Raw genomic sequence first — 40936 nt, forward strand, 5'->3', positions numbered from 1 at the left:
GATAACGCGGGCATCCTGGATGACCGCGTTGCCTGGGCGTTTTTCGCGAGCAAGCTCGCTCCTACAGGTGCGGCGCCAGCGCTCGGGGCAGGGCTTTGCGTTGCAACTGGCTCGCCACCAGGGTGTTCTTCAGCCTGCGTGCCCATGAGTCGGGACCTGGCCGCCTACAACCCCTGAGAACCCTGTAGGAGCGAGCTTGCTCGCGAAGGTCGTTAACGATAACGCGGGCATCCTGGATGACCGCGTTGCCTGGGCGTTTTTCGCGAGCAAGCTCGCTCCTACAGGTGCAGCGCCAGCGCTCGGGGCAGGGCTTTGCGTTGCAACTGGCTCGCCACCAGGGTGTTTTTCAGCAGGTAGGCAATCGTCATCGGCCCCACACCACCCGGCACCGGCGTAATCGCGCTGGCCACGGTGCGTGCGCTGGCGTAGTCCACATCGCCCACCAACCGCGTACCGGTCTCGGTGCTGATGCGGTTGATCCCCACATCGATCACCACCGCGCCAGGCTTGAGCCAGCTGGCATCGATCAACTGCGGCCGACCGACCGCAGCGACGACGATATCGGCCAAGCGGCACAATGCCTGAGCATCGACGCTGCGCGAATGCACCACGGTGACCGAGCAGTTGGCCTGCAACAGCAGGGTCGCCATCGGTTTGCCGACGATGTTCGAGCGGCCAATCACCACCGCGTGCAAGCCACTCAAATCGCCGCAGGTTTCATGCAGCAGGCGCATGCAGCCGCTGGGCGTGCAAGGCGTGAGCACCTCGATGCCTTGCACCAGGCCGCCGACGTTCTCACGGTGGAAACCGTCCACGTCCTTGATCGGGTCAATCGCATGGATCACGGCCGCCTCGTCGATATGCGCCGGCAACGGCAACTGCACCAGCACGCCATTGACCGAAACGTCGGCGTTCAACTGGGCCAGCAGATCGAGCACTTGCGCCTGGCTGGCGTCATCCGGCAGCCGGTATTCAAGGGAGCGAATCCCGACTTCCTTGGCCCGCAGCAGTTTGTTGCGCACATACACTTCGCTGGCCGGATCGTCGCCCACCAGCACGACAGCCAGGGCCGGGAAGATTTTTTGCGCGGCAAGCAGCAGGACCTCTTCGCGAACCTCGTCGAGAACCTGGGCAGAAATGGCCTTGCCGTCGATATCGCGGGCAAGGGAAGGGAGAGTGCTGGTCAAAAGCGTCACCGTTGTCTGGAGAAATAGGGGCGCTGAGGGATAAATCCCTCAGCAATAGGCAGCCCAGGGCATTCAGGCTACCAGTTGATGGCAGGCATACACCACCAGCACACCGGCGATCAGTGTGGCGTAGGGCAGCCAGCCGGCGCGGCGTTGGCCGTCATCGGCCTGGATATACAAGTCACTGAGCATGGCCGCGGGGAAGCGGCCTTTGTCCTGCACATAGTGGCGGTAGCAGAACACCGGCAGGATCAACAGCGCCAGCAGCAAGCCGGTGACCAGCGTGCCTGCGCCCCAGATATCCGCACCCAGGCCCATGCACGCCAGGTTGACGAAGCTCAGCACGCCGCCGGCCGCCAGCAGCACGGTGGGGGCTTTGTACGGGCGCACCCAGTCGGGGCGGTCGAGGCGGTGGATCCAGCCGGCGTTGAGGTTGAGGAAGTTGAAAATGATGTAGCTGACGTTGGACGCCGCCAGCACGAACACATAGTCCGACATCAGCAACAACAGCAGGTTGAACGACAGGTCGGTCCACATCGCCGCCGTGGGCGCGCCGTGTTCGTTGGTGCGCCCCAGGTATTTGGGCAGCCAGCCGTCCACCGACGCCTGATACAAGGTGCGCGACGAGCCGGACATCGAGGTCATGATCGCCAGCAACGTGGCGAGCACCAGCATGATCAGCACGATATTGGCGACCACCTTGCCGCCGCCGATGCTGTCGGCCATCACCTGGCCAACGCCCATGCCGCTGTAGATCGCCGGCGACAGCAGGCCGCTGTACACCGCCGGAGTCACCACCGCGCCGCTGGCGTCGAGCACCGCCGGGGTCACCAGTTGGCCCAGCCCCAGGCTGCCTTGAAACGCCAGCGGCACCAGGGTGAACACCAGGATGCACAGCAGGCCGGCGTAGAAGATCGCCTTGAAGGTGTCACGCTTGGGGTCCTTGAACTCGCGGGTGTAGCACACCGCCGTTTCGAACCCGTAGGTGGACCACGCGGCCATGAACAGCCCGCCGGCCATCAGCGACCAGCCGGACATATCCCACGGGCCGTCGATGACTTGCCCGGCTGCGTCATGGGCCAGCGGGTACAGCGGCAGGAAGTTGGCCTGGGTCGCGTCCCCGGTGAACAACGGCACCACGCCCACCAGCAACAGCGGGATCAGCGAGGTGACCCCGAGCACCAGCGTCAGGCGCGCCGAGCGCAGGATGCCGCCATGCTGCACGGCAAACACCGTGAGCAGAATCAACAGGCCAATGGCGAACGTCGCGTTGATGCGCAACGACAGACCGCTCTTGACCCAACCCAGGTCAAGCAGGGTCAGTTGCCAGGTGTTGATCAGCGCATCGGCGGGAAACAGCGCGGTGAGGATATACCCCGCCGCCAGCCCCGAGCCGATGGACAGCACCGGCGACCAGGCCAGCCAGTTGCACCACACCGACACCGGTGCGATCAACTTGCTGTAGCGCACCCAGGCCACCGCGCCGTACACGGACGCGCCGCCGGACTTGTGCGGGAACAGCCCGGCGATCTCGGCATAGGTGAAGGCCTGGATAAACCCGAACAGGATCGACACGATCCACACGATCCAGGCCGGTTTGCCCACCGTGGCGGCAATCGCGCCGATGGAGAACAGCACCAGCGCGGGCACGCCACTGGCGACCCAGAATGCACCGCGCCAATCGATCTTGCGGTGCAGGCTGCCCACTGAGCTGGCAGCCTGCGGTACAGCCTCGAACGTCGTCGCTTCCATCTTCGTATTCCCATGTCTGAGTAGCGGTTAAGAAGGGCAATCAAAGTGGGCAGTCAAAGTGGGGTGGCACACATCGGTATCGGGACGATCAGCTACGCACGCGGCTCTTGTCCGGGTCATAGAAAATCGCTGCGCTGACCGTGGCGCTGATGCGCTTCTGTAGGCCATCGACTTTGCCAATCTCAAGCAGGGTGCCGGGCTCGGCGCAGCTCACGTCGACCCGGCACAGCGCGATATTGCTGGCCAGCAACGGTGAGCGGCAGGCGCTGGTGATGACGCCGACCTGGGCGCGGCCGTGGTACACCGGGTCGCCGTGGTGGGCCGCCTCGTTGCCGCCGAGGTGCAGACCGACCAGCTTGTGGCTGGGATGGGCGCTGCGCCGCAACAGGGCGTCGCGGCCGATAAAGTCATCGGTCTTGCTCTTGAGTGGCACGCTGAAGCCGATGCCGGCCTCGAACGGGTCGGTCTGGTCGCTGAACTCGTAGCCGGCAAAAATCAGCCCGGCTTCGATGCGCAACAGGTCCAGCGCTTCCAGGCCGAGGGGCACCAGGCCCAAGGGTTGGCCGAGTTGCCAGATGCGGTCCCACACCCGTTCGGCGTCTTCGGGCTGGCACCACACCTCAAAGCCCAGTTCGCCGGTGTAGCCGGTGCGCGAAATCATCAACGGGCAGCCCTCGAAACCGTCCAGCCGGCCGACCAGGAAGCGGAACCAGCCGAGGCTGTCCACGCTCGGTTGGGTGGGCGGCGTCCAGACCATCTGCTTGAGCAGCTCGCGGCTGAGCGGCCCTTGCACCGCCAGGTTGTGAATCTGCTCGCTGGCGGACTTGACCCACACCTTCATCCCCAGTTTGTGGGCCTGCTCGCGCAGCCACACACCGGCGTAGTCTTCGCCGCAGATCCAGCGGAAGTTGTCCGGGCCCAGGCGCAGCAGGGTGCCGTCGTCGAGCATGCCGCCGTGTTCGTGGCACATCGCCGAATAGACCACTTGGCCCACCGCCAGGCGCCGCACGTCGCGGGTCAGGCAGTATTGCAACAGGGCTTCGGCGTCGGGGCCGATGATCTCGAATTTGCGCAGGGCGGTCAGGTCCATCACGGCCACGCGTTCGCGGCAGCCGAGGTATTCCTCGGTGGCGCCATAACCGTCGTAGCGCAACGGCAGCCACCAGTTGCGGTAGTCGATGAAGCTGCCGGTGAGGGCGCTGGTGCGTGAGTGGAACGCGGTCTCACGGGTCAGTATCGGGTCGGCATCGGCCGTGGTTCGAGTGCTCATGGCGATGGAAAAACGCTCCTTCTCGCGGTAGATACGGACATGGATATCGGTCGGGTTCCAGCCATTGGCCGGGTCGATGTCATCCGGGCACGAGGTACTGCCGCACACCAGCTCGGTCATGGCCCGCAGTAGTACGTAGTCGCCGGGCCGCGACCACGGCTCATCCAGGGTCATCTGCTGGTGTGCATCAATGCCGGTGTTGAAGAAGAAATTGATCGCCGGCCAGCCGTTGCGCGCTTGCACGCCGTAGGGCGCGAGTACGCGGCTGAGGTTGTCGCTGCAGTTGTCGTGCCCGAAATAGCCATGGGATTCGTAGTAGCGCGCCGCGCAGGCCAGGGCGAAGGCGTCGTGGCGCCCGACGGTGTCCTGCACCACCTCCAGCATCGGCTGCATCCGGCGGTCGAAAAACTTCGAGAACAGCCCCGGCGCCGGGTAGGCGCTGCCGTTCAGCGTGCGCGTCACGGTCTGGTCGAGGTCCAGCTCCACGCCGCGATCCAGGGCGCGGCGGTCGAGGGCGACGAAGTCCGAACACTGGCGGCCGGCGACGTCCAGCACCTGCACGTACTGGCCCTTGGCGACGCTGTAGCCGTGGGCCGTGCCCGCACGCACGGTGAACTCGTCCAGCACCTCGCCCAATGGCTCGGGCAGGGCAGGCACCAGCAGGGGCGACGGGTTGGCCCGTGTCACCAGCAGGCGCAGTTCGCTGGGCCGGTATTGCCGGTCGACGGAGGTGGGCCCGGCAGGAGCGGCGACGATCACCAGCAGGCGGTCATGGGCGACAAACTGCCGAGTGTGACCGGGCGGGCTGGCGTCGTCCCACAGCGCGGCGGCCAGGGGCAGTGCCTGCGCGTCGATGCCGCGCCGCTTGAGCGCCTGGCCGACACGCGGTGGCACGCGGCAGGCGCTCGAGCCGCTCAGCCCCCAGCTCGCCAGGGCGCTGCGGCCGCTGGCGTCGAGGGCCAGCAGTTCGCAGATTTGCCGGCCTTCGAGGTCGATCACCTGCAGGCCGTCGCCGGGCTGCAGGTCGACCAGGGTCACACCGCCGACGGCCACGCGGTAGCGTTCGAGGTTTGGCGCCCGGGCAAACAGCCCGGGTTCTCGCGGGTGGGAAACACGCGGAGCATTCATCATGGGCACCCGCTCAGCCGACTGATTTGATGGGCGTCACGGGCTCGCCCAGGTACGCCGCCATCGAGTCGTCCAGGGCCAGCAGCCACGGGGTGTGGTGCGGCGGCGACTGGGTGCCGGTCATCAGCGAGCGGTAGGACTTGTCGCGATAGCCCATGATGTTTTCGGCCTTGTCGTGCTTCCAGTGCAGAAAGGTCTCGTTGACGGCGGCGATGTCGAAATCCGGGTAGTCGGTGGCGTCCACCAGGTGCTGGATGTAGGCGCCCTGGAACTCGAACATCTGCTGATTGGTTTCCAGGGTCAGTTCCCGTGCCTGCCATTGTTGGCTGTCGGCGATCATCGCGGCCTGGCTGGGCAATGGGATACGCCCCAGGATCACATCGCGGGCATACCAGGCCTGGGCGTCGAACATGTTGAACGAGTACCACTGGTCCTGCATGCCGAGGTAGATCAGCCGCGGGTTGGGTTCCCAGAACACGCCCTTGTAGAGGTTCATCGGCCACAGGCGGTTGTCGGTCCTGAGGCTCAGCTCATCCGGCAGGAACGGGAAGTGGTGCTTGTAGCCGGTACACAGGATCACCGCGTCGATGTGCTTGCTGCTGCCATCGGCAAAGAACGCACGGTTGTTTTCCAGGCGTTGCAGCAGCGGCTTTTCTTCCCAGTTGTCCGGCCACGCATAGCCCATGGGCGTGGTGCGGTAACAGCTGGTGATGCTGCGCGCGCCATATTTGTAGCATTGCGAGCCGATGTCCTCGGCCGAATAGCTGCTGCCGATGATCAGCAGGTCCTTGTCCTTGAATTCCAGCGCCTCGCGAAAGTCATGGGCATGCAGGATGCGCCCGGCGAACTGCTCGAAGCCTTCGAAGTACGGCACCTTGGGCGTGGAGAAGTGGCCGCAGGCGTTGATCACGTAGTCGAATTCTTCACAGGTCAAGGTGTCGTGGGTGTAGTCGTGGGCGTACACGGTGAAGCGCTGGGTCTGTTCGTCGAAGGTGACCTGGCGCACCACATTGTTGAAGCGGATGTAGTCGCGCACGCCGGCCTTTTCCACCCGGCCCTTGATGTAGTCCCACAACACTTCGCGGGGCGGATAGGAGGCGATGGGCCGGCCGAAATGTTCTTCAAAGGTGTAATCGGCGAACTCCAGGCATTCCTTGGGGCCGTTGGACCACAGGTAGCGGTACATGCTGCCATGCACCGGCTCGCCGTTTTCGTCCAGGCCGGTGCGCCAGGTGTAGTTCCACATGCCGCCCCAGTCCTGCTGTTTCTCGAAGCACACCAGTTCGGGAATGGCGGCGCCCTTGTCGCGGGCCGACTGGAAGGCGCGAAGTTGTGCCAGGCCGCATGGGCCGGCGCCGATGATTGCTACACGTAGAGTCATGAGCGTGCCTCCTGAAGGGTTTCAGCGAAAGATCACTGTCTTGTCGTGGTTGATGAACACCCGGTGTTCCAGGTGGTATTTCAGGGCTTTGGAAAGGGCGACGGTTTCGGTGTCGCGGCCGATGGCGACCAGTGAATCGGGCAAGTGGGTATGGTCGACGCGCTGGATTTCCTGCTCGATGATCGGGCCCTCGTCGAGGTCGCTGGTGACGTAGTGGGCGGTGGCGCCGATCAGCTTCACCCCCCGGTCATAGGCCTGGTGATACGGCTTGGCGCCCTTGAAACCGGGCAGGAACGAGTGGTGGATGTTGATCGCCCGCCCCGACAGTTGCTGGCACAGGCCGTCGGACAGGATCTGCATGTAGCGCGCGAGCACTACCAGATCGGTCTGGGTGTCTTCGACGATACGCATCAGTTCGGCTTCCTGGCCGGCCTTGGTGTCCTTGGTGATGGGCAGGTAGATGAAGCGGATGCCCTCACGCTCGGCCATCGCCCGCAGGTCCAGGTGGTTGGAGACCACGGCGGTGATGGTCATGTCCATTTCGCCTTTGCGGTGGCGGTAGAGCAGGTCGGTGAGGCAATGGTCGAACTTGCTGACCATCAGCAGCACGCGGGTCGGCTGGCGTGAGCTGAACAACTGCCACTGCATGTCGAAGCCGCCGGCGAGCTCGCCCAGGCCTTTGCGCAGGTCGCCGATATCACCGCTGACGCCCTTGTTGAAACGGAACACCGCGCGCATGAAAAACTGCCCGGTGAACTCGTCGTCGAATTGCGCCAACTCGCTGATGTAGCACTGCTGCCGGGCCAGGCAGGCGCTGATCGCGGCGACGATCCCGGACGCCGCCGGGCAGGTGATCTTGAGAATGTAATGTTCGCTTGAGGCGTCCATCGAAGGCTCCTGAATGCGGTGAAGGAAGGCTCAGCCCTTGGCCGTGCGCTTGGTTTTTTGCGGGTCGTCGAAGGGCAGGGCGTGGGTGGTGGCGGTACCTTCGAAGCTGCCGCGCACCTGCAGCGCGATGCCGGGTGCGGCGCAGGCGACGCTCATGCGCGCGATGGCCATCGAGCGTTTGCTCAGGCGCGAATACATGCCGCAGGTGATCACGCCGACTTGCTGGTTGCCCTGCCACAAGGTGTCGCCAGCCTCGGCCGGACGCACGCCGTCGAGCAGCACGCCGGTGATCTTGAAGCGCTCCTGGCCGCGCAGGCGCAGGTGTTCCTCGGCGCCTCGGAACGCTTGTTTGCCGGGCGAAACCGTGAAGTCCAGGCCCATCTCCCACAGGGTGTCGCCGGCCTTCTGGTCGGCGAAGGGGTACATCTGCGAGTTGTCGTAGGGGAAAAACATCAGCGAGCTTTCCACTCGCAGCCAGTCCAGGGCGGTGAAGGCGCAGGGAATGATTCCCAGGCTCGCGCCCTGTTCGAGGATGCTGTCCCACAGGAACGGGGCGTCCGCGGCCTTGCAGAAAATCTCGTAGCCGCGCTCGCCGGTGTAGCCGGTGCGGGAGATCATCACCGGGCGCTCGAACAGGCGCGTTTGCAGGTGATGGAAGTACGGCAGCTGGCGGATGCCAGGCACGTGCTCGGCGAGAAAATCCACCGCCAGCGGGCCTTGCAGCGACAGGTCGTGCAGATCGTCGTCGAACAGCACCGCCACTTGCCGGCCCTGGGCCGAGCGCACCAGCATTTCATGCCCGGTGCCGGCGCCATGCACGACCATGAACGCATTGGGCCCGGTGCGGTAGACGATGCAGTCATCGACGAATTTGCCGTCCTCGTCGAGCATCGACGCATACACCGATTTGCCGGGATAGAGCTTGGCGATGTCGCGGGTGGTGGCCCACTGCAACAGGCTTTCGGCGTGCGGGCCGACGTAGTGGACTTTTTTCAGGCCCGATACATCCATCAGGCCGGCGCGGGTGCGGATCGCTTCGTGGTGGTCGGCCAGCGCGCTGCTGTAGGTCCAGGCGGTGCCCATGCCGTTCCAGTCTTCGAGGTTCGAGCCGAGCGCGCGGTGCCGCTCGGCCAATGCAGAAATACGCCAGGAGTGGGTCATGTGAGATTCCTTGCTGTGAAAAAGAGCACCGGGAAATGGTTCAGGCGAGTGGATCGAACTGGCTCAGCCACTCGACCAGGGTCTGTCGATAGCGGGTCATGCCCTTGTAGTCGGCGATGGCATCGGGCAGGTCGCGCAGCACGCGGTGCAGGCGGCAGCCCCAGCCGGGGTGGCTGACCAGTTCGTCCAGGCTGATCAGGTAGGTGCGAATGCTGAACATCACTGCGTTGCTGCGCGGCAGGCGTGCCATCACTTGCAGTTCGACCCGCAGATGCACCTGTTGCCCGACGTTCTGCGCGGTGATCCGGCCGCGGTCGGCGCCCCATTGATGGAAGGTTTCCGGCGACGAATCCAGGCGCGGGTTGATGGTCAGGGTCCAGTTCAGGCGCCGGACCGGCTGGCCGGCCTGCAGGTTGAGCAGGTACTTCAGCGCGCGCTCGAACACGCCCATCTGGTGGGCCATGGGCACCGGTGCATGCCACTGCTTGAAACTCATCCCGGCATCGAACGCCAGTGACCAGTCGGCCGGGCTGGTGACCAGGCCGGCGTCCATGTACAGGTCGCCGTCGCGCTGGTCGAGCAGGGCGAAATCCCCTTGCACCTGGCGGCCGATGTATTCCAGCGGTGCGCAGGGCAGGCTGGCGGCATCGCCGAAGATGAACGGTTGATCGATCCGCAGCAGGTGGTTGCGCCAGTGCCAGCGGTCGCCGTCACGCACCAGGCTGAACCACTGCGGGTAGTCGACGGCGAGGTTTTCCATGAGCATTTGCAGCGCATCCCAGGCCGCCGCTTGCATGTGCGGCATCACAAGGTAGCGGCGCGGGTCGTTGTCCAGGATCAGGGCACGTTCGGCCATTTCCGAGCGGTAGTGCTCGTCGATGTCGAAGGCGTGCTCGTAGACGGAACCCGGGTCGCGGGAGGTGGCCGGTTCGATGTTCACCGAGTACAAGTAGCTGTCCTCGATAAACGGGAACGGGAAGCGACGGATCGCCGCCGGGCTGTTGCGAAAGCTGAAATCGTCGCGATAGCTCAGCACAGGGCTCGATTGCAGGGGCATGGCACTCACTCCTATAGGTCCAGCGAAACGCAGGGGCCGCTGCCGCGTGAGACGCAGGGCATCAGAAATTCGGCCTGCTCGGCCGGGCTGAGGAAACTGTCGCGGTGTTCGATGGCACCGCCTTGATGGCGCGTGATGCACTGGCCGCAGACCCCGCCACGGCACAGGTTGGGCACCTGCAAGCCCGCGTGCTCCAAGGCTTCGAGCAGGCTCTGCTCGGCCTCCACGCGCAGGGTGCGGCCACTGCGCAGCAGTTGCAGGTCGAACGGCTGGCCCGGTTGCGCGCCTTTGAACGCCTCGGCATGCAGCCGATTGCGCGGCCAACCGAGGCGATCGGCGTGTTGCTCGACCGCCTCGATCAAGGGTTGCGGGCCACAGGTGTAGACGTGGCTGCCCAGCGGCCGGTTGGCGAGGATGCGGCTCAGGTCCGGGCGGCGGTCGTAGGCGTGCAGGCGCGGGCCGAGGCGCTGTTGCAATTCATCGAGGTAGGCATCGCTGAGGCCTGGCCGGAACAGGTAATGCAGTTCGAAGTCGGCCTGCTGTTGTTCCATCGTGGCGATATAGGCCATGAACGGCGTGATACCGATGCCGGCGGCGATCAGGATGTGCCGGCGTGCGGTGCCATGGGGCGCGAACAGATTGGCCGGCGGCGAAATCCGCAAGGTGTCGCCGACCTGCACCTGGCGATGCAAGTACTGCGAACCGCCGCGAGACGCGTCCTGCAGGCGCACGGCGATGCGGTAGTGGCGCGTGTGCGCCGGGTCGCTGGTCAACGAGTAGGCGTTACGCACCGTGCCCTCGGCCAGCGGCAGATGCACCTGGACGTGGCTGCCGGGCGAGAAAGCGGGCAGGGCGCCGTCGCAGGCAGTCAGGGTGAACTCGCGCACCACGGGGGTGAGCATTCTGGCCGCACTGACCTGAACCTTGAGGGCGGCGCTCATGGCTGGAACCCCGCGTAGGGCTGGTCGGGGTTGATGCACACGCCGAGGTAAGCCCCCAGGCGCCGGGAAAAGTGTGCGCGCACTTCCAGCCCGACGTTGCAGCCGATGCAGTTCAACACCGGCTCTGGGCCTGCGGTCTGGGTCAGCCCGCAATGGGCGCAATACACCTGGCGCAGGCCGGGCATCGTGCAGGTCACGCTGATCTCGTCGTCTTCCAGGCCGGCGGCGCGGGCCTCGGCGTGAATGCGCCAGACAAAGGCCTCATCGCCCAACAGGTAGAGCCGACAACCCACGGTTGCGCTGGCCAATGCCTGTTGTAAACGTCGGCTGAAGTCGGGTTGTTCGCCGCTCAGCAGCAAAGGCTTGTGCAGGTCGGCGGCAACCGCCATGCCGGCGGTTGCCGATTGCATCACCACGATGGGGCGGTTGTGGGTGTGCGTCATGCGGGCTCTCCAAGGTGCGTTTTGTTTCCTGTTGAGAGAGATACTTTCCTATGAGGAAAATCTTCTCAATCTGGAAAAAGGGCTATGCCTTTGGAGATAAGCCTTGCCGCACTGGCGTTCGGGGCATGGAAGTTGCTGGTCTTGCACTAATGCTCAGCAACCGGACGGGGAGTTATCGAAGAGTGCGAACGCGACCGAAGAGCTGGCCGCTCTGGTTGGGGCCTGTGCGCCCCGAACAGGCGCGCAGCGTGCGCAGGCTGTTGGCCGGGTTGCCCCTGCACGCTGACGGTGCCTTGTCGGGTTTTCTGGACCGTTTCGACGCACTGCTGCCCGCCGCCAGGCTCAACCTGATCCTGGGCGGCGAAGACCTGGGCCCGACGCGGCGTGGCTTGATCGAGGGCTGCCAGAACGTGGCGCGCTGCCCCTGGCGCGACGCGAGTGCGATGGACACGCCCCAGGCCTGCGGCCCTTGCCGGCAGCGCGGGGTACACCGATTGGTGTGCGCCTTGCCCGAGGGTGAAAAAGGCGCGTTACTGCTCGACACCCCCAGACGGGCCGGTGCCAGTTGGCGCCAGTTGCTGGAGGAAGCGGCGCAAGCCGTGGCGGTCAGCGTGCGTCTGCGCAGTGACAACCGTGAGCAGCAGCGCAGACAGGCAACGTCGCGCCACGGCGCGCTGGCCCGTGAGCTGCACGATTCGGTGGCGCAACAGTTGGGTTACCTGGCGTTCCAGGCCCACGGCTTGCAGTCACAGCTGGGCGCGCCTGCCCTGCAGGACCTGTGCGCAGGCCTCAGCCAGTTGCAACGCCAGGTGCGCGAGCTGATCACCAGCGCACGCCTGACCATGGACGGACGCTCGCTGCGCCAGGCCCTGGCCGACTCCGTCGCGGAGTTTTCGCGGCGTTGCATCATCGTGTTCGAGTTGGATAACCGCCTGGCCGACGATGCCCTGAGCCCGGAAACCGAATTGCAGATCCTGCAGATCGTTCGCGAGGCCCTGGCCAATGCGGTGCGCCATTCCCACGCGCGGCATGTGCGTATTGAACTGCGCCAGACCCAGGACGGCGATGCCTCGGTGTCGGTGGAGGACGATGGCATCGGCTTGAGCCCGGCTTGCGATGAGCATAACCATTTCGGCCTGGCGATTATCCGCGAGCGCGCCGCCAGCATCGGCGCGCGACTGAGCATTGAAGCGATCCGCCCGCACGGCGTGCGCGTGCATCTTGGCCTGCGCCGCCACCACGACCTGCCACACGGGAGTCTCGATGGACTGCACGACCTTATTACTGATCGATGATCACCCACTGTTTCGCAAAGGCCTGGCGCAACTGTTCGATGCCAGCGACGACTTTGAAGTGGTGGGGCAGGCGGCCAGTGGCCGGGAGGGCATCAACCTGGCCGTGAGCCTGACGCCGCAGCAGGTGTTGCTGGATCTGCACATGCCTGGCCTCAGCGGCCTGCAGGTGCTGGACGAACTGCGCCAATTGCGCCTGGACTGCCAGGTGGTGGTGCTCACCGCTTCGATGGACCGCGCCGAACTGCTCAGCGCCCTGCGCCTGGGCGCCAGCGGTTATGTGCTCAAGGAAACCGAGCCCGAGGCGTTGCTGGCGTATATGCGCAACTGCCACAAGGGCGCGATCATGCTCGACTCAACCCTGATCGCCTTGCTCGCCGACCCGGCCGAGCCCAGGCCACACGGTGAGACGCCGGGCGGTGAAAACCTCACCGAACGCGAAGGCCAGACCCTGGCGCTGATCGCCGCCGGCATGAGCAATAAACAGATCGGCAGGGAGCTGGGGATCAGCGACGGCACGGTGAAAATCTATGTGCGCAGCCTGTTGCAGAAACTCAACCTGCATTCGCGCCTGGAGCTGGCGGCCCGGGTACACAGCGGCGCCTTGCTCAAACACGAGGAGCGTCACTAGATGAGGGAAAGCTCTGACGCTTGGGTGCAGACATCGCCCGCGCACCTGATGGATTGTTTTCCCGCCGCCTTGCTGCACCTGCGCGACAACGGCCAGATCGCCCACTTCAACCTGGCCTGGGCCGAGTTGATGGGCGCGCCGGGCGCGGAACGCAACGTCGTCGACTACGTCCACCAGGAAGACCGCCCGCTGTGGCGCCAGGCCTTGCATGAGCTGCGCCGGCGTCCCGAGACCTCGTTCAACCAACGCCTGCGCTTCGTGCATCCGTGCGGCGAGCTGCGCTGGTTCGAGGTCAGCCTCAAGCGCGGCCCGCAGGGCTTCTACTTGGTAGCCGGAGATATCACCGCGCACAAGCGCCGCGAAATCGCCCTGCAGGCCAGCCAACGCAGCAGCATGAGCTTGCTCGACAGCATGCCTGGGCTGATCTATCGCGGCCGTAACAACCGCGACTGGACTATGGAATTCGTCAGTGCCGGCTGCCTGCAATTGACCGGCTACCCCGCCGAGCGGTTGGTGGACAACCATGAGTTCACCTACAACAGCCTGATCCTCGCCGAGGATGCCGACTACGTATGGCGCGAGGTGCAATATGCGTTGTCGCGCCAGGAACCGTTCGAACTCAATTACCAGATTCGTTGCGCCGACCAGTCGATCAAACACGTATGGGAGAAGGGCGTGGGGATCTATGCCGATACCTGCGAGGTGCTGGGCATCGAGGGCGCGATTTTCGAGCGCAGAGTTCTGTAGGAGCCGGCTTGCCGGCGATGGTCGTCAACGATGACGCGAGAAGCCTGGATGCCCGCGGTGGCTGTGGTTTTTTCGCTGGCAAGCCAGCTCCTACAGTGGGGGCATAACCCTGTAGGAGCCGGCTTGCCGGCGATGGTCGTCAACGATGACGCGGGAAGCCTGGATGCCCGCGGTGGCTGTGGGTTTTTCGCTGGCAAGCCAGCTCCTACAGTGGGGGCATAACCCTGTAGGAGCCGGCTTGCCGGCGAGGGTCGTCAACGATGACGGGGGAAGCCTGGATGCCCGCGGTGGCTGTGGGTTTTTCGCTGGCAAGCCAGCTCCTACCATGGGGCATAACCCTGTAGGAGCCGGCTCGCCGGCGAGGGTCGTCAACGATGACGCGGGAAGCCTGGATGCCCGCGGTGGCTGTGGTTTTTTCGCTGGCAAGCCAGCTCCTACAGTGGGGGCATAACCCTGTAGGAGCCGGCTTGCCGGCGATGGTCGTTAACGATGGCGCGGGAAGCCTGGATGCCCGCGGTGGCTGTGGGTTTTTCGCTGGCAAGCCAGCTCCTACCATGGGGGCATAACCCTGTAGGAGCCGGCTCGCCGGCGAGGGTCGTCAACGATGACGCGGGAAGCCTGGATGCCCGCGGTGGCTGTGGGTTTTTCGCTGGCAAGCCAGCTCCTACCGTGGGGGCATAACCCTGTAGGAGCCGGCTTGCCGGCGAGGGTCGTCAACGATGACGCGGGAAGCCTGGATGCCCGCGGTGGCTGTGGGTTTTTCGCTGGCAAGCCAGCTCCTACCGTGGGGGCATAACCCTGTAGGAGCCGGCTTGCCGGCGATGGTCGTTAACGATGACGCGGGAAGCCTGGACGCCCGCGGTGGCTGTGGGTTTTTCGCTGGCAAGCCAGCTCCTACAGTGGGGGCATAACCCTGTAGGAGCCGGCTCGCCGGCGAGGGTCGTCAACGATGACGCGGGAAGCCTGGATGCCCGCGGTGGCTGTGGTTTTTTCGCTGGCAAGCCAGCTCCTACCATGGGGCATAACCCTGTAGGAGGCGGCTTGCCGGCGATGGTCGTTAACGATGACGCGGGAAGCCTGGATGCCCGCGGTGGCTGTGGGTTTTTCGCTGGCAAGCCAGCTCCTACCGTGGGGGCATAACCCTGTAGGAGCCGGCTTGCCGGCGATGGTCGTTAACGATGACGGGGGAAGCCTGGATGCCCGCGGTGGCTGTGGTTTTTTCGCTGGCAAGCCAGCTCCTACAGTGGGGTATAACCCTGTAGGAGCCGGCTTGCCGGCGATGGTCGTCAACGATGACGCGGGAAGCCTGGATGCCCGCGGTGGCTGTGGGTTTTTCGCTGGCAAGCCAGCTCCTACCGTGGGGGCATAACCCTGTAGGAGCCGGCTTGCCGGCGATGGTTGTTAACGATGACGCGGGAAGCCTGGATGCCCGCGGCGGATGTGGGTTTTTCGCTGGCAAGCCAGCTCCTACCATGGGGCATAACCCTGTAGGAGCCGGCTTGCCGGCGATGGTTGTTAACGATGACGCGGGACGCCTGGATGCCCGCGGCGGCTGTGGGTTTTTCGCTGGCAAGCCAGCTCCTACAGTGGGGGCATAACCCTGTAGGAGCCGGCTTGCCGGCGATGGTCGTTAACGATGACGGGGGAAGCCTGGATGCCCGCGGTGGTTGTGGGTTTTTCGCTGGCAAGCCAGCTCCTACAGGGGATGGTTCAGTTTTTTGTTTGGCTTAATGGGCGCCGGCGGCCTTGTTCAGATCGCTTTCGGCCCATTCGGTGTACACACAGGCATCCGCCGTGGCCCAGCGCACGCGCACCGGGTCGCCGGCCTTGAGCGGCATGCCGGCGGCGGACAATGCCTTGACCGTCATCGAGGTGCCGCCCAGGGTTTTCACGCTGCAGGTCTGGCTTTCACCGAGAAACAGCACTTCGCCGACGATGGCCGACACTTCGTTCCAGCCTGCGGTCAATGGTTGCCCGGCGGCCTGTTCGACGCTCAGCGCGAGGGCTTTTTCCGGGCGCACCATCAGCAGCACGTCCTGCTCGCTGCGCAGGCCGCCGGTCAGGCGGATCGACAGGGATTGGCCTTCGAACGACGCCGCCGCGTTGCCCTGGGCCTTGAGCTTGAGGAAGTTGGAGTTGCCCAGGAATGAGGCGACAAACGCATTCGGCGGGTTCTGGTACAGGTCGAAACCGCTGCCCAGGCCGACGATCTTGCCGTGGCTGAAAATCGCGATGCGCTGGGACAGGCGCATGGCTTCTTCCTGGTCGTGGGTCACGTAGACAATGGTGATGCCCAGGCGCCGATGCAACTGGCGCAGCTCGTCCTGCAAGTCTTCACGCAGCTTCTTGTCGAGGGCGCCGAGCGGTTCGTCCATCAGCAGGATGCGCGGCTCGTACACCAGCGCCCGGGCGATGGCGACGCGCTGTTGCTGGCCGCCAGACAGTTGCGACGGGCGGCGATGGGCGAACTGTTCCAGTTGCACCAGCTTGAGCATGGCGTCGACGCGCTTCTCGCGCTCGGCACTGGCCAGTTTGCGGATCGCCAGGGGGAAGGCGATGTTGTCGCGTACCGACAGGTGCGGGAACAGCGAGTAGCGTTGGAACACCATGCCGATGTCGCGCTTGTGCGGCGGTACGTTGACCAGCGATTGGCCGCTCACCAGGATCTCGCCGCTGCTCGGCGTTTCAAAGCCGGCGAGCATCGACAGGGTGGTGCTTTTGCCCGAGCCGCTGGAGCCGAGGAAGGTGAGGAACTCGCCGTCCTTGATGTCCAGCGAGATGTTGTCCACGGCGGCGAATTCGCCATAGAACTTGTTCAGGTTGCGCAGGCTGACCAGGGGTTGGCCAGGGTTCTGCGCGGCATCTTGGATCACTGCACTCATGTTCTGCTCCTGGGCGCTCAAGCGCGGGTTTCTGTGCGCCGGCGAACGGCGGCGGCGATGACCATGACCAGCACCGAGAGGCCGATCAGCAGCGTCGAGGCGACGGCGATCACGGGTGTCAGGTCCTGACGCAGGGTGGTCCACATTTTCACGGGAAGGGTTTGCAGGGTCGGGCTGGCCATCATCACGCTGAGCACCACTTCGTCCCATGACACGAGAAAGGCGAACAGCGCACCGGCCACCATCCCCGGGCGAATCGCCGGGAAGGTCACCTTGAACACCGCCTGCAGGCGCGACGCGCCGCAGATCACCGCGGCGTCTTCAATCGACTGATCGAACAGTTTCAGCGAGTTGATGATCGAGATGATGGTGAACGGCAACGCGACAATCACGTGGCTGACCACAAAGGCGAACATCGTGCCGGTGTAGCCGAGCTTGAGGAACAGCGCGTACACCGCCACGGCGATGATCACCAGTGGCACGATCATCGGCAGTGTGAACAGGCCATAGAGCAGTTCGCGGCCGGGGAAGCGCCCGCGCACCAGGGCAAATGCGCTGGGCAGGCCCAGCGCCACGGCGAACACGGTGGTCAGCACGGCGACCTTGAGGCTGGCCAGCGCCGCGTTCATCCAGTCGGTGTTGGAGAAGAACTGGCCGTACCATTTCAGCGTCCAGCCCGGTGGCGGGAACACCAGCCATTGCGACGAGCCGAACGACAGCAGCACGATAAACACGATCGGCAGCAGCAGGAACAGCCCAATCAAACCGGTGGTGGCGTAGAGGCCCAGACGCATCCTGCGGCTCATGGCATTCGGAGTCAGCAGCATGACGGCTTACCTCGCATGGCTGGCGCCAACCGGGGATTCCGGCTGAAGCTTCAGGTAGAAGTAGAACAGCACCAGCGTGATGAAGATCAGCAACGCGGCGCCGGCACTGGCCAGGCCCCAATTGAGGAACGACTGCACCTGCTGGATGATGAACTCGGGCAGCATCATGTTCTGCGCACCGCCGAGCAGCGCCGGGGTGACGTAGTAACCGAGGGACATCACGAACACCATCAACCCGCCGGAAAACAACCCCGGCCGGCACAGCGGCAGGAACACCCGGAAGAAGTTGGTCCACGGGCTCGCGCCACAGATGGAGCCAGCCTGCAGGATCATCGGGTCGATGGCCTGCATGGTCGCCTGCAACGGCAGCACGATGAACGGGATCATGATGTAGCTCATGCCGATCACCACGCCCGTCAGGTTGTGCACCATCTCCAGGGGCACATCGATGATGCCCATGGCCAGCAGCGCCTTGTTGATCACCCCCGAGGCTTGCAGCAGCACCAGCCAGGAATAGGTGCGGGCCAGCAGGCTGGTCCACATCGACAGCAGCACGATATTCAGCATCCAGCGGCCCCAGCCGCGTGGCACCAGGGTAATCGCCCAGGCCAGCGGGAAGCCCAGCAACAGGCTGAACAGGGTCACCAGGCCCGCCACCGAAAAGGTGTTGAGCAGCACGCGGGCGTAGGCCGAGTTGGCGAACAGCTGTTCATAGTTGCCCAGGCCCGGCACGGGCTCCAGCACGCCGCGCAGCAACAGCCCGATCAGCGGTGCGAGGAAGAACAGGCCGAGGAACAGCAGGGCCGGGATCAGGTTGCCCGCCCCGCGCCAGCGCTGGGCCAGGGGCGGCGATACGGCTTTGCTGCAAACCGCGCCGGCAGCGCCGAGGGCGCTCCCGGTCGGTGTGGTTGCCGTCATTTTCATTTGACTAGCCATTCATTCCACCGTGTCGCAATGGCCGGACCGTTCTTGGCCCAGTAGGCGAAATCGAGGGTGATCTGGTCCTTGGCATACGCCGTCGGCAGGTTGGGCGCCAGGACTGAATCCAGGCGCTGCACGCTGTCGATGTTCACCGGTGCATAGGCGGTCAGGTTGGAGAAATCGGCCTGGCCCTTGGCGCTGCTGGCACTGGCCAGGAACTTCATCGCGGCGGCTTTGTTTTTGGTGCCCTTAGGCACGACGAGGATGTCGGCCATGACCAGGTTCTGCTTCCAGCTGACGCCCACCGGTGCGCCATCTTCCTGCAGGGCGTGGATGCGACCGTTCCAGAACTGGCCCATGCTGACTTCGCCGGAGGCCAGCAGTTGCTGCGATTGCGCGCCGCCGCCCCACCAGACGATGTCTTTTTTGATGGTGTCGAGTTTCTTGAAGGCGCGGTCCAGGTCCAGGGGGTAGAGCTTGTCGGCCGCGACGCCGTCGGCCAGCAGGGCCAGTTCGAGCACGCCAGGGCTGGGCCATTTGTAGAGGGCGCGTTTGCCGGGGTAGGTCTTGGTGTCGAACAGCGCGGTCCAATCCTGGGGCTTGGCGGCGCCGAGTTTGCTTTCGTTGTAGCCGAGCACGAAGGAGAAGAAGAACGAACCGACGCCATGGTCGGAGACGAAGCGCGGGTCGATCTTGTCGCGCTGGATCACCGAGAAGTCCAGCGGTTCGAGCAGGCCTTCGGCGGCGGCACGCAAGGCGAAGTCGGCCTCGACGTCTACCACGTCCCACTGCACGTTGCCGCTTTCGACCATGGCCTTGAGCTTGCCGTAGTCGGTCGGGCCGTCCTGCACCACGGTGATGCCGCTGGCCTTGCTGAAAGGGTCGGCCCACGCCTGCTTCTGCGCATCCTGGGTGCTACCGCCCCAGCTCACGAAATTCACGCTTTCGGCCGCCAGGGCCGCGTGAGTGACCGTAGCCAATAAACCCGCGAACAGCACTGCGGTTGCACGTTTGTTCAACACCATTTTCACGCCCTCATTTGTTGTGTTTTTGAGCGGGCTTGGTAATGCCCGCCTATCGGGAGCAGTAGGTCCATCGGAGCCTCTAATCGAGGCCCAAAAGGCGACCGTGCCAAGGGCTTTTATTGGTGCTGTCCCTGGCGGGCGCACTTGGCGAAAGCGTTCGGTCTATGGAATATCATATTATGGTATTCCAAACTTTGTGCAAGCATTTTGCCTTACCGGTTATCCGTCACTCGGTGAAGGGAATGCTCTCGACCACCTCCAGGTCGTAGCCAGTCAGCCCGGCGTATTTCAGGGGCGGGCCGAGGTGACGCAGCTTGCCGACGCCCAGGTCCTGCAATATCTGCGCCCCGGTGCCGACTTCCGAATAAATCCGCGATTGCGAACGGTTGAACTGGCGCGGCGCCTGGGTCAGTTGCGGTACGCGCTCCAGCAGCGCCTGGGACGATTCATGATTGGCCAGCACCACCACCACGCCACAACCTTCGGCCGCGACGCGTTGCAGGGCGGCCCACAGCGTCCAGTTGGACGGACCGCTGTAGTCGGCGCCGACCAGGTCGCGCAGCGGGTCGATCACGTGCACGCGCACCAGCGTAGGTTCATCGCGGCGCAACGGGCCCATCACCATGGCCATGTGTACACCACCGTCGATGCGGTCTTCAAAGGTGATCAGGCGGAACGTGCCATGCACCGTGGGCAGGTCGCGTTCGCCAATGCGCGCCACGGTGCGTTCGGTGCTGAGGCGGTAGTGAATCAAGTCGGCGATAGTGCCGATCTTGATCCCGTGCTTGCGCGCGAAGATCTCCAGCTCAGGTCGGCGGGCCATGGTGCCATCGTCGTTCATCACTTCGACGATCACCGAGGCTGGCGTATGCCCGGCCAGGCGTGCCAGGTCACAGCCGGCTTCGGTGTGGCCGGCGCGGGTCAGCACGCCGCCGTCTTTGGCGCGCAACGGAAAGATGTGCCCGGGCTGCACGATATCGGCCGGCCCGGCATTCACGTCCACGGCTGCCGCCACCGTGCGTGCGCGGTCGGCGGCAGAGATACCGGTGGTCACACCGCTGGCCGCTTCGATGGACACGGTAAACGCGGTGCTGAACGCGCTGCCATTGCTCGGTACCATCTGCTCAAGGCCCAGGCGCTGGCAGTGTTCGTCGGTGAGGGTCAGGCAGATCAGACCACGGGCTTCACGGGCCATGAAACTGATAGCCTCGGCGCTGCAGCACGCCGCAGGCAGCAGCAGGTCGCCTTCGTTTTCCCGGTCTTCGTCGTCTACCAGGAGCACCATCTTGCCTTGGCGGTAGTCTTCGATGATGTCTGCGATGCTGTTGAAGGACATGTTGGGTGCTCGATTTGTTGGTTGTATGTATTATGGTATACCACAAAAACCAAGCAAGAGGATGTCGCGATGAAGGCCTACTGGATTGCCCATGTAGATGTGTCCGATGCAGAGCAGTACACGCAGTACACCCAACGCGCGCCGGCGGCGTTTGCGCAGTTTGGCGGGCGGTTTCTGGCCAGGGGCGGGCGCAGCGAAGCGATGGAAGGCGGGCCGGCGCGGCAGCGTAATGTGGTGATTGAGTTCGATAGCTATGAGCAGGCGGTGGCGTGTTACGAATCCGCCGAGTATCAGGCGGCGAAGGCCCACCGCGAGGGGGTAGGGCAGGCGCAGATCATCATCGTGGAAGGCCTGGCGCCTTAGGTATATCAGTCCAAGTATTGTTCCCAATGTGGGAGGGGGCTTGCCCCCGATGGCAGTGGTTCAGTCACCTCATTCAGTGGCTGACACACCGCTATCGGGGGCAAGCCCCCTCCCACATTGGGTTCGGTGGTGTGGAATAGGATGCGTTACAGCGCCCTGGTTTCGACGATGAGCAGGGCTGATTCACGCGCTTCAAACTGTGGGAGGGGGCTTGCCCCCGATAACGGTGTGTCAGCCAACGACGATGTTGAATATGCCACTGCCATCGGGAGCAAGCCCCCTCCCACATTTGAACCGAGTTCAGCTTGAAGATCAGCGGATGAAGTGGATCTTGCCGCTGTCGTCGTTCCCGATGTAGATGCCATACACCCCGGCCTGGCGTTCCTCGATGTAGCGTTCGAGGATCTGCCGGATCGCCGGGTAGTAGATGCTGTCCCAGGGAATGTCCTCGGGCGCGAAGAATTGATAGTCGAGGGTCTCCGGCCCGAACTGGCCGGTGATCTCCAGCGCGATGGCGCGGAAGATGATGTACACCTCGCTGATCTTCGGCACGCTGAAGATCGAGTAGGGCGAGACGATCTCGGCGCGCACGCCGCTTTCTTCCCAGACTTCGCGCAACGCGGCCTGCTCGGTGGTCTCGCCGCCTTCCATGAAACCGGCCGGCAGGGTCCAGGTGCCGGGGCGCGGTGGGATCGCCCGTTGGCACAGCAGGTACTTGCCGTCCTGCTCGATGATGCAGCCGGCGATGATCTTGGGATTGATGTAGTGGATATAGCCGCAACCGCGGCACATCAGGCGCTCATGCGTATCGCCCGGAGGCAGCTGGTGACCGAGGTCACTGCCGCCGCATTTGGGGCAAAAGCTTGGCCTGAACACGGTCAGTGACCTATACGCGGTTCTTTGAGGGCGATGGGCAGGGTGATCTCGGGGATCTTGCCGGTCTCTTCCTGTTTGCGCTTGAGGTAATCCAGGGCCACGGCCGCCGCAGCGCGCACGTGATCGACGCAGGCCTGGTGGGCGGCGAGTGGATCGCCGCTCTTGATCGCCTGGACCATGCGTTCCATTTCCTGATTGCTGGTGCCGCGACGGTTTTCCTGGGACACCGACGTCGCACGCAGGTAGCTGATACGCGCCTGCAACTGACGCAACTGGGTGGCGGCCACGTGGTTGCCGGAGCCTTCGAGCAACACGTCGTAGAACCCCTGTACCGAATCGATGACCTGTTGCAGTTCGCCGTCCTTGAGGGCCTTGCGGTTTTCCTCCAGGGCTTTTTCCAGGGCCTTGATGTCCTTGGCCTTGGCGCGCAGGGTGAACAACTGCACGATCAAACCTTCGAGCACGCAGCGCAGTTCATAGATGTCGACGGCATCGGCCAGGGTGATGATCGCCACCTGGGGGCCCTTGGCATCGGCGAATTCCACCAGGCCTTCGGACTCCAGGTGACGCAAGGCTTCGCGCACCGAGGTACGGCTGACGCCGAGGCGGTCGCACAGGTCGCGTTCCACCAGGCGATCACCCGGCAGCAGCTGGAAGTTCATGATGGCGCTGCGCAGTTTCTCCAGCACGATTTCGCGCAGGGTGACCGGGTTGTGATTGACCTTGAAGCTGTCGTCGAGGGGCAGGCGTTTCATGGGGGCTGCTCTGAATGGGGCGGTTAACGGGAGGCCTCGGCATCGGCTTCGGCGAAGGCTTCCCGGGCCAGCCGGAAGCTGTCCACGGCGGCGGGAACCCCGCAATAGATGCCGACCTGAAGCAGAATTTCGCGTATTTGTTCACGACTCAGGCCGTTACGCAAGGCGCCGCGCACATGCAGCTTGAGCTCGTGAGGCCGATTGAGGGCCGAAATCATTGCCAAGTTTATCATGCTGCGTTCTTTAAGCGACAAACCCTCCCGGCCCCACACATGGCCCCAGCAGTATTCGGTGACCATCTCTTGCAAGGGGCGGGTGAAGTCGTCGGCGTTCTCGATCGAGCGCTGCACATAGGCTTCGCCCAGCACCTGGGTGCGGATCTTCAGGCCCTGCTCATACTTTTCGTTGCTCATTGCACACAGCTCCTCAAGCCAGGGTGGGCAGCGGGCCCAGCTTGCCTTTGTGATAGATCATCGGCGTGACCGGTTGCTCGGGCAGGATCAGGTTCTTCACGGCGCCGACGATGATCGCGTGATCGCCGCCGTCATACTCGCGCCACAGCTCGCACTCGATGATCGCCGTGGCCTTGGCCAGCAGCGGGTTGCCCAATTCGCTCAGGTGCCACTCGATGCCCTTGGCTTTTTCCTTGCCTTTGCTGGCGAAGGCATAGGCTTCGGCGGTCTGGTCGGCGGACAGCAAGTGGATCGCAAAGCGCTTGCTGTCACGCAGGATCGGGTAGGTGTCCGACGCATAGTTGGGGCAGAACAGCACCAGGGCCGGGTCGATCGACAGCGCGCTGAACGCGCTGGCGGTGATGCCGACGATGCCGCCGTCCGGGTCGAGGGTGGTGACCACCGTGACCCCGGACGGGAACGAGCTCATGACGTCTTTGTAAATGCCGGGTTCGATCATGGTTGTGGACTCTTAACGCATCACAAAAGGATCAGGCATGGGCGCCTGGGAGAGGTTGATCCACACCGTCTTCAGCTCGGTGTAGGCCAGCACCGAATCGATGCCGCTTTCGCGTCCGTAGCCGCTGTTCTTGAAGCCGCCGATGGGCGCCATGGCCGACACCGCGCGGTAGGTGTTGACCCAGATGATCCCCGAGCGCACATCGCGCGCCAGGCGGTGGGCGCGCCCGAGGTCGCGGGTCCAGATACCGGCAGCGAGGCCGAACTGCGAGTCGTTGGCGATGGCCAGTGCTTCGGCTTCGTCCTTGAAACGGATGACCGAGGCCACCGGCCCGAATACTTCCTCTTGCATGATCTTCATCGAGTTGCGGTCGCACTCGAACAGCGTCGGCTCATAGAACCAGCCTTCGCCGAGGTTCTGCGGGCGCTTGCCGCCGGTGCGCAGGCGTGCCCCTTCGGCGATGGCGTCCGCCACCAGGCCTTCGACCACGGCCAGTTGCTGCGCGGTGGCCATGGGGCCCATTTCGCTGGCGTCGTCTTGCGGGTTGCCGATGCGGATGCGTTGGGCGCGCGCTACCAGGCGCTCGACGAATTCGTCGTAGATAGCGTCCTGCACCAGCAGGCGCGAACCGGAGACGCAACTCTGCCCGGACGCCGCGTAGATGCCGGCGATTGCACCATTGATGGCGCTGTCGAGGTCGGCGTCGGCAAAAATGATATTCGGCGACTTGCCGCCCAGTTCCAGGGAGAGTTTGGCGAAGTTCTCCGCGCTGCTGCGCACCACATGCCTTGCCGTGGCCGCGCCGCCGGTGAAGGCGATCTTGCGCACCAGCGGGTGGCGGGTGAGGGCGGCGCCGGTGCTGGGGCCAAAGCCTGTGACCACGTTGACCACGCCCGCTGGAATGCCGGCTTCGAGGGCCAGGCGCGCCAGTTCCAGGACGGTCGCCGAGGCATGTTCCGACGGCTTGATCACGATGGTATTGCCCGCCGCCAGGGCCGGCGCGAGTTTGATCGCGGTCAGGTACAGCGGGCTGTTCCACGGAATGATCGCAGCGACTACGCCCATGGCTTCATGCACGGTGTAGGCGAACAGGTCGGGCTTGTCCAACGGCAGGGTGCCGCCTTCGAGCTTGTCGGCCAGGCCGGCGGTATAGTGGAAAAACTCCGGCAGGTAGCTGACCTGGCCACGGGTTTCGCGGATCAGCTTGCCGTTGTCGCGGCTTTCCAGCTGGGCCAGGTGTTCCTTGTTCGCGGCGATCAGGTCACCCAGGCGGCGCAGCAGTTTGCCCCGCGCGGTGGCGGTGAGGCCGCGCCAGGCCGGGCTGTCGAAGGCACTTTGCGCGGCCTGCACGGCGCGCTCCACGTCGGCTTCGTCGGCGTCGGGCAATTGCGCCCAGGGTTCGGCCAGGGCCGGGTTGAGGCTGTCGAAGGTCTTGCCGGAGAGGGCATCGACCCATTCACCGCCGATGCACATCTGGAAGCGTGCGAGTGTCATGCAACGATCCCCTTGATTGGAGTGTTTTGGGCGTACACCGTGTCGAGGAACCCCAGCAGCAACTGGTTGACCAGGCGCGGCGATTCTACCGGCATCATATGCCGTTGCTCGGCCAGCACCGCAACGCTGGCGCCGGGAATGCGATCGGCCAGTTGCCGGGCCATTTCCGGGGTCGAGCCAGGGTCGAGTTCGCCGGTGGCGACCAGGGTCGGTGCGCGCAACCCCGGGAGGTCGTCGGCACGGTACATGTCCTGGGTCGCAAACAGTTCATAGGTGGTCAGGTAACCCTGGGGGTCGTTGCCCGCCAGGGTTTCACGCAGCGCGGCGATCTGCGCCGGGTTGGCCGCCTGGTATTCACGGCTGAACCAGCGCGACAGTGCGGCTTCGGCATTCGCGTCGGGGCCGTGTTCGGCGGCCTGGGCGGTACGTGCGATGACCCCGGCACGCTGTTCAGGGCTGCGGTTGAACACACTGTTGAGCACCACCAGGCCCTTCAGACGCTCGGGGTAATGCAAGGCAAACGCCCGCGCGACCAGGCCGCCCATGGAAAACCCGATCACCGTGGCCTGGGGCAGTTGCAGGTGGTCGAGCAGTTCCAGCAACTGATCGGCATAGCCGAGCAGCGGGGTGTCGGCGGCCGGGCGCGGGCTGGCGCCATGGCCGAGCATGTCATAGGTGATCACGCGGTAGTTCGTGGCCAGGCCAACGACTTGCCCGCCCCACATTTCTTTATTCAGGCCCACGCCGTGGATCAAAACCACAGGCTGGCCTTGGCCGGTCGCCAGATAACTGGTGCCAGCCGGGGTGCGTTCAGCGGTGAGCCGAATCATGGAGCGCTCCTGCATGCTTTTTGTTGGGGTGGCCGGTCTTGCTTACTGGGCTTTTTCAGCCGCCAGCTCTTCCAGGTCGATATAACGGTTGCCGATGCGCGGATGCAGGCGGCCGCCATCGGCGCAACCCAGGACCACGACGATTTCGTCGGCACGCGGCGCATCTTCGATCTGCATCTCCAGGGTGATGTAGTGCGAACGCAGGCCTTCGTCGTCCTTGTGCATCATCGGGATCTGGATCGACGTGCCCGGGCCGCCGCGCTTGTTGGTAAAACTCAGGTAGCTCTTGGCCTTGACCGCCTCACGGTAGTGGTTGCCGAAGCGCAGGGTGTGGATGATCGCGCTGGCATGTTCGATCTCGCCGTCGGCACCGACCACTGCCGCCTTGCCGTAGGCCTCGATTTTTTCCGCGCCGCCGATGATGCCCACCAGGCGCTCGACCATCAGCGCGCCGAGGTCGGAGCAATTGGCACGGATCTCAGGCTTGAGGTCTTCGACGAAACCGCGACCCAGCCAAGGGTTTTTCAGCACCACGGCCAGGCCGACCATGGTCACGGGAGTGTCCGCGGCTTTACCGCCTTCGATAAAGGTTTCTTCTACGTAGCTGACGATCTTGCGGATTTCGAAACTCATGGGCTGCTCCGTCTGATGTGAGAGGTCTGCGTATGATGGTATACCATAATACGAGAATCGCAATAGACGTCAGCACGTTCGAATGATCGGCGGTTGCACGCCAGCCTTATCCGCGGATGCGGACAGTGACGCCGAGGTCGGCGGGAGGTATTGGCGTGTTGATGCACCTCAAGGCGACCGGTTGCGCGGTCGGGCTCAAGGTAGAGGCTGGCGTGGGGTAAGCAGCAGAGGCGGTGAGTGGCTCACCGCCTTGCATTGGCGGGGGTTAGAACTTGAAGCGGCCTACCAGGCCTTTGAGCTGCCCGGAGATATCCGTCAAACGGCCAGAGCCGGTCTGCGCCGAGTGGGCAAAGTCTTCCACCAGTTGGGCATCGGCGTGGATTTGCGCGATGTGCTGGTTGATCTGTTCGGCGACCTGGTGCTGTTCCTCGGCGGCGGTGGCGATCTGGGTGTTCTGGTCGCGGATCGAGTCCACCGAGCCTTGGATCTTGTCGAAGCTGTCGCGGGCCTGCTGGATGCGTTCCACACTGGTTTGCGACACCTGCAGGCTGCCTTGCATCTGCAGGGTGACTTCCTGGGTGCGGCGCGCGAGGTTGCCGAGCAGGCTGTCGATCTCGCCGGTGGAGTCGGCGGTGCGGCGGGCCAGGGCGCGCACTTCGTCGGCGACCACCGCGAAGCCGCGGCCCTGGTCACCGGCGCGCGCGGCTTCAATCGCCGCGTTGAGCGCCAGCAGGTTGGTCTGCTCGGCAATCGAGCGGATCGTGTCGAGGATGGTGTTGATGTTTTTGCTGTCCTGCTCCAACTGCTGCATGGTCTGGGTCGACTTTTGCAGGTCTTCGCTCAGTTTGAGCACGCTGCCGGTGGCTTCGCCGATATGCTGCTGGCCGTCGTGTACATCGCGGTAGCCTGCGTCGGCGCTGGACGCGGCGGCGCTGCAGGAGCGGGCGACTTCGTTGGCGGTGGCCACCATTTCGTTGAATGCGGTACTCACCAGCTCCACGGCTTCACGTTGGCGACCGGCGGCCTGGTTCAGGTTGTTGGCCACTTCGCGGGTGTCGGCGGCGGCGCTTTGCAGGTCGGAGGATGCGCTGCCGATGCGCTGTACCAACTGGGCGATCATGCCCAGGAACTGGTTGAACCAGCCGGCCAGGCTAGCGGTTTCGTCCTTGCCTTGCACCTTGAGTTGGCGGGTGAGGTCGCCTTCACCTTCGGCGATTTCTTGCAGACCGTCGGCGACCCCGCGAATCGGGCGCACGATCATGCTGGCGAAGCTCGCGCCGACAATCGCGAAGACCACGGCGAGTACCGCTGCGATGGCTGCGATCAGCCAGGTCAGGCGGGTGGCGTCGGCCATCACTTCGTCGCGCTTGATCAAGCCGATAAAGCGCCAGCCCAGGTCTTTGGAGCTGACCACGTTGGCCATGTAAGCCACACCATCAATATCCACTCGGGTCACGCCGTCGCCGCGCTTGGCCAGTTCGGCGTAGTTGGCGCCGAGTTCGGCCATCGGCTTGAAGTTGTGCTTGGCGTCGCTGGGGTCCACCAGCACGTTGCCGTTGGCTTCCACCAGCATCAGGTAGCCGCTGTCGCCCAGCTTGATGTTGCGCACCAGTTCGGTGAGCTGCTTGAGCGAGACGTCCAGGCCGACCACGCCGAGCAGGGTGCCGCTGGCGTCGACCACGGTGTGGACCGTGCCGATCAGCACCACATCGTCCGGCGCCCAGTAATAGGCCCCGGTCCGCACGGTGGTGCCCGGAGCGGCCACGGCGGCTTTGTACCAGGGGCGTACACGCGGGTCGTAGTTGTTCAGTTTGGTGTCGTCAGGCCAGCTCGCATAACCGCCGTCGCTCAGGCCCAGGGACAGGTAGGCGGTGCTTGGATGGCTTTTGGCGAACTGCTCGAATATCGCCAGCAGCTCTTTATTCGTTGGCGTCAGCGGGATTTGTGCGGCGTCGGCACCGGCGTAGTTCTTCAGCTCCTTGGCCGCGACAACGCGAGGGTCTTTGGCCACGTACTCGACGTTCTGGCTGATGCCGTCGAAGAACTGCTTCATGCCGTTATCGATCTGGCGGATCTCGCGGCCGCTGCTGTCGAGGAAATTGGCCACAGCCGCCTCGCGCAGGTTCAGCACCACCAGCACCGCCACCAGGATAACCGGCACGCACGCGATGGCCGCAAACGCCCAGGTCAGCTTTTGCTTGATATTCATGACTTCTCCCGCGGGTATTTATAGTTTTGGCAAGGGGAAAACAGTAGCGTCGCATGTATTGTTATGAGGGGTGCGCCCATGCGTACCCCTTATATCGACCGTCGGGGCACGCACTTGAGGCCGTGGAGGCGTTCAGCCGATACGGTTGCCGCCCAGCGCATCGCGCTGCATCGACTGCAGGTTGTTCTCGATGGTTTCGCAGATGGTTTCCATCTGGATCTGATGTTCGCTGGAGTGAAACGGGCTTTGCAGGTCGGTGCCGATGCGCTCGATGGCCAGCAGCATGAAGCCCACCACCGTGGAGGCCAGCGGGGTGAACCAGCCCAGGGATTCGACCAGGCCCACCGGCACGATCAGGCAGAACAACGAAATGAACAGGCGCGGGAAGTACACGTAAGGGTAGGGCAGCGGGGTATTGGCGATGCGTTCCATGCCGCCCTGGGCGTTGGACAAATCCACCAGCGTCGACTCCAGCCGCGCCAGGCGGATGCTGTCCAGGTGCCCGGCCTTGTATTCCCTGGCCAACAGCGCCGCCGAGCCGGTGAGGATGTCATTGGCGAAATTGTTGGTGGCGCCGTTGCGCGCAAATTCCTCGGCCGGGATAAATGCCCGCACCTCGTCCGGGCACGGCCGGCCCTTGAGATGGGCGGCCAGGCAGTTCACATAGGCCACATGGCGGCGCAACAGGGTGGCCTTTACCGGGTTCACGTCGTTGCCGAGGTCATCCAATAGCGTCAGCACCTGCCGTGCGAAACTGCGCGAATTGTTGACCATCGCGCCCCATAAGGTGCGCGCTTCCCACCAGCGGTTGTAGGCGCTGCTGTTACGAAAACTGATCAGCACCACCAGCGCTGAGCCGAGCAAGGTCAGGGGCATCAGCGGCAGGTTGATCTTGGTGGTGAGAAACAGCATGAAGTCCACGGTGACGGCGACGTCCCACAGCAACAGCCAGAACAGGGCCCAACCGACATAACCCATGGTTTTGATGATCAGGCGGTATTTTTTGACGATGGCGGCTTTCAAACGGAGACCTCGCGGCGAGCGGTAAGCAACAGTGCCTAAGCTCGGACGTTGGTTTGCCGTGAAAGGTTCGGTGAAGGAGGGCGGTACACCGGATCAAATCAATGATTGCGCCCGTCGAGCTGGGTAGAGAGCAAGGACCACCACCATGCTATGCTCGAAAAGCTAACAGAGGGATTCCAAATGACGAGTACAACCGATGTCAGTATTGCCAGCAAAGTGCGCAGGCTGGCTAAAGCGCATCATGTCACCGCTGAACGTGACAGCATCAGCCGAATGGCGGTTGCCATCACCGGACTGGCTGGTGATGCGGTCGAATTGGATGGTGTGGAACAGTTATTGGTCAACCTTAAGCGCAAGGGTATTTTGAGCAAGTCGGAAACCCTTGCACTTCAAGGCAGTTATCTTCAGGAGAAGCGCCGCGCCAAGAAGAAACTCAGCGCATGAGTTTTGATCCTTTCGGAGATTTTGATACCGCTGGATATCTTCAAAACGCGTTACAGCTTAAAGATCCTATGGAGGTCAAGGAGTCTGAGCATCTGTCCTTTGAGTTGAGCATGGAAGATGCACTGGGTTATTTGGCCAAGAAAAAACCGATTGATTACAAGTCGGTCCTCAAAGTACACGAAATCTTGTTTTCTGATTTCTATCACTGGGCGGGTAAAGATCGAAATGATCTGGTGCCGCATCTTGCCGTATTCAAGGGTTCCCACGACGATCCTTGGCATACTGTCTTTGAACATCCTGGCTCGATCAAGCGCTCCATTGACTATGCGCTTGAACTGGCGTCGAACAAGAAGCGCTTCAGAGAGCGTCCTGGCGATGTGATGGGGCAACTAGCATTTGCGCACCCTTTTCTTGATGGTAATGGGCGCACGATTCTGCTTGTTTTCATGGAGCTTTGTTATCGCGCCAAGTTCGCCATTGAGTGGTCGAAAACGAACAAGGACGATTATCTTCGGGCACTTAGCGAAGAGCTCAGGGCACCGTTCAAGGGGCATCTGAATAATTACTTGAAACCCTTTGTCGTCGATATTGCCCACCGTGATGAATGGCCGGGGATGATAGGTGGCATCAAGGGATTGGATGGCCTGGATAAAGAAGGGATAACTTACGAAAAACTGGACGATCCTGAGGTTCAACAGATCTACAAAACCTATCGAGCACAACTGATCGAGCACAACTGATCGATACGCCCCCGTCCGCAAAAATAGAGCAGTGACGTAATACGCTCGGATCGCTGTCCTGATCCTATCGTTTACCGCTGAGCCAGAACACTCGCCAGCAACCCGGGAAAACGCGCCTCAAGCACATCCGCGCGCAACGAATTCAGATGCGTGGTGCCGACGCTGCGGGTGTGGACCAGCCCGGCATCGCGCAGCACGCGGAAGTGGTGGGACATGCTGGATTTCGGCCGTCCGCCGTCCAGTTCGCCGCAGGTGGCCTCGGGCACGTCGGCCAGGTAGCGGATGATTTCCAGGCGCACCGGGTCGCTCAAGGCGTAGAGCACGCGTTCGAGTGTCAGGTCTTGCAGGGCGGGGTGTTTGAAGGCTCGCATAAAACAAATGATAACAGGGCTGGTGTTGAATACCATAGTTCGAATACCATCGAACTATCGAATCAATCACTCGCTCCTGGAGGTGCCTGATGGCTGCCTTGTTTGAACCCTACAAACTCAAAGACGTGACCTTGCGCAATCGCATCGCGATCCCGCCGATGTGCCAGTACATGGCCAACGATGGCATCGTCAACGACTGGCACCACGTTCACCTGGCCAGCATGGCCCGTGGCGGCGCCGGTTTGCTGGTGGTCGAAGCCACCGCGGTGTCTCCTGAAGGCCGTATCACTCCCGGTTGTGCAGGTATCTGGAGCGATGCCCACGCCCAGGCGTTCGTGCCGATGGTCAAGACCATCAAGGCTGCTGGCGCGGTGCCAGGCATTCAGATCGCCCACGCCGGCCGCAAGGCCAGTGCCAACCGCCCATGGGAAGGCGACGACCATATCCCCGCTTCCGATGCGCGCAGCTGGGAGACCATTGCGCCTTCGGCCATTGCGTTCGGCGCCAACCTGCCTAACGTGCCGCGCGCCATGACCCTGGACGACATCGCCCGCGTGCGCCAGGACTTCGTCGACGCCGCCCGCCGTGCCCGCGACGCCGGTTTTGAATGGATCGAACTGCACTTCGCCCACGGCTACCTGGGCCAGAGCTTTTTCTCCGAACATTCCAACCAGCGCACCGACGCCTACGGCGGCAGCTTCGACAATCGCAGCCGTTTCCTCCTGGAAACCCTGGCCGCCGTGCGCGAAGTCTGGCCGGAAAACCTGCCGTTGACCGCGCGTTTCGGCGTGATCGAATACGACGGCCGTGACGAGCAGACGCTGACCGAATCCATCGAACTGGCCCGTCGCTTCAAGGCCGGTGGCCTCGACCTGCTGAGCGTCAGCGTCGGCTTCACCATTGCTGACACCCAGATCCCGTGGGGCCCGGCGTTCCTGGGGCCGATCGCTGAGCGCGTGCGTCGCGAAGCCGGTATCCCGGTCACTTCGGCCTGGGGGTTTGGCACGCCGCAATTGGCGGAAGGTGCGTTGCAGGCCGGGCAGGTGGATTTGGTCTCGGTGGGGCGCGCGCATCTGGCTGATCCGCATTGGGCGTACTTTGCCGCCAAGGAACTGGGGGTAGAGAACGCCTCCTGGACCTTGCCTGCGCCGTATGCCCATTGGTTGGAACGCTATCGCTGAGGCGGCCGCTCAGCCCGACCTGTGGGAGATGTCACACCGATGCCAGCAGGCCCGCCGCCATCGAAGCCTCGCTAAAGCTCGACATCTCCCACATTTGATCTCCAGGGCTGACAGAAAGTGTTCTTGCGCCCCGTCTTGCGGGTGCCGTTGAGCCCCACATTTGGATCTTCACGGTTGTCGAACGAGGGTGGGGCTTATAACGGCGTCAGCACATTCATCACCGTATCCAGCGCCACCCGCGTGTCGTCCAGTTGCACCAGCGAGGCATGCCGGGCGCCGAGGGCGTCGCGGTTCTGGATCGCGGTGAGGATCGCCTTGTGCCGGGGCAGGCTCAGGCCCTGGATATCCGGGCGGCGGTTGGTGATGTTGATCGACTCGCGCAGCGGCAGCGACAGCATGTTGCACATATACGCCAGCAGGTCGTTGCGCGTGGCGTCGGCAATCGCACGGTGGAAGTCCAGGTCGGCCTGTAGCAGCGCGTCGTGGGTCTGCGCGGTTTCCATGCCGAGGTAGGCTTTTTCGATGGTGGCGATGTCTTCAGCGGTCGCGGTGGTCGCGGCCATGGCGGCGATTTCCGGTTCGAGGATGCGCCGCACGCCAGCCAGGGTGTTGAAGAACTCGCTATGGGGGGTGGACTGCATCAACCAGGACAGTACGTCCGGGTCGAGCAGGTGCCACTTCACCCGCGGCCGCACCACCGCGCCTACCCGTGGCTTGGAATACACCAGGCCCTTGGCGCTGAGCACCCGGGTCGCCTCGCGCAATACCGAGCGGCTGACCTTGTACTCCTCACACAGCGTGGCCTCCATGGGCAGTCGTTCTTCTGGCTTGAAGCGACCGGAAACGATGTGCATGCCCAAGTCCTGGACGATCTGGGCATGCATGCTCTTGCGCGGCTTGGACGGCTGGTGATCCATAACGACAGGGATGCTCTGGCTAAATAGGCGGCATCATAGCATCCCAATTAGTGGGAATGACGTGGGACTTCGGCCCCGCGGCAACCCACCAGGAAATCGAAGTCGCAGCCCTGGTCCGCTTGCAGCACATGGTCGATGTACAGCTGGCGATAGCCGCCGACGATCAGCTTCTGCGGTGGTTTCAGGTCAGCCATGCGCGCCGCCAGCTCGGCGTCGGGGATGTCCAGGTGCAAGCGCCCGTTGGCGCAGTCGAGTTCGATCCAGTCGCCTTCGCGCACCGCAGCCAACGGCCCGCCGGCAGCGGCTTCCGGTGCGACGTGCAAGACCACCGTGCCATACGCCGTGCCGCTCATGCGCGCATCGGAAATCCGCACCATGTCGGTCACGCCCTGGGCCAGCAGCTTGGCGGGCAGGCCCATGTTGCCGACTTCGGCCATGCCCGGATAACCCTTGGGTCCACAGTTTTTCATGACCAGGATCGAGTGGGCGTCCACCTCCAGTTCCGGATCGTTGATGCGCGCCTTGTACATGTCGAAATCCTCGAACACCACGGCCCTGCCACGGTGCTGCATCAGCTCCGCGCTGGCGGCCGACGGCTTGAGCACCGCGCCCAGCGGGGCCAGGTTGCCGCGCAGCACACAGATGCCGCCGTCGGCGCGGATCGGGTTGTCGAGGGTGCGGATCACTTCGTCCTGGCCGTAGATCGGCGAGTCCTTGGTGTTCTCGCCCAGCGACTTGCCGTTGACGGTCAAGGCGTTCGGGTGCGGGATCAGGTTGGCTTCACCGAGCCGGCGCAGCACTGCCGGCAGGCCACCGGCGTAGTAGAACTCTTCCATCAAGAAACGCCCGGACGGTTGCAGGTCGACGATGGTCGGCATGCCGCGCCCGATGCGCGTCCAGTCGTCCAGGTCCAGTTCCACGCCGATGCGCCCGGCGATGGCTTTGAGGTGGATCACCGCATTGGTCGAACCGCCGATGGCCGCGTTCACGCGGATCGCGTTTTCGAAGGCTTCCTTGGTGAGGATCTTCGACAGCTTCAAGTCTTCGCGCACCATCTCCACCGCACGCATGCCGGACATATGCGCCAGCACATAACGCCGTGCATCCACCGCCGGGATCGCCGCGTTGTGGGGCAGGGAGGTGCCGAGTGCCTCGGCCATGCAGGCCATGGTCGACGCGGTGCCCATGGTGTTGCAGGTGCCCGCCGAACGCGACATGCCGCCCTCGGCCGCGAGGAAGTCATCCAGGCTGATGGTGCCGGCCTTGACCTGTTCGCTGAGCTGCCACACCACCGTGCCCGAGCCGATGTCCTGGCCCTTGTGCTTGCCGTTGAGCATCGGCCCGCCGGTGACCACGATGGCCGGCACGTCGCAACTGGCCGCGCCCATCAGCAGCGCCGGGGTGGTTTTGTCGCAGCCGGTCAGCAACACCACGCCGTCGATGGGGTTGCCGCGAATCGCTTCTTCCACGTCCATGCTCGCCAGGTTGCGCGTGAGCATGGCGGTAGGGCGCAGGTTCGATTCGCCATTGGAGAACACCGGGAATTCCACGGGGAAGCCGCCGGCCTCGATCACGCCGCGTTTGACATGCTCGGCGATCTGGCGGAAATGCGCGTTGCACGGCGTCAATTCCGACCAGGTATTGCAGATACCGATGATCGGTTTGCCATGGAACTGATGGTCGGCGATGCCCTGGTTCTTCATCCAGCTGCGGTACATGAAGCCGTTCTTGTCGGCGGTACCGAACCACTGGGCGGAGCGTAGGCCGGGCTTTTTATCAGGCATGATGGTTTCTCTTATTGTATGACTATATGTTCTATGCGTGCTTAAACATAAGCGCAAAATCGAAGCTTTGGAAGAGTTGTTTTGCAAATAGTCCTACTATATAGTCTGGCTTAACTGAGGTATGGCCCTGGCGGATTTTCGCGAGAGGCGTCCCCCGAGCTTCTATAAAAACAACAATCGGAGATCGACCCCCATGAGCCAGGAACTGCGGCTTATACGGCGCATCACGCTGAAACTGATTCCCTTCCTCATCCTGCTGTACCTGATCGCCTACGTGGACCGCTCCGCCGTGGGTTTCGCCAAGCTGCACATGGGCGCCGACGTCGGCATCGGTGATGCGGCCTACGGTTTGGGCGCGGGTCTGTTCTTCATTGGCTATTTCCTGTTCGAGATCCCCAGCAACCTGATGCTCGATCGCTTCGGCGCGCGGCGCTGGTTCGCGCGCATCATGCTCACCTGGGGCGCCATCACCATCGGCATGGCGTTCGTGCAGGGGCCACACAGCTTCTATGTGATGCGCTTTCTGCTCGGCGCGGCGGAGGCCGGGTTCTTTCCTGGCGTTCTGTACTACATCACCCAGTGGTTCCCGGTGCGCCATCGCGGCAAGATCCTCGGGCTGTTCATCCTCTCCCAGCCGATCGCGATGATGATCACCGGCCCCGTGTCCGGCGGCCTGCTGGGCATGGACGGCGTCCTCGGCCTGCACGGCTGGCAATGGCTGTTCATCGTCATCGGCACCCCGGCGCTCCTGCTCACCTGGCCGGTGCTGCGCTACCTGCCGGACGGCCCCAAGCAGGTCAACTGGATGAGCGAGGACGAAAAAACCTGGCTCACCGGCGAACTGGCCAAGGACCTGCAAGCCTACGGCCAGACCCGCCACGGCAACCCGCTGCACGCCCTCAAGGACAAGCGCGTGTTGCTGCTGGCGCTGTTCTACCTGCCGGTGACCCTGAGCATCTACGGCCTGGGCCTGTGGTTGCCGACCCTGATCAAGCAGTTCGGCGGCACGGACCTGGTTACCGGCTTTGTGTCGGCGGTGCCGTATATCTTCGGCATCGTCGGGCTGTTGATCATCCCGCGCAGTTCCGACCGTTTGAACGACCGCTATGGCCACCTGGCGGTGCTCTATGTACTGGGTGCCATCGGCCTGTTCTGCAGTGCCTGGCTGAGTGTGCCGGTGCTGCAAATGGCCGCGCTGTGCCTGGCGGCGTTCGCGCTGTTTTCCTGCACGGCGGTGTTCTGGACCCTGCCGGGGCGGTTTTTCGCCGGCGCCAGTGCGGCAGCGGGCATTGCGTTGATCAACTCGGTGGGCAACCTCGGCGGCTATATCGGCCCGTTCGTGATCGGCGCGCTCAAGGAATACACCGGCAACCTGGCTTCGGGCTTGTACTTTTTGTCCCTGGTGATGGTGTTCGGGCTGGTCTTGACCGGCGTGGTCTACCGCGTGCTGGAGCGCAAGCATGTGCTGCCTGCCGAGCAATTTGCCGCCAGTGCCCGTGGCGCCACACGTACTTAATCGAGGAGAAGTTTCATGCGTTTAGTTCAGTTCGAGGTGTCCAACGGCGAGCGCCGGGTCGGCGTGGTGGAGGGCAGCCAGGTGCGCGAAGTGCTCAGCGCCCACAGTGTGCGCGAGTTGGCGCTGGCCGCGATCGAAGCCGGCGTGGGCCTGGTGCAGCAGGTGCAGAGCCTCGGCCTGGGCGACAGTCATCATTACGCCGAGCTGCTGGCCGACCTGAAGATCCTGCCACCGCTGGACCACCCGGACCCGGCCCATATGCTGATCAGCGGCACCGGCCTGACCCACCTGGGCAGCGCGTCGGCGCGGGACAAGATGCACCAGCAGGCCGGTGACGACAGCGCGTTGACCGACACCATGCGTATCTTCAAGTGGGGCGTGGAAGGCGGCAAACCGGCGGCCGGCCAGGCGGGCGTGCAGCCGGAGTGGTTCTACAAGGGCGACGGCAGCATCGTGGTGCGCCCCGGCGCGGCGTTCCCGGTGCCGCCCTTTGCCGAAGACGCCGGCGAAGAGCCGGAGATCGGCGGGCTGTATGTGATCGGCCACGACCGCAAGCCCTATCGCCTGGGTTTCGCGGTGGGCAACGAGTTCTCCGACCACGTGATGGAACGCAAGAACTACCTGTACCTGGCCCATTCCAAACTGCGCAGTTGCAGCTACGGCCCGGAGTTGCGCGTGGGCGAGTTGCCCCGGCATCTTGCGGGCACCAGCCGCATCCTGCGCAACGGCGAGGCGATCTGGCAGAACGAGTTCCTCAGTGGCGAGGCCAATATGTGCCACAGTCTGGAAAACCTTGAGTACCACCACTTCAAGTACAGCCAGTTCCTCAAACCCGGCGATGTACACATTCATTTCTTCGGCACCGCCACCCTGTCATTCGCCGACGGTATACGTACCCAACCGGGCGATGTGTTCGAGATCAGCCAGGCCGAGTTCGGCGCGCCGCTTGTCAATCGTGTCGGCAGTGCCGACGCCGTCTTCGAACCCGGCGACGTCATCACCCTTTAAAGGAGAGCCACATGCCCCAGTTCCTTGGTCACAACTACATCGGCGGCCAGCGCAGCGCCAACGGCAGCCTCAAGCTGCAGAGCGTCGATGCGGCGACCGGCGAAGCCTTGCCCCAGGATTTCTACCAGGCGACCCCGCAGGAAGTCGACGCCGCCGCCAAGGCCGCGGCAGCGGCTTACCCGGCGTACCGCGCCTTGAGTGCGTCGCGCCGCGCGCAGTTCCTTGACGCGATCGCCGATGAGCTGGACGCGCTGGGCGATGCCTTCGTCGAACTGGTCTGCCGGGAAACCGCGCTGCCCGCTGCGCGTATCAAAGGCGAGCGCGGCCGCACCAGCGGGCAGATGCGGCTGTTCGCCACGGTGTTGCGTCGCGGCGATTTCTACGGCGCGCGCATCGACAAGGCACTGCCGGATCGCCAGCCGCTGCCACGCCCGGACCTGCGCCAATACCGCATCGGTCTGGGCCCGGTTGCGGTGTTTGGCGCGAGCAACTTCCCCCTGGCGTTTTCCACGGCGGGCGGGGATACCGCCGCCGCGCTGGCGGCCGGCTGCCCGGTGGTGTTCAAGGCCCACAGTGGGCATATGGCCACGGCCGAGCGCGTCGCCGATGCGATCATTCGCGCGGCCGAGACCACCGAGATGCCGGCGGGCGTGTTCAACATGATCTTTGGTGGCGGCGTCGGTGAAGCGCTGGTCAAGCACCCGGCGATCCAGGCGGTCGGCTTTACCGGCTCGCTCAAGGGCGGGCGCGCCCTGTGCGACATGGCGGCGGCGCGTCCGCAGCCGATCCCGGTATTCGCCGAGATGTCGAGCATCAACCCGGTCATCGTGTTGCCCCAGGCCCTGCAGGCGCGGGCCGAAACCGTGGCACGCGAGCTGACTGCCTCGGTGGTGCAAGGCTGCGGCCAGTTCTGTACCAACCCCGGTCTGGTGATCGGCCTCGCGTCGCCGGCCTTCAGCGCGTTCACCCAGCAGGTGGCGCAACTGATCGGCGATCAGCCGGCGCAGACCATGCTCAATGCCGGCACCTTGAGCAGCTATGACAAGGGCCTGCAAAAACTGCTGGCGCACCCCGGCATCCAACACCTGGCCGGTCAGGCTCAAGCCGGGCATCAGGCACGGCCGCAGTTGTTCAAGGCCGATGTCAGCCTGCTGATCGACGGCGATGAAGTGCTGCAAGAGGAAGTGTTCGGCCCCACCACGGTGTTCGTCGAAGTCGCCGACCAGGCCCAGCTCAGCGCCGCCTTGCATGGCCTGCACGGCCAGCTCACGGCGACGATCATCGGCGAGCCGGCCGACCTGCAACAGTTCGCCGAACTCACGCCGCTGCTGGAGCAGAAAGTCGGGCGTATCCTGCTCAATGGTTACCCGACCGGCGTGGAAGTCTGCGATGCGATGGTGCATGGCGGGCCGTACCCGGCGACGTCGGATGCGCGTGGCACCTCGGTCGGCAGCCTGGCCATCGACCGCTTCCTGCGCCCGGTGTGTTTCCAGAACTACCCGGACAGCCTGCTGCCCGACGCGTTGAAAAACGCCAACCCGTTGCGTATCCAACGCCTGGTGGATGGCACACCGTCACGCGACTCGCTGTAACGCGCACCTGAGAACAATAACAATCCAGGAGGCAACATGTCGTTTCACGCCGTCAGCGCACACCGTGCGCAACTGGGGGAGGGCCCGTTCTGGGACGTGCCCACCCAGGCCCTGTATTGGGTCGACATCGCTGGCAAACAGGCGCTGCGCCTGCTGGACGGGCAGTTGCAGGCCTGGCGGTTGCCGGAGCATGTGTCCGCGTTTATCCCGTGTGAACGCGGCGATGCGCTGGTGACCTTGAGCAGCGGCGTCTACCGATTGGACCTGGCGAGCGCCGCGTTGAGCCTGTTCTGCGTGGCCGACCCGCACGCGGGCAACCGTGGCAATGAAGCGCGCTGCGACGCCCAGGGCCGCCTGTGGCTGGGCACCATGCAGAACAACATCGGCGAGCACGGCGAAGACCTGCCCGTTACGCGACGTTCCGGCGGGCTGTTTCGTGTGGATGCCGATGCGCGGGTCACGCCGTTGCTGCACGGCCTGGGTATTCCCAACACCTTGCTGTGGAGCGACGACGGCCGCCAGGTGCATTTCGGCGACAGCCTCGACGGCACGCTGTATCGGCATGCGATCCAAGCGAACGGCCAACTCGACCCCGCCCAGCCCTGGTTCGGCCCGCATGGGCGCGGCGGGCCGGACGGGTCGGCGATGGACAGTCAGGGCTACATCTGGAACGCGCGCTGGAACGGCAGTTGCCTGCTGCGCCTGACGCCGGACGGTGAAGTCGATCGCATCGTCGAACTGCCCGTCAGCCGCCCCACCAGTTGCGTGTTCGGCGGGCCCGACCTCACCACCCTGTACATCACCAGCGCCGCCAGCCCCTTGGATCACCCCTTGGACGGTGCGGTGTTGGCCATGGAGGTCGATGTGCCCGGCAAACCGTGTCACCGCTTTGCTGGCTGAACGCTATACCGCTTCACCGCTTTACCCCTGTAGGAGCGAGCTTGCTCGCGAAAAACGTTAACGATGACGCGTGCATCCTGAATGCACGCGGCGCTCTCTGGCTTTTCGCGAGCAAGCTCGCTCCTACAAAAAAAAGAAAACAACAATAAGGAGTCAACCGTATGAATCGTCGTCGTGCTATCCGTTCCTTGTGCTGCGCCGCTGTGGCGGTCTCGGCCATCAGCTTGAGTGGGCTGTCGCTGGCCGCTGAAGCAGTAAAAATCGGCTTCCTGGTCAAACAAGCCGAAGAACCCTGGTTCCAGACCGAATGGGCCTTCGCCGAAAAGGCCGGCAAGGAACATGGTTTCACTGTGATCAAGATCGCCGTGCCCGACGGCGAGAAGACCCTCTCAGCCATCGACAGCCTGGCCGCCAACGGCGCCAAGGGCTTTGTGATCTGCCCGCCGGACGTGTCCCTCGGCCCGGCCATTGTCGCCAAGGCCAAGGTCAACGGCTTGAAAGTCATGGCCGTGGATGATC

Annotated in this window: 38 protein-coding genes and 1 pseudogene; 12 read left to right on the forward strand and 27 right to left on the reverse strand. The window is 63.7% G+C overall.

The features are described 5' to 3' along the window. Positions 1–278 precede the first annotated feature (278 nt). The 9 genes from folD to TU80_RS29295 all read right to left on the reverse strand — a co-directional run bounded on the left by folD (position 279) and on the right by TU80_RS29295 (position 11208). On the reverse strand, positions 279–1196 hold the full coding sequence (gene folD / locus TU80_RS29255) for a bifunctional methylenetetrahydrofolate dehydrogenase/methenyltetrahydrofolate cyclohydrolase FolD (RefSeq protein ID WP_082643919.1): 918 nt from the start codon (positions 1194–1196) through the stop codon (positions 279–281). 63 nt (positions 1197–1259) lie between these two features. Then, entirely contained in the window at positions 1260–2939 is a 1680-nt protein-coding gene (locus TU80_RS29260) for an APC family permease (RefSeq protein WP_046383910.1), read from the reverse strand. A gap of 88 nt (positions 2940–3027) precedes the next feature. Continuing rightward, complete coding sequence (locus TU80_RS29265; RefSeq protein ID WP_057006024.1) at positions 3028–5337, reverse strand: trimethylamine N-oxide demethylase; 2310 nt, start codon at positions 5335–5337, stop codon at positions 3028–3030. Positions 5338–5350: 13 nt separating this feature from the next. Beyond that, complete coding sequence (locus tag TU80_RS29270; protein ID WP_046383909.1) at positions 5351–6718, reverse strand: NAD(P)-binding domain-containing protein; 1368 nt, start codon at positions 6716–6718, stop codon at positions 5351–5353. Positions 6719–6739: 21 nt separating this feature from the next. Further along, positions 6740–7606 carry a formyltetrahydrofolate deformylase gene (purU, locus tag TU80_RS29275; protein ID WP_046383908.1) on the reverse strand — a complete coding sequence of 289 codons (867 nt, stop codon included), beginning with the start codon at positions 7604–7606 and terminating at the stop codon, positions 6740–6742. A gap of 30 nt (positions 7607–7636) precedes the next feature. After that, positions 7637–8767 (reverse strand): aminomethyl transferase family protein, encoded by a 1131-nt coding sequence (locus TU80_RS29280; RefSeq protein WP_057006012.1) that lies wholly within the window; start codon positions 8765–8767, stop codon positions 7637–7639. Between the two features lie 40 nt (positions 8768–8807). Continuing rightward, positions 8808–9824 (reverse strand): heme-dependent oxidative N-demethylase family protein, encoded by a 1017-nt coding sequence (locus TU80_RS29285; RefSeq protein WP_057006013.1) that lies wholly within the window; start codon positions 9822–9824, stop codon positions 8808–8810. A gap of 11 nt (positions 9825–9835) precedes the next feature. Further along, positions 9836–10765 (reverse strand): PDR/VanB family oxidoreductase, encoded by a 930-nt coding sequence (locus TU80_RS29290; RefSeq protein WP_046383905.1) that lies wholly within the window; start codon positions 10763–10765, stop codon positions 9836–9838. Next, positions 10762–11208, reverse strand: a complete 447-nt coding sequence (locus TU80_RS29295; RefSeq protein ID WP_046383904.1) for a dimethylamine monooxygenase subunit DmmA family protein — start codon at positions 11206–11208, stop codon at positions 10762–10764. Before TU80_RS29295 ends, TU80_RS29290 begins: the two co-directional genes overlap by 4 nt. A 182-nt stretch (positions 11209–11390) precedes the next feature. Between TU80_RS29295 and TU80_RS29300 the strand changes: the two genes are divergently transcribed. From TU80_RS29300 to TU80_RS29310, 3 genes are read left to right on the forward strand one after another with little or no spacing between them, the layout of a single operon-like run. Continuing rightward, positions 11391–12503 (forward strand): sensor histidine kinase, encoded by a 1113-nt coding sequence (locus tag TU80_RS29300; protein WP_232591586.1) that lies wholly within the window; start codon positions 11391–11393, stop codon positions 12501–12503. After that, positions 12472–13131, forward strand: coding sequence for a response regulator (locus TU80_RS29305; RefSeq protein WP_046383903.1), 660 nt, complete (start codon positions 12472–12474; stop codon positions 13129–13131). The genes TU80_RS29300 and TU80_RS29305 overlap by 32 nt, the downstream gene beginning before the upstream one ends. After that, positions 13132–13878: a PAS domain-containing protein gene (locus TU80_RS29310; RefSeq protein WP_057006014.1), complete on the forward strand. Its 747-nt coding sequence runs from the start codon at positions 13132–13134 to the stop codon at positions 13876–13878. 1727 nt (positions 13879–15605) lie between these two features. On the opposite strand, the gene TU80_RS29325 is transcribed toward TU80_RS29310, so the two are convergent. From TU80_RS29325 to ribBA, 5 genes are all read right to left on the reverse strand, one after another. After that, entirely contained in the window at positions 15606–16760 is a 1155-nt protein-coding gene (locus tag TU80_RS29325) for an ABC transporter ATP-binding protein (RefSeq protein ID WP_057006017.1), read from the reverse strand. A gap of 17 nt (positions 16761–16777) precedes the next feature. Then, positions 16778–17587, reverse strand: coding sequence for an ABC transporter permease (locus TU80_RS29330; protein ID WP_057006018.1), 810 nt, complete (start codon positions 17585–17587; stop codon positions 16778–16780). A 6-nt stretch (positions 17588–17593) separates the two neighbouring features. Further along, positions 17594–18511: an ABC transporter permease gene (locus TU80_RS29335; protein ID WP_046383897.1), complete on the reverse strand. Its 918-nt coding sequence runs from the start codon at positions 18509–18511 to the stop codon at positions 17594–17596. Further along, positions 18508–19533, reverse strand: a complete 1026-nt coding sequence (locus TU80_RS29340; RefSeq protein WP_057006019.1) for an ABC transporter substrate-binding protein — start codon at positions 19531–19533, stop codon at positions 18508–18510. Before TU80_RS29340 ends, TU80_RS29335 begins: the two co-directional genes overlap by 4 nt. A gap of 226 nt (positions 19534–19759) precedes the next feature. Further along, positions 19760–20869, reverse strand: coding sequence for a bifunctional 3,4-dihydroxy-2-butanone-4-phosphate synthase/GTP cyclohydrolase II (gene ribBA, locus TU80_RS29345; protein ID WP_057006020.1), 1110 nt, complete (start codon positions 20867–20869; stop codon positions 19760–19762). Between the two features lie 69 nt (positions 20870–20938). On the opposite strand from ribBA, the gene TU80_RS29350 reads away from it, so the two are divergent. Then, complete coding sequence (locus tag TU80_RS29350; RefSeq protein ID WP_046383894.1) at positions 20939–21232, forward strand: DUF1330 domain-containing protein; 294 nt, start codon at positions 20939–20941, stop codon at positions 21230–21232. A gap of 312 nt (positions 21233–21544) precedes the next feature. Here TU80_RS29350 and TU80_RS29355 read toward each other — a convergent pair whose 3' ends face one another. The 10 genes and pseudogenes from TU80_RS29355 to TU80_RS29395 all read right to left on the reverse strand — a co-directional run bounded on the left by TU80_RS29355 (position 21545) and on the right by TU80_RS29395 (position 29964). After that, positions 21545–22108: an NUDIX hydrolase gene (locus TU80_RS29355; protein WP_046383893.1), complete on the reverse strand. Its 564-nt coding sequence runs from the start codon at positions 22106–22108 to the stop codon at positions 21545–21547. A 2-nt stretch (positions 22109–22110) separates the two neighbouring features. Continuing rightward, positions 22111–22863 (reverse strand): GntR family transcriptional regulator, encoded by a 753-nt coding sequence (locus tag TU80_RS29360; RefSeq protein WP_010567342.1) that lies wholly within the window; start codon positions 22861–22863, stop codon positions 22111–22113. 23 nt (positions 22864–22886) lie between these two features. Beyond that, entirely contained in the window at positions 22887–23276 is a 390-nt protein-coding gene (locus tag TU80_RS29365) for a carboxymuconolactone decarboxylase family protein (protein WP_046383892.1), read from the reverse strand. A gap of 13 nt (positions 23277–23289) precedes the next feature. Then, positions 23290–23775 carry a flavin reductase family protein gene (locus TU80_RS29370; protein WP_010567340.1) on the reverse strand — a complete coding sequence of 162 codons (486 nt, stop codon included), beginning with the start codon at positions 23773–23775 and terminating at the stop codon, positions 23290–23292. A gap of 12 nt (positions 23776–23787) precedes the next feature. Then, positions 23788–25269: an aldehyde dehydrogenase gene (locus TU80_RS29375; RefSeq protein WP_046383891.1), complete on the reverse strand. Its 1482-nt coding sequence runs from the start codon at positions 25267–25269 to the stop codon at positions 23788–23790. Continuing rightward, positions 25266–26099: an alpha/beta fold hydrolase gene (locus TU80_RS29380; RefSeq protein ID WP_046383890.1), complete on the reverse strand. Its 834-nt coding sequence runs from the start codon at positions 26097–26099 to the stop codon at positions 25266–25268. The genes TU80_RS29375 and TU80_RS29380 overlap by 4 nt, the downstream gene beginning before the upstream one ends. Before the next feature lie 42 nt (positions 26100–26141). Further along, complete coding sequence (locus TU80_RS29385) at positions 26142–26732, reverse strand: amino acid synthesis family protein (RefSeq protein ID WP_046383889.1); 591 nt, start codon at positions 26730–26732, stop codon at positions 26142–26144. A 265-nt stretch (positions 26733–26997) separates the two neighbouring features. Beyond that, positions 26998–27852 (reverse strand): methyl-accepting chemotaxis protein, encoded by an 855-nt coding sequence (locus TU80_RS34105; protein ID WP_370737513.1) that lies wholly within the window; start codon positions 27850–27852, stop codon positions 26998–27000. A gap of 6 nt (positions 27853–27858) precedes the next feature. Beyond that, positions 27859–28941: pseudogene (locus tag TU80_RS34110) on the reverse strand (HAMP domain-containing protein); the annotation flags it as partial. A 132-nt stretch (positions 28942–29073) separates the two neighbouring features. Continuing rightward, positions 29074–29964 (reverse strand): bestrophin family protein, encoded by an 891-nt coding sequence (locus TU80_RS29395; protein ID WP_017847896.1) that lies wholly within the window; start codon positions 29962–29964, stop codon positions 29074–29076. A 180-nt stretch (positions 29965–30144) separates the two neighbouring features. Here TU80_RS29395 and TU80_RS29400 point away from each other — a divergent pair, with 180 nt between their 5' ends. Together TU80_RS29400 and TU80_RS29405 are read left to right on the forward strand one after the other, a co-directional pair. Next, positions 30145–30408, forward strand: a complete 264-nt coding sequence (locus TU80_RS29400) for a hypothetical protein (RefSeq protein ID WP_017847895.1) — start codon at positions 30145–30147, stop codon at positions 30406–30408. Then, positions 30405–31148, forward strand: a complete 744-nt coding sequence (locus TU80_RS29405) for a Fic/DOC family protein (RefSeq protein WP_057006021.1) — start codon at positions 30405–30407, stop codon at positions 31146–31148. Before TU80_RS29400 ends, TU80_RS29405 begins: the two co-directional genes overlap by 4 nt. Before the next feature lie 71 nt (positions 31149–31219). On the opposite strand, the gene TU80_RS29410 is transcribed toward TU80_RS29405, so the two are convergent. After that, complete coding sequence (locus TU80_RS29410) at positions 31220–31519, reverse strand: ArsR/SmtB family transcription factor (RefSeq protein WP_032804674.1); 300 nt, start codon at positions 31517–31519, stop codon at positions 31220–31222. Between the two features lie 89 nt (positions 31520–31608). Here TU80_RS29410 and TU80_RS29415 point away from each other — a divergent pair, with 89 nt between their 5' ends. Further along, the gene (locus TU80_RS29415; RefSeq protein ID WP_057006022.1) at positions 31609–32700 is read left to right on the forward strand and encodes an NADH:flavin oxidoreductase/NADH oxidase; all 1092 of its coding nucleotides are present in this window, start codon (positions 31609–31611) and stop codon (positions 32698–32700) included. Between the two features lie 194 nt (positions 32701–32894). On the opposite strand, the gene TU80_RS29420 is transcribed toward TU80_RS29415, so the two are convergent. Then, the gene (locus tag TU80_RS29420) at positions 32895–33617 is read right to left on the reverse strand and encodes a FadR/GntR family transcriptional regulator (protein WP_017847891.1); all 723 of its coding nucleotides are present in this window, start codon (positions 33615–33617) and stop codon (positions 32895–32897) included. A 47-nt stretch (positions 33618–33664) separates the two neighbouring features. After that, a complete protein-coding gene (locus TU80_RS29425) occupies positions 33665–35401 on the reverse strand; it encodes an IlvD/Edd family dehydratase (RefSeq protein WP_017847890.1) in 1737 nt (578 codons plus the stop codon). Positions 35402–35594: 193 nt separating this feature from the next. Between TU80_RS29425 and TU80_RS29430 the strand changes: the two genes are divergently transcribed. The 5 genes from TU80_RS29430 to TU80_RS29450 all read left to right on the forward strand — a co-directional run. Next, on the forward strand, positions 35595–36917 hold the full coding sequence (locus TU80_RS29430; RefSeq protein ID WP_017847889.1) for an MFS transporter: 1323 nt from the start codon (positions 35595–35597) through the stop codon (positions 36915–36917). 15 nt (positions 36918–36932) lie between these two features. Then, positions 36933–37925, forward strand: a complete 993-nt coding sequence (araD1, locus tag TU80_RS29435; protein WP_046383885.1) for an AraD1 family protein — start codon at positions 36933–36935, stop codon at positions 37923–37925. A gap of 11 nt (positions 37926–37936) precedes the next feature. Next, positions 37937–39517 carry an aldehyde dehydrogenase (NADP(+)) gene (locus TU80_RS29440; RefSeq protein WP_057006023.1) on the forward strand — a complete coding sequence of 527 codons (1581 nt, stop codon included), beginning with the start codon at positions 37937–37939 and terminating at the stop codon, positions 39515–39517. Between the two features lie 36 nt (positions 39518–39553). Continuing rightward, positions 39554–40417 (forward strand): SMP-30/gluconolactonase/LRE family protein, encoded by an 864-nt coding sequence (locus TU80_RS29445; protein ID WP_046383883.1) that lies wholly within the window; start codon positions 39554–39556, stop codon positions 40415–40417. A gap of 161 nt (positions 40418–40578) precedes the next feature. Beyond that, on the forward strand, positions 40579–40936 hold a 358-nt coding region (locus tag TU80_RS29450; RefSeq protein WP_143514229.1), incomplete at its 3' end, for a substrate-binding domain-containing protein.

Origin of the sequence: Pseudomonas veronii (assembly GCF_001439695.1) — a bacterium.
In the GTDB taxonomy this organism is placed as follows: domain Bacteria; phylum Pseudomonadota; class Gammaproteobacteria; order Pseudomonadales; family Pseudomonadaceae; genus Aquipseudomonas; species Aquipseudomonas veronii.

Coding starts and splice junctions, on each gene's coding strand:
- TU80_RS29260 (WP_046383910.1), bottom strand. CDS start 2,939: ATGGAAGCGACGACGTTCGAGGCTGTACCGCAGGCTGCCAGCTCAGTG.
- TU80_RS29265 (WP_057006024.1), bottom strand. CDS start 5,337: ATGAATGCTCCGCGTGTTTCCCACCCGCGAGAACCCGGGCTGTTTGCC.
- TU80_RS29270 (WP_046383909.1), bottom strand. CDS start 6,718: ATGACTCTACGTGTAGCAATCATCGGCGCCGGCCCATGCGGCCTGGCA.
- purU (WP_046383908.1), bottom strand. CDS start 7,606: ATGGACGCCTCAAGCGAACATTACATTCTCAAGATCACCTGCCCGGCG.
- TU80_RS29280 (WP_057006012.1), bottom strand. CDS start 8,767: ATGACCCACTCCTGGCGTATTTCTGCATTGGCCGAGCGGCACCGCGCG.
- TU80_RS29285 (WP_057006013.1), bottom strand. CDS start 9,824: ATGCCCCTGCAATCGAGCCCTGTGCTGAGCTATCGCGACGATTTCAGC.
- TU80_RS29290 (WP_046383905.1), bottom strand. CDS start 10,765: ATGAGCGCCGCCCTCAAGGTTCAGGTCAGTGCGGCCAGAATGCTCACC.
- TU80_RS29295 (WP_046383904.1), bottom strand. CDS start 11,208: ATGACGCACACCCACAACCGCCCCATCGTGGTGATGCAATCGGCAACC.
- TU80_RS29305 (WP_046383903.1), top strand. CDS start 12,472: ATGGACTGCACGACCTTATTACTGATCGATGATCACCCACTGTTTCGC.
- TU80_RS29310 (WP_057006014.1), top strand. CDS start 13,132: ATGAGGGAAAGCTCTGACGCTTGGGTGCAGACATCGCCCGCGCACCTG.
- TU80_RS29325 (WP_057006017.1), bottom strand. CDS start 16,760: ATGAGTGCAGTGATCCAAGATGCCGCGCAGAACCCTGGCCAACCCCTG.
- TU80_RS29330 (WP_057006018.1), bottom strand. CDS start 17,587: ATGCTGCTGACTCCGAATGCCATGAGCCGCAGGATGCGTCTGGGCCTC.
- TU80_RS29335 (WP_046383897.1), bottom strand. CDS start 18,511: ATGAAAATGACGGCAACCACACCGACCGGGAGCGCCCTCGGCGCTGCC.
- TU80_RS29340 (WP_057006019.1), bottom strand. CDS start 19,533: ATGGTGTTGAACAAACGTGCAACCGCAGTGCTGTTCGCGGGTTTATTG.
- ribBA (WP_057006020.1), bottom strand. CDS start 20,869: ATGTCCTTCAACAGCATCGCAGACATCATCGAAGACTACCGCCAAGGC.
- TU80_RS29350 (WP_046383894.1), top strand. CDS start 20,939: ATGAAGGCCTACTGGATTGCCCATGTAGATGTGTCCGATGCAGAGCAG.
- TU80_RS29360 (WP_010567342.1), bottom strand. CDS start 22,863: ATGAAACGCCTGCCCCTCGACGACAGCTTCAAGGTCAATCACAACCCG.
- TU80_RS29365 (WP_046383892.1), bottom strand. CDS start 23,276: ATGAGCAACGAAAAGTATGAGCAGGGCCTGAAGATCCGCACCCAGGTG.
- TU80_RS29370 (WP_010567340.1), bottom strand. CDS start 23,775: ATGATCGAACCCGGCATTTACAAAGACGTCATGAGCTCGTTCCCGTCC.
- TU80_RS29375 (WP_046383891.1), bottom strand. CDS start 25,269: ATGACACTCGCACGCTTCCAGATGTGCATCGGCGGTGAATGGGTCGAT.
- TU80_RS29380 (WP_046383890.1), bottom strand. CDS start 26,099: ATGATTCGGCTCACCGCTGAACGCACCCCGGCTGGCACCAGTTATCTG.
- TU80_RS29385 (WP_046383889.1), bottom strand. CDS start 26,732: ATGAGTTTCGAAATCCGCAAGATCGTCAGCTACGTAGAAGAAACCTTT.
- TU80_RS34105 (WP_370737513.1), bottom strand. CDS start 27,852: ATGATCGCCCAGTTGGTACAGCGCATCGGCAGCGCATCCTCCGACCTG.
- TU80_RS29400 (WP_017847895.1), top strand. CDS start 30,145: ATGACGAGTACAACCGATGTCAGTATTGCCAGCAAAGTGCGCAGGCTG.
- TU80_RS29405 (WP_057006021.1), top strand. CDS start 30,405: ATGAGTTTTGATCCTTTCGGAGATTTTGATACCGCTGGATATCTTCAA.
- TU80_RS29410 (WP_032804674.1), bottom strand. CDS start 31,519: ATGCGAGCCTTCAAACACCCCGCCCTGCAAGACCTGACACTCGAACGC.
- TU80_RS29415 (WP_057006022.1), top strand. CDS start 31,609: ATGGCTGCCTTGTTTGAACCCTACAAACTCAAAGACGTGACCTTGCGC.
- TU80_RS29420 (WP_017847891.1), bottom strand. CDS start 33,617: ATGGATCACCAGCCGTCCAAGCCGCGCAAGAGCATGCATGCCCAGATC.
- TU80_RS29425 (WP_017847890.1), bottom strand. CDS start 35,401: ATGCCTGATAAAAAGCCCGGCCTACGCTCCGCCCAGTGGTTCGGTACC.
- TU80_RS29430 (WP_017847889.1), top strand. CDS start 35,595: ATGAGCCAGGAACTGCGGCTTATACGGCGCATCACGCTGAAACTGATT.
- araD1 (WP_046383885.1), top strand. CDS start 36,933: ATGCGTTTAGTTCAGTTCGAGGTGTCCAACGGCGAGCGCCGGGTCGGC.
- TU80_RS29440 (WP_057006023.1), top strand. CDS start 37,937: ATGCCCCAGTTCCTTGGTCACAACTACATCGGCGGCCAGCGCAGCGCC.
- TU80_RS29445 (WP_046383883.1), top strand. CDS start 39,554: ATGTCGTTTCACGCCGTCAGCGCACACCGTGCGCAACTGGGGGAGGGC.